The organism is Brachybacterium sp. GCM10030252 (assembly GCF_042666535.1).
Taxonomy (GTDB): Bacteria; Actinomycetota; Actinomycetes; order Actinomycetales; family Dermabacteraceae; genus Brachybacterium.
Map to the genome: position 1 here is coordinate 1 of NZ_JBHTDM010000012.1, position 55,888 is coordinate 55,888.

50 protein-coding genes and 2 pseudogenes (1 of these 52 cut by a window edge) are annotated in these 55,888 nt (G+C 72.0%); 18 read left to right on the forward strand and 34 right to left on the reverse strand.

The window, feature by feature from the left end; genetic code table 11:
- Positions 1 to 719: 719 nt before the first annotated feature.
- The 11 genes and pseudogenes from tyrS to pheS form a co-directional block, all read right to left on the reverse strand.
- Positions 720 to 1,988 carry a tyrosine--tRNA ligase gene (gene tyrS / locus ACFQRJ_RS11845; RefSeq protein ID WP_377019322.1) on the reverse strand — a complete coding sequence of 423 codons (1,269 nt, stop codon included), beginning with the start codon at positions 1,986 to 1,988 and terminating at the stop codon, positions 720 to 722.
- A gap of 106 nt (positions 1,989 to 2,094) precedes the next feature.
- A complete protein-coding gene (gene argH, locus ACFQRJ_RS11850) occupies positions 2,095 to 3,555 on the reverse strand; it encodes an argininosuccinate lyase (RefSeq protein WP_377019323.1) in 1,461 nt (486 codons plus the stop codon).
- A complete protein-coding gene (locus tag ACFQRJ_RS11855; protein WP_377019324.1) occupies positions 3,552 to 4,790 on the reverse strand; it encodes an argininosuccinate synthase in 1,239 nt (412 codons plus the stop codon). The genes argH and ACFQRJ_RS11855 overlap by 4 nt, the downstream gene beginning before the upstream one ends.
- 140 nt (positions 4,791 to 4,930) lie before the next feature.
- Positions 4,931 to 5,440 (reverse strand): annotated as a pseudogene (locus ACFQRJ_RS11860) (arginine repressor); the annotation flags it as partial.
- Positions 5,437 to 6,420, reverse strand: coding sequence for an ornithine carbamoyltransferase (gene argF / locus ACFQRJ_RS11865; protein ID WP_377019325.1), 984 nt, complete (start codon positions 6,418 to 6,420; stop codon positions 5,437 to 5,439). The pseudogene ACFQRJ_RS11860 and the gene argF, both read right to left, overlap by 4 nt.
- 1 nt (position 6,421) lies before the next feature.
- Entirely contained in the window at positions 6,422 to 7,714 is a 1,293-nt protein-coding gene (locus ACFQRJ_RS11870; RefSeq protein WP_377019326.1) for an acetylornithine transaminase, read from the reverse strand.
- Entirely contained in the window at positions 7,707 to 8,681 is a 975-nt protein-coding gene (gene argB, locus ACFQRJ_RS11875; RefSeq protein ID WP_377019327.1) for an acetylglutamate kinase, read from the reverse strand. Before argB ends, ACFQRJ_RS11870 begins: the two co-directional genes overlap by 8 nt.
- Positions 8,678 to 9,847, reverse strand: coding sequence for a bifunctional glutamate N-acetyltransferase/amino-acid acetyltransferase ArgJ (gene argJ / locus ACFQRJ_RS11880; protein ID WP_377019328.1), 1,170 nt, complete (start codon positions 9,845 to 9,847; stop codon positions 8,678 to 8,680). Before argJ ends, argB begins: the two co-directional genes overlap by 4 nt.
- Positions 9,848 to 9,922: 75 nt before the next feature.
- The gene (gene argC, locus ACFQRJ_RS11885; protein ID WP_377019329.1) at positions 9,923 to 11,053 is read right to left on the reverse strand and encodes an N-acetyl-gamma-glutamyl-phosphate reductase; all 1,131 of its coding nucleotides are present in this window, start codon (positions 11,051 to 11,053) and stop codon (positions 9,923 to 9,925) included.
- A gap of 185 nt (positions 11,054 to 11,238) precedes the next feature.
- Positions 11,239 to 13,839: a phenylalanine--tRNA ligase subunit beta gene (pheT, locus tag ACFQRJ_RS11890; RefSeq protein WP_377019330.1), complete on the reverse strand. Its 2,601-nt coding sequence runs from the start codon at positions 13,837 to 13,839 to the stop codon at positions 11,239 to 11,241.
- Between the two features lies 1 nt (position 13,840).
- Positions 13,841 to 14,947, reverse strand: coding sequence for a phenylalanine--tRNA ligase subunit alpha (gene pheS, locus ACFQRJ_RS11895; protein WP_377019331.1), 1,107 nt, complete (start codon positions 14,945 to 14,947; stop codon positions 13,841 to 13,843).
- A gap of 250 nt (positions 14,948 to 15,197) precedes the next feature.
- On the opposite strand from pheS, the gene ACFQRJ_RS11900 reads away from it, so the two are divergent.
- The 3 genes from ACFQRJ_RS11900 (at position 15,198) to ACFQRJ_RS11910 (ending at position 18,791) form a co-directional block, all read left to right on the forward strand.
- Positions 15,198 to 16,964: a WXG100 family type VII secretion target gene (locus ACFQRJ_RS11900; protein ID WP_377019332.1), complete on the forward strand. Its 1,767-nt coding sequence runs from the start codon at positions 15,198 to 15,200 to the stop codon at positions 16,962 to 16,964.
- A 109-nt stretch (positions 16,965 to 17,073) separates the two neighbouring features.
- On the forward strand, positions 17,074 to 18,174 hold the full coding sequence (locus tag ACFQRJ_RS11905; RefSeq protein WP_377019333.1) for an S-(hydroxymethyl)mycothiol dehydrogenase: 1,101 nt from the start codon (positions 17,074 to 17,076) through the stop codon (positions 18,172 to 18,174).
- Positions 18,171 to 18,791, forward strand: coding sequence for an MBL fold metallo-hydrolase (locus ACFQRJ_RS11910; protein WP_377019334.1), 621 nt, complete (start codon positions 18,171 to 18,173; stop codon positions 18,789 to 18,791). The genes ACFQRJ_RS11905 and ACFQRJ_RS11910 overlap by 4 nt, the downstream gene beginning before the upstream one ends.
- A 19-nt stretch (positions 18,792 to 18,810) precedes the next feature.
- On the opposite strand, the gene ACFQRJ_RS11915 is transcribed toward ACFQRJ_RS11910, so the two are convergent.
- Genes ACFQRJ_RS11915 through infC form a run of 5 tightly spaced genes read right to left on the reverse strand, consistent with a single transcriptional unit; the run spans position 18,811 to position 23,138 of the window.
- Positions 18,811 to 20,931, reverse strand: a complete 2,121-nt coding sequence (locus tag ACFQRJ_RS11915) for a cytochrome c oxidase assembly protein (RefSeq protein WP_377019335.1) — start codon at positions 20,929 to 20,931, stop codon at positions 18,811 to 18,813.
- Positions 20,928 to 21,836 (reverse strand): TrmH family RNA methyltransferase, encoded by a 909-nt coding sequence (locus ACFQRJ_RS11920; protein ID WP_377019336.1) that lies wholly within the window; start codon positions 21,834 to 21,836, stop codon positions 20,928 to 20,930. The genes ACFQRJ_RS11915 and ACFQRJ_RS11920 overlap by 4 nt, the downstream gene beginning before the upstream one ends.
- Positions 21,837 to 21,852: 16 nt before the next feature.
- Complete coding sequence (rplT, locus tag ACFQRJ_RS11925; protein WP_377019337.1) at positions 21,853 to 22,233, reverse strand: 50S ribosomal protein L20; 381 nt, start codon at positions 22,231 to 22,233, stop codon at positions 21,853 to 21,855.
- Between the two features lie 58 nt (positions 22,234 to 22,291).
- Entirely contained in the window at positions 22,292 to 22,486 is a 195-nt protein-coding gene (gene rpmI, locus ACFQRJ_RS11930; protein ID WP_377019339.1) for a 50S ribosomal protein L35, read from the reverse strand.
- A gap of 25 nt (positions 22,487 to 22,511) precedes the next feature.
- Positions 22,512 to 23,138 carry a translation initiation factor IF-3 gene (infC, locus tag ACFQRJ_RS11935; protein ID WP_377019479.1) on the reverse strand — a complete coding sequence of 209 codons (627 nt, stop codon included), beginning with the start codon at positions 23,136 to 23,138 and terminating at the stop codon, positions 22,512 to 22,514.
- 305 nt (positions 23,139 to 23,443) lie between these two features.
- Here infC and ACFQRJ_RS11940 point away from each other — a divergent pair, with 305 nt between their 5' ends.
- Complete coding sequence (locus ACFQRJ_RS11940; RefSeq protein WP_377019340.1) at positions 23,444 to 24,451, forward strand: hypothetical protein; 1,008 nt, start codon at positions 23,444 to 23,446, stop codon at positions 24,449 to 24,451.
- Positions 24,452 to 24,541: 90 nt separating this feature from the next.
- On the forward strand, positions 24,542 to 24,886 hold the full coding sequence (locus ACFQRJ_RS11945; protein WP_377019480.1) for a DUF1844 domain-containing protein: 345 nt from the start codon (positions 24,542 to 24,544) through the stop codon (positions 24,884 to 24,886).
- A 62-nt stretch (positions 24,887 to 24,948) separates the two neighbouring features.
- On the opposite strand, the gene ACFQRJ_RS11950 is transcribed toward ACFQRJ_RS11945, so the two are convergent.
- From ACFQRJ_RS11950 to ACFQRJ_RS11980, 7 genes are all read right to left on the reverse strand, one after another.
- Positions 24,949 to 25,782 carry an SseB family protein gene (locus tag ACFQRJ_RS11950; protein ID WP_377019341.1) on the reverse strand — a complete coding sequence of 278 codons (834 nt, stop codon included), beginning with the start codon at positions 25,780 to 25,782 and terminating at the stop codon, positions 24,949 to 24,951.
- Entirely contained in the window at positions 25,779 to 26,513 is a 735-nt protein-coding gene (priA, locus tag ACFQRJ_RS11955) for a bifunctional 1-(5-phosphoribosyl)-5-((5-phosphoribosylamino)methylideneamino)imidazole-4-carboxamide isomerase/phosphoribosylanthranilate isomerase PriA (RefSeq protein ID WP_377019342.1), read from the reverse strand. Before priA ends, ACFQRJ_RS11950 begins: the two co-directional genes overlap by 4 nt.
- Before the next feature lie 83 nt (positions 26,514 to 26,596).
- Positions 26,597 to 26,755, reverse strand: a complete 159-nt coding sequence (locus ACFQRJ_RS11960; RefSeq protein ID WP_377019343.1) for a hypothetical protein — start codon at positions 26,753 to 26,755, stop codon at positions 26,597 to 26,599.
- Positions 26,752 to 27,474, reverse strand: coding sequence for an imidazole glycerol phosphate synthase subunit HisH (gene hisH / locus ACFQRJ_RS11965; RefSeq protein WP_377019344.1), 723 nt, complete (start codon positions 27,472 to 27,474; stop codon positions 26,752 to 26,754). Before hisH ends, ACFQRJ_RS11960 begins: the two co-directional genes overlap by 4 nt.
- Entirely contained in the window at positions 27,471 to 28,073 is a 603-nt protein-coding gene (locus ACFQRJ_RS11970; protein WP_377019345.1) for a hypothetical protein, read from the reverse strand. Before ACFQRJ_RS11970 ends, hisH begins: the two co-directional genes overlap by 4 nt.
- Positions 28,070 to 28,693, reverse strand: coding sequence for an imidazoleglycerol-phosphate dehydratase HisB (gene hisB / locus ACFQRJ_RS11975; protein WP_377019346.1), 624 nt, complete (start codon positions 28,691 to 28,693; stop codon positions 28,070 to 28,072). Before hisB ends, ACFQRJ_RS11970 begins: the two co-directional genes overlap by 4 nt.
- A complete protein-coding gene (locus ACFQRJ_RS11980; protein WP_377019347.1) occupies positions 28,690 to 29,823 on the reverse strand; it encodes a histidinol-phosphate transaminase in 1,134 nt (377 codons plus the stop codon). Before ACFQRJ_RS11980 ends, hisB begins: the two co-directional genes overlap by 4 nt.
- Before the next feature lie 129 nt (positions 29,824 to 29,952).
- Here ACFQRJ_RS11980 and ACFQRJ_RS11985 point away from each other — a divergent pair, with 129 nt between their 5' ends.
- A complete protein-coding gene (locus ACFQRJ_RS11985) occupies positions 29,953 to 30,429 on the forward strand; it encodes a DUF3054 domain-containing protein (protein WP_377019348.1) in 477 nt (158 codons plus the stop codon).
- Between the two features lie 127 nt (positions 30,430 to 30,556).
- Here ACFQRJ_RS11985 and hisD read toward each other — a convergent pair whose 3' ends face one another.
- On the reverse strand, positions 30,557 to 31,894 hold the full coding sequence (gene hisD / locus ACFQRJ_RS11990) for a histidinol dehydrogenase (protein WP_377019349.1): 1,338 nt from the start codon (positions 31,892 to 31,894) through the stop codon (positions 30,557 to 30,559).
- Positions 31,895 to 31,996: 102 nt separating this feature from the next.
- Between hisD and zupT the strand changes: the two genes are divergently transcribed.
- The 4 genes from zupT (at position 31,997) to ACFQRJ_RS12010 (ending at position 37,416) form a co-directional block, all read left to right on the forward strand.
- Positions 31,997 to 32,836 carry a zinc transporter ZupT gene (zupT, locus tag ACFQRJ_RS11995; protein ID WP_377019350.1) on the forward strand — a complete coding sequence of 280 codons (840 nt, stop codon included), beginning with the start codon at positions 31,997 to 31,999 and terminating at the stop codon, positions 32,834 to 32,836.
- A gap of 62 nt (positions 32,837 to 32,898) precedes the next feature.
- Positions 32,899 to 34,092 (forward strand): hypothetical protein, encoded by a 1,194-nt coding sequence (locus ACFQRJ_RS12000; RefSeq protein ID WP_377019351.1) that lies wholly within the window; start codon positions 32,899 to 32,901, stop codon positions 34,090 to 34,092.
- 140 nt (positions 34,093 to 34,232) lie between these two features.
- Entirely contained in the window at positions 34,233 to 36,461 is a 2,229-nt protein-coding gene (locus ACFQRJ_RS12005) for an NADP-dependent isocitrate dehydrogenase (protein ID WP_377019352.1), read from the forward strand.
- Between the two features lie 163 nt (positions 36,462 to 36,624).
- Positions 36,625 to 37,416, forward strand: a complete 792-nt coding sequence (locus tag ACFQRJ_RS12010) for an alpha/beta fold hydrolase (protein ID WP_377019353.1) — start codon at positions 36,625 to 36,627, stop codon at positions 37,414 to 37,416.
- Here the strand turns inward: ACFQRJ_RS12010 and ACFQRJ_RS12015 are convergent.
- From ACFQRJ_RS12015 to ACFQRJ_RS12030, 4 genes are all read right to left on the reverse strand, one after another.
- A complete protein-coding gene (locus ACFQRJ_RS12015; RefSeq protein WP_377019354.1) occupies positions 37,406 to 38,206 on the reverse strand; it encodes a sulfite exporter TauE/SafE family protein in 801 nt (266 codons plus the stop codon). The genes ACFQRJ_RS12010 and ACFQRJ_RS12015 overlap by 11 nt on opposite strands.
- Positions 38,207 to 38,342: 136 nt before the next feature.
- The gene (gene tpx / locus ACFQRJ_RS12020; RefSeq protein ID WP_377019355.1) at positions 38,343 to 38,840 is read right to left on the reverse strand and encodes a thiol peroxidase; all 498 of its coding nucleotides are present in this window, start codon (positions 38,838 to 38,840) and stop codon (positions 38,343 to 38,345) included.
- A gap of 94 nt (positions 38,841 to 38,934) precedes the next feature.
- Complete coding sequence (locus tag ACFQRJ_RS12025; RefSeq protein ID WP_377019356.1) at positions 38,935 to 39,867, reverse strand: glycosyltransferase family 2 protein; 933 nt, start codon at positions 39,865 to 39,867, stop codon at positions 38,935 to 38,937.
- On the reverse strand, positions 39,864 to 40,751 hold the full coding sequence (locus ACFQRJ_RS12030) for a glycosyltransferase family 2 protein (protein ID WP_377019357.1): 888 nt from the start codon (positions 40,749 to 40,751) through the stop codon (positions 39,864 to 39,866). The genes ACFQRJ_RS12025 and ACFQRJ_RS12030 overlap by 4 nt, the downstream gene beginning before the upstream one ends.
- Positions 40,752 to 40,924: 173 nt before the next feature.
- Here ACFQRJ_RS12030 and ACFQRJ_RS12035 point away from each other — a divergent pair, with 173 nt between their 5' ends.
- Together ACFQRJ_RS12035 and ACFQRJ_RS12040 are read left to right on the forward strand one after the other, a co-directional pair.
- On the forward strand, positions 40,925 to 43,402 hold the full coding sequence (locus ACFQRJ_RS12035; protein ID WP_377019358.1) for a phosphoketolase: 2,478 nt from the start codon (positions 40,925 to 40,927) through the stop codon (positions 43,400 to 43,402).
- Positions 43,402 to 43,686: an acylphosphatase gene (locus ACFQRJ_RS12040; protein ID WP_377019359.1), complete on the forward strand. Its 285-nt coding sequence runs from the start codon at positions 43,402 to 43,404 to the stop codon at positions 43,684 to 43,686. Before ACFQRJ_RS12035 ends, ACFQRJ_RS12040 begins: the two co-directional genes overlap by 1 nt.
- Here ACFQRJ_RS12040 and ACFQRJ_RS12045 read toward each other — a convergent pair.
- Both ACFQRJ_RS12045 and ACFQRJ_RS12050 read right to left on the reverse strand, forming a co-directional pair.
- Entirely contained in the window at positions 43,676 to 44,824 is a 1,149-nt protein-coding gene (locus ACFQRJ_RS12045) for an MFS transporter (protein WP_377019360.1), read from the reverse strand. The two genes, ACFQRJ_RS12040 and ACFQRJ_RS12045, sit on opposite strands and share 11 nt — an antisense overlap.
- Before the next feature lie 149 nt (positions 44,825 to 44,973).
- Positions 44,974 to 45,621 (reverse strand): SDR family oxidoreductase, encoded by a 648-nt coding sequence (locus ACFQRJ_RS12050; RefSeq protein WP_377019361.1) that lies wholly within the window; start codon positions 45,619 to 45,621, stop codon positions 44,974 to 44,976.
- 140 nt (positions 45,622 to 45,761) lie between these two features.
- Between ACFQRJ_RS12050 and ACFQRJ_RS12055 the strand changes: the two genes are divergently transcribed.
- Positions 45,762 to 46,769, forward strand: coding sequence for a DUF808 domain-containing protein (locus ACFQRJ_RS12055; RefSeq protein ID WP_377019362.1), 1,008 nt, complete (start codon positions 45,762 to 45,764; stop codon positions 46,767 to 46,769).
- An 82-nt stretch (positions 46,770 to 46,851) separates the two neighbouring features.
- Here the strand turns inward: ACFQRJ_RS12055 and ACFQRJ_RS12060 are convergent, their stop codons facing one another.
- Positions 46,852 to 47,364, reverse strand: coding sequence for a phosphoribosyltransferase (locus ACFQRJ_RS12060; RefSeq protein ID WP_377019364.1), 513 nt, complete (start codon positions 47,362 to 47,364; stop codon positions 46,852 to 46,854).
- Between the two features lie 247 nt (positions 47,365 to 47,611).
- Here ACFQRJ_RS12060 and ACFQRJ_RS12065 point away from each other — a divergent pair, with 247 nt between their 5' ends.
- Positions 47,612 to 48,418, forward strand: coding sequence for a TIGR02206 family membrane protein (locus tag ACFQRJ_RS12065; protein WP_377019365.1), 807 nt, complete (start codon positions 47,612 to 47,614; stop codon positions 48,416 to 48,418).
- Here ACFQRJ_RS12065 and ACFQRJ_RS12070 read toward each other — a convergent pair.
- On the reverse strand, positions 48,366 to 51,590 hold the full coding sequence (locus tag ACFQRJ_RS12070) for a GH92 family glycosyl hydrolase (protein WP_377019366.1): 3,225 nt from the start codon (positions 51,588 to 51,590) through the stop codon (positions 48,366 to 48,368). The genes ACFQRJ_RS12065 and ACFQRJ_RS12070 overlap by 53 nt on opposite strands.
- A gap of 97 nt (positions 51,591 to 51,687) precedes the next feature.
- Between ACFQRJ_RS12070 and ACFQRJ_RS12075 the strand changes: the two genes are divergently transcribed.
- Positions 51,688 to 52,164, forward strand: a complete 477-nt coding sequence (locus ACFQRJ_RS12075; protein ID WP_377019367.1) for a hypothetical protein — start codon at positions 51,688 to 51,690, stop codon at positions 52,162 to 52,164.
- Here the strand turns inward: ACFQRJ_RS12075 and ACFQRJ_RS12080 are convergent.
- Positions 52,157 to 52,750, reverse strand: coding sequence for a thymidine kinase (locus tag ACFQRJ_RS12080; RefSeq protein ID WP_377019368.1), 594 nt, complete (start codon positions 52,748 to 52,750; stop codon positions 52,157 to 52,159). The genes ACFQRJ_RS12075 and ACFQRJ_RS12080 overlap by 8 nt on opposite strands.
- Before the next feature lie 5 nt (positions 52,751 to 52,755).
- Positions 52,756 to 53,271 carry an O-acetyl-ADP-ribose deacetylase gene (locus ACFQRJ_RS12085; RefSeq protein WP_377019369.1) on the reverse strand — a complete coding sequence of 172 codons (516 nt, stop codon included), beginning with the start codon at positions 53,269 to 53,271 and terminating at the stop codon, positions 52,756 to 52,758.
- Between the two features lie 35 nt (positions 53,272 to 53,306).
- On the opposite strand from ACFQRJ_RS12085, the gene ACFQRJ_RS12090 reads away from it, so the two are divergent.
- The 3 genes and pseudogenes from ACFQRJ_RS12090 to ACFQRJ_RS12100 all read left to right on the forward strand — a co-directional run.
- On the forward strand, positions 53,307 to 53,963 hold the full coding sequence (locus ACFQRJ_RS12090; protein ID WP_377019370.1) for a mismatch-specific DNA-glycosylase: 657 nt from the start codon (positions 53,307 to 53,309) through the stop codon (positions 53,961 to 53,963).
- Between the two features lie 126 nt (positions 53,964 to 54,089).
- Positions 54,090 to 55,112 carry an iron-siderophore ABC transporter substrate-binding protein gene (locus ACFQRJ_RS12095; protein WP_377019371.1) on the forward strand — a complete coding sequence of 341 codons (1,023 nt, stop codon included), beginning with the start codon at positions 54,090 to 54,092 and terminating at the stop codon, positions 55,110 to 55,112.
- A 116-nt stretch (positions 55,113 to 55,228) separates the two neighbouring features.
- Positions 55,229 to 55,888 (forward strand): annotated as a pseudogene (locus ACFQRJ_RS12100) (FecCD family ABC transporter permease) (it continues 275 nt past the right edge of the window).

Here is a 55,888-nt window from a genome sequence, read left to right on the forward strand (position 1 = left end):
ACAAACAACCAGCATATAACTGCTGTATCATCCGTTAAAATTTGCCAATCAAATATTGGCATCAACAAACAGACACGCTATTGAGATATCAAGCAACACGCGCACATCGTCATCTGGCCGCTCAGCGGCTCGACTCGGAGGCTCGGATGCGCCAGGCGGAAAACCGTCCGACGATTCTTTGTCTTCGTCGTCCCGGCGCGAGTCACTACTCTAGCAGATCTTCGCGGCCCGGTCCAACTCCGCTCCGTGTGTCCCGCGTCTCGTTCTGATCGCTGTGCGATCGTCACCCGAGCAGGTCACGGCCGTTCCCCCGACGTTCCGGGAGTCCGGGTCAGCAGCTCCTCCGCGTCCGCTCCGTGCCGCCGGCCCCGTGGGGCTTCCGGCCTTTCGCGTCTGCGTCCTCGCTGCTGACAAGAGAAAACATTACGGGTCCTGCGGGGGGCCGTCAAACCATCCCGTTCAGCCCTCGTTCACCCTTCTCAGCGCCTGTTTGTGCAGGTCAGCATGCATTTCGGTGGCCTCGGAAAGCGCTCGTTCACTCTGATGTGACCTGAGTCTGAGAGGGGGGTCACGAGACCGCGGGACGATTTGACCAGGGCCCGTTCGAGGTGCCACGTGCGCGCCCGTCCGGGCATGCAGAACGCCCCGGGCACTCCGTGTTCGGAGTGCCCGGGGCGTGGTGGAGGTCTGCGTCCTGTGCCCGCGGCCTGTCGTCGTGCTCAGCCGGCGAGGTGCGCCATGGCGGCGTTCTTCCGTCCCCGGCGCAGGAGGAGATAGCGGCCCGGCAGGGCGGACCGGTCCCCGATCTCGCCCCCGAGGTCATCCACGGAGACCCTCTGACCGTTGACCGACAGTCCGCCTTCGTCCGCGGCGCGCCGGGCAGCGCCCTTGGACTGCACGATCCCCGTCGCCACGAAGGCGTCGACCAGCGACGTGGTGGGTGCCAGGTCGGCCCCCGGCAGCTCCCGCGCGATGGAGACGACTGCCGATTCGTCGAGCTCGCGGACGTCCCCGCGCCCGAACAGCACGGAGGCGGCGGCAGTGGCCTGGGCGGTCGCCTGCTCGCCGTGGACCAGCGTGGTCAGGTCATCTGCGAGTGCTCTCTGCGCGGCACGGCGATGGGAGGCCTCCTCGGTCGCGCGCTCCAGCTCGCCGATCTCCTCCTGCGAGCGGAACGTGAAGTACCGCAGGTAGTCGAGCACATCGGCGTCGGCCACATTGAGCCAGAACTGGTGGAACCCGTAGGGGCTGGTCAGCTCCGGGTCCAGCCACACGGCACCGCCCTCGCTCTTGCCGAACTTGGTGCCGTCGGCCTTGGTGACCAGCGGGGTGGTCAGCGCGTGGACCTCCTCGCCCTCCACCTTGTGCACCAGCTCGACGCCGGAGAGCAGATTCCCCCACTGGTCGTTCCCGCCGTACTGGAGGCTCACCCCGTGCCGGCGGTAGAGCTCGAGGTAGTCGATGCCCTGCAGCACCTGGTAGCTGAACTCGGTGTAGCTGATCCCCTCGTCGCTCTGGAGCCGGCGCGAGACGGTCTCCTTGCCGAGCATCGTGCCCATGCGGAAGTGCTTGCCCATGTCCCGCAGGAAGTCGAGCGCGCTCATCTGCCCGATCCAGTCGAGGTTGTTCACCATGGTCACGGCGAACTCCCCCTCCGGGTCGAGGAAGCGGGAGATCTGGCCGCGCAGGGTCTCGACCCAGGTCTCCACGAGCTCGGAATCGTTCAGGACACGCTCCCCGGACATCCGGGGATCGCCGATCAGGCCGGTGGCTCCCCCGACCAGGGCGTAGGGCTTGTGCCCGGCCAGCTGCAGGCGTCGCATGGTGAGCACCTGGGTCAGGTGGCCGACGTGCAGGGAGGCCGCGGTCGGGTCGAAACCGCAATACAGGCTGATCGGTCCGTCCGCCAGAGCGTTGCCGAGCGCCTCGCGCCCGGTGGTCTGCACGACGAGTCCTCGCCAGGCGAGCTCGTCCAGGACGGAATGCATCGATCGTTTCCTCTCTGCAGGGGCACGGTGCGCCGGCCGGTCGGGCGCAGTGTGCCGGGTATCCAGCGCCATTGTCACAGATCGCTGCGACGGGGTGCGCTGCGGTTCATTCGCGCGTGAAGGCCCTCAGCTCCGTGATCGCACGCGCCAGAGCGTCCTCCTGCTCCGCCACCCGCTCGGGTGCGGTCCCGCCCTTGGCATCGCGCGAGGCGATGGAGCCCTGGACCGAGAGCACGGACCGCACGGAGCCGTCCAGGTGCTGGGAGATCGAGGAGAGCTCCTCGTCGGTGAGATCCCACAGCTCCTTGCCCTGGGACTCTGCCACCTTCACGCACTCTCCCGAGATCTCGTGCGCGCTGCGGAAGGGCACTCCGCGGCGCACGAGATGGTCGGCGATGTCGGTGGCCAGGGAGAAGCCCTGCGGGGCGAGGTCGGCCATCCGCTCGGTGTGGAAGACCAGGGTGGCCATCATCCCCGTGAAGGCCGGCAGCACCAGGGTCAGCGAGTCGACCTGGTCGAAGACGGGCTCCTTGTCCTCCTGGAGGTCGCGGTTGTACGCGAGCGGCAGGGCCTTGAGGGTGGTCAGCAGGCCGACGAGATCACCGACGACCCGCCCTGCCTTGCCACGGGCGAGCTCGGCGATGTCCGGGTTCTTCTTCTGCGGCATGATCGAGGAGCCGGTGGAGAAGGAGTCGTCCAGGGTGATGAACGAGAACTCCTTGGTGTTCCACAGGATGACCTCCTCCGCCAGGCGCGAGAGGTCGATGCCGATCATCGCGAGCACGAAGGAGAACTCCGCGGTGAGGTCCCGCGAGGCGGTGCCGTCGATCGAGTTCCATACCGAGTCCTCGAAGCCGAGCTCGCTCGCCACGGCCTGCGGATCGAGGCCGAGGCTGGAGCCGGCGAGCGCACCGGACCCGTACGGCGACTGTGCGGCGCGACGGTCGAGGTCGCGCAGGCGCTCCACGTCACGCATCAGCGGCCACGCATGGGCGAGCAGGTGGTGGCTCAGCAGGACCGGCTGGGCATGCTGGAGATGGGTGCGCCCCGGCATCGGCGCCCCGTGCACCTCGAGCGCACGGGCCAGCAGCACGTCGACGAGGTCGAGCACCTGGTCGCCGACGGCCCGGCCCTGATCGCGGATGAACAGACGGATCAGCGTCGCGATCTGGTCATTGCGGGAACGGCCGGCACGGAGCTTTCCGCCCAGCTCGTCCCCTGCCCGCTCCAGCAGCCCGCGCTCCAGGGCCGTGTGCACGTCCTCGTCCTCCGGTGCCGCGGTGAACTCCCCCGAGGCGACGTCGGCCGCGAGCCGGTCCAGGGCGGCCTGCATCCGGCCGAGCTCGTCGTCGCTCAGGAGTCCGGCGGCGTGCAGCACATTGGCGTGGGCCTTCGAGCCGCGCAGGTCGTACTCGGCCAGGCGCCAGTCGAAGTGCGTGGAGACCGACAGCGCCGACAGCGCGGCGGCGGGGCCGGAGCCGAAGCGGCCGCCCCACAGCGAGGCACGCTCCTGGGCGGCGGTCGGATCGCCCGCCGCGCCGGGGTGCCCGTGCCCGTCGCTGCTCATGCCTGTCCCTCGCCGGGGGCCGAGAGGTCCTCGCCGTGGCCGAAGGCGACGTCGCGGGCCGCGGCCTGCTTGGCCGCCAGCCCGTAGATCTCGATGAAGCCGCGGGCGTTGGACTGGTCGAAGGCGTCGCCCTCGTCGTAGGTGGCGAGGTTGAAGTCGTACAGCCCGCTCTCCGAGCGGCGGCCGGTGACGGTGGCGCGGCCTCCGTGCAGGACCATGCGGATATCGCCGTTGACGTAGCGCTGGGTGTCCTCGATGAACGAGTCCAGAGACTTCTTCAGCGGGGAGAACCACTGGCCGTCGTAGACCAGCTCGGTCCAGCGGTCGCCGACGGTGCGCTTGAATCGTGCCTGCTCGCGCTCGAGGGTGACGCGCTCGAGCTCCTGGTGGGCCTCGATCAGCGCCATGGCGCCGGGCGCCTCGTAGACCTCGCGGGACTTGATGCCCACCAGTCGGTCCTCGACGATGTCGATCCGGCCGATGCCCTGGGCGCCGGCACGGCGGTTGAGCTGCTCGATCGCCTGCAGCGGGGTGACGGGGCGGCCGTCCAGGGCCACCGGCACGCCGCGCTCGAAGGTGATGACGACCTCGTCGGCCACGGGCGGGAAGGCCGGGTCGTCGGTGTAGCTGAAGACGTCCTTGGTGGGCTCGTTCCAGATGTCCTCGAGGAAGCCGGTCTCGATGGCGCGGCCCCACACGTTCTGGTCGATCGAGAACGGGTTGTGCTTGGTGGTCGCGATCGGCAGGCCCTTGCGCTCGGCGTACTGGATCGCCTTGTCGCGGGTCAGCGCCAGGTCGCGCACCGGCGCGATGCACTGCAGCTCCGGCGCGAGGGAGGTGATCGAGACCTCGAAGCGGACCTGGTCGTTGCCCTTGCCGGTGCAGCCATGGGCGACCGTGGAGGCGCCGTACTTCTTGGCGGCCTTGACCAGGTGCTTGGTGATCACGGGGCGGGAGATCGCGGAGACCACGGGGTAGGCGTCCATGTACAGCGCGTTGGCCTTGAGCGCCGGCATGCAGTAGTCGTCGGCGAACTCGTCGCGGGCGTCGGCGACGTAGGCCTCGACGGCGCCGCAGTCCAGGGCGCGCTGGCGGATCACCTCGAGATCCTCACCGCCCTGGCCGACATCCACCGCGCAGGCGATGACGTCGGCGCCGGTGGCGTCGTGGATCCAGCCGATGGCCACGGAGGTGTCGAGGCCGCCGGAGTAGGCGAGGACGATGCGTTCGGTCACGGGAGCTCCTGGTCGAGTTCTGTCGGGTTCTGGGGGCGGTCGCCGGCGGCGGGGCCGGCGACTGGGTCGTGCGCGGGCGGGGGGCGAGGAGGGTCCTCGGGAGCGGGGCTCCCGGCCGGGTCGGCGCTCTCGCGCCGGCCGTCGGCCAGATCGAGCAGCCGGGCGGCGAGACGGTCGCCGCCGGCCGGGTCCCGGGCGACCAGCAGCACGGTGTCGTCCCCGGCGATCGTACCGAGGACGTCGGGCATCACCGATCTGTCCATGGCCGAGGCGAGATACTGCGCACCGCCGGGCGGGGTCCGCACCACCACGAGGTTGCCGCTGGCTTCCGCGGAGACGAGCAGCCCCTCGGCGAGCCGTGGCAGACGCGCCTCGAGCAGTTCGTTCTCCGGGAAGGCGCTGGTCGGCCGGGGGGATCCGCCCTCCGGCGGCAGACGGTAGACAAGGGCCCCCGCCGAGCCGCGCACCTTCTCGGCCTGCAGCTCGACGAGGTCGCGCGAGAGGGTCGCCTGGGTGACCTCGATGCCCTCGGCCGTCAGCAGTTGGGCGAGCTGGGACTGGGAGGAGACCTCCTGGTGGGTCAGCAGCTGGACGATGCGCTGCTGGCGTGAGGTCTTGGTCTGCGCGAGGGCCCGACGGGGATCGCTCATCGTCGCTGCCCCACGGGCCGTGCGTGCGCGGCGCTCGCCTCGTCGGGATGCTCGAGCAGCCAGGTCAGCAGTGCCTTCTGGGCATGCAGGCGGTTCTCCGCCTCGTCCCACACCACCGAGGCCGGCCCATCGAGCACGGAGGCGGTGACCTCCTTGCCGCGGTAGGCGGGCAGGCAGTGCAGGAAGATGCCGCCGGAGAGCTCCATCAGCTCGTCGGTGACCTGGAAGGGGGCGAAGGTGGCGGCGTCCCGTCCGTCCTCTCCCTCCTGGCCCATCGACACCCAGGTGTCGGTGATGACGGCGGTCGCGCCGGTCACGGCCTCGTGAGGGTCCGCGGTCACGGTGACAGCGCCCCCGGTACGCTCGGCGATCTCCCGGGCCCTGGCGAGGATCTCGGGATCGGGTCGATGGGAGGCGGGTGCGGCGATGCGGACGTCCATCCCGGCGGTCACCCCGCCCAGGAGGTAGGAGTGGGCCATATTGTTCGCGCCGTCCCCGAGGTAGGCCAGGGAGCGACCGGCCAGGGCGGCCTCGCCGTCGGCCAGTCCCCCGGTGTGCTGGGCGATGGTCTGCAGGTCCGCGAGGATCTGGCACGGGTGGAACTGGTCGGTGAGAGCGTTGACGACGGGCACGGTGGCGTGGGCCGCCATCTCCTCGAGCCGTTCCTGGCCGAAGGTGCGCCAGACGATGGCGGAGACCTGCCGGGTGAGGACCTCGGTGGTGTCGGCGATGGACTCGCCGCGACCGAGCTGGCTCGATCCGGCCTCGATCACCAGCGGGTTCCCCCCGAGCTCGGCCACGCCGGCGGCGAAGGAGATCCGAGTGCGGGTCGAGGACTTGTCGAACAGGATCGCCACGGTGCGCGGCCCCTCGAGCGGGCGCTTGGCGAAGCGGTCGCCGGCGAGATCGAGAGCGAGAGCGAGGACGTCCTTCTGCTCGGCGGGGCTGAGATCGTCGTCGCGCAGGAAATGGCGGGGCATGTCAGTGCTCTCCTTGCGTGGGGGCGGCGCCGGACGGCGCGGCGGCGGATGTCGCGGCGCCGGGCGCCGCCTGCTCGAGCAGCCCGGGCAGGGCGGCGATGAAGGTGTCCAGATCTGCCGCGGTGATGATCAGCGGTGGGGCGAGGCGAAGGGTGGACTCGTCCGGGGCGTTGACGATGAACCCGGCCTCCAGTGCGGCGGCGGCGACCTCCTTGGCCAGCGGCCGGGCGAGCCCGATCCCGAGCAGCAGTCCTGCGCCGCGCACCTCGGTGATCAGCGGGTGCTGCAGCGCCGCGACCTCGGCCCGGACGTGCTCTCCGGTCTCGCGGACGTGTTCGAGCAGTCCGTCCTCCAGGAGCGTGCCGATGACGGCGAGGCCGGCGGCGGAGGCCAGGGGGTTGCCCCCGAAGGTGGTGCCGTGCTGGCCGGGCTGGAGGAGATCGTGGACCTCCTGGCCGAAGGTGACCATGGCCCCGATCGGGAAGCCACCGCCGAGGCCCTTGGCCAGCGTCATCACATCGGGCTGGAGCCCGTCGACCGCCTGGTGGGCGAACCAGTGGCCGGTGCGGCCCATCCCGGTCTGGACCTCGTCGAGGATCAGCAGGGTTCCGTGCTCGCGGGTGAGCCGGCGCAGCGCCTGCAGGTACGGCACGGACAAAGGACGCACGCCGGCCTCTCCCTGGATGGGCTCGGCGAACACGGCGGCCACGTCACCCGGCGCGAGGGCTGCCGCGAGGGCGTCCTCATCGCCGGCCGGGACGAACTCGACGCCGCCGGGGAGCGGCTCGAACGGAGCGCGGTAGGACTCTTTCGCGGTGAGCGCCAGGGCGCCCATGGTGCGGCCGTGGAAGGAGCTGGTCAGCGCCAGGATCCGGGGCCTGCCGGTGCGACGGGCGAGCTTGAAGGCCGCCTCGTTCGCCTCGGTGCCGGAGTTGGCGAAGAAGACCCCGGAGCCGGCGGGGGCGGCGGCGAGGGTCAGCAGCTTCTCGGCGAGCTCGATCTGCGGCGCGCTGGCGAAGAAGTTCGAGACGTGACCGAGGGTCTGGGCCTGCTTGGTCAGCGCCGCGAGGATCGCCGGGTGGGCGTGACCGAGGGCGTTGACGGCGATCCCGGCCAGCAGGTCGAGGTACTCCGTGCCCTCGGTGTCCCAGACCCGCACGCCCTCGCCACGGGCGAGGATCCGCTGCGGGGAGCCGAAGACGGGCAGCAGCGCCTCACCGTAGCGGGTGGCGAGGTCGCCGGAGGGCTCGCCCGCTCCGGCGGAGTGCGTGGTCGCCTCGGATTGCTCAGACATAGTCGTCCCTCCTGACCATCGTGCCCACACCCTTGGTGGTGAAGACCTCCAGCAGTGCGGCGTGCTCGATCCGGCCGTCGATCATGGCGGCGGTGCGCACGCCGGCGTCGACCGCGCCCAGCAGCGCCTCCGCCTTGGGGATCATCCCCGCGGTCAGGGTCTCCAGCATGCCGCGCAGCTCGGTGGCCGAGATCTCCGGGATCAGGGAGCCGCGGTCGGGCCAGTCACGATAGAGCCCCTCGACGTCGGTGAGCATCACCAGCTTCTCGGCATCCAGGCCCTCGGCGAGCGCGGCGGCGGCGAGGTCGGCGTTGATATTGAGGACCTCGCCGGTGGGCGTGCCGTCGGCGTCGACCTCCGGGGCGATCGAGGAGATGACGGGGATCCGGCCACCGGCGAGCAGGTCACTGATCGCCTCGATGTCGACCCCGCTGACGGCACCGACGTGGCCCAGGTCGACGTCCTCGCCGTCGACGACGGTGCTGCGGCGCTGGGCGGTGAACAGGCGGGCGTCCTCTCCGGACATGCCGACGGCGAAGGGCCCGTGATAGTTGATGAGCCCGACCAGCTGGCGTCCCACCTGGCCGACCAGCACCATCCGCACGACGTCCATGGTGTCGGCGTCGGTCACGCGCAGCCCGCCGCGGAAGGTGGAGTCGATGCCGACGCGATCGAGCATCGTGTTGATCTGCGGCCCGCCGCCGTGGACGACGACGACGTGGATGCCGGCCAGGCGCATGAAGACCATGTCGGCGGCGAAGGCGCGGCGCAGCTCGTCGTCGATCATGGCATTGCCGCCGTACTTGACCACGACGATCTTGCCGCGGAAGCGCTGCATCCACGGCATCGCCTCGATGAGCACCTCGGACTTCTCGCGCGCCACGGTGCGGGCGGCGTCGAGCTGGTCGAGGGGGTTCTTGCCGACGAGCTCGGGCTCGCCGCCTGGATGCTGGCTCGTCCGGTTCATGAGGAGTAGGCGCTGTTCTCTTCGACGTAGTCGTGGGTGAGGTCGTTGGTCCAGATGTCCGCGGCCGCCTCACCGGCGCCGAGGTCCACCTCGATGAGGGTCTCGCGGCTGGTCATGTCGACCTCGGAGCGGTCGCGATGGGCGCCGCCGGCTCGGCATACCTGGACCCCGTTGACCGTGACGGAGAGGTCCGCGACGTCGAAGGGTGCGATGTGCTCGGGGACGCAGCCGGCGGCCGCGACGATCCGGCCCCAGTTGGGGTCGTTGCCGAAGATCGCGGCCTTGACCAGGTTGGAGCGGGCGATCTCCCGTGCCACGGCGAGGGCGGCGTCCTCGGTGCCGGCGGAGCGGACGATGACGTGGACGTCGTGGCTGGCGCCCTCGGCGTCGGCGACCAGCTGTCGTGCCAGGTCGGCGCTGACCGTGCGCACCGCCTCGGTGAGCTCCTCGACGGAGACGCGCACGCCGCTGGCGCCGGAGGCGAGCAGGATGACGGTGTCGTTCGTGGACATGCAGGCGTCGGAGTCGACCCGGTCGAACGTGGTGCGGGTGGCATCCCGCAGCGCGGCGTCGGCGACCTCGGCATCCACGTCGGCATCGGTGGTGAGCACGACGAGCATGGTCGCCAGCTGGGGCGCGAGCATGCCGGCTCCCTTGGCGATGCCTCCGACCACGGCTCCCGAGGGTGTGGTCGTCTCGGCGGTCTTGGGCACCGAGTCGGTGGTCATGATCGCTCGCGCCGCGGCGGCGTCGCTCTGCTCCCCCCGCTCGAGCTGCCCGGCCGCGGCGTCCAGGCCGCCCAGCAGCGGCTGCATCGCCAGCCGCTCGCCGATCAGGCCCGTCGAGCACACCAGCACGTCCTGCGCGGAGACGTCGAGGAGGTCGGCCAGGTGCTCCGCGGTGCGGTGGGTGTCGGCGAAGCCCTCCGGGCCGGTGCACGCATTGGCCCCGCCGGAGTTCAGCACCACGGCGCGGGCGCGACCGTCGGCCACTGCCTGACGGGACCAGAGCACCGGGGCGGCCTGGACCCGGTTGGCGGTGAAGACGGCGGCGGCGGCATCGCGCGGGCCGTCGTTGACCACCAGGGCGAGGTCCGCGGCGCCGGTGGACTTGAGGCCGGCTGCCAGGCCGGCCGCACGGAAGCCGCGGGGGCGGGTGATCGACACGGGATCTCCTCTACAGGGACTCGGAGCGACGGGCACGGAGCAGCGGATCCGGCTCCGCGGTGGCGGGCGAGCGGGTCAGGGGACGAGCGCGGTGCGGGTGAGTCCGGTGGTCTCCGGGAGGCCGAGCGCCAGGTTCAGCGACTGGATCGCGGCGCCGGCGGTGCCCTTGACGAGGTTGTCGATCGCCGCGATCACGGTGGCCTGGCCGCTGCGGCGGTCCGCGGCCGCTCCGATCCGCACCGCGTTCGACCCGGTCACCTGCCCGGTGGTCGGTGCCGAGCCCTCCTCGAGCACGCTGACGAAGGGCTCATCGGCGTAGTCGGCGCGGAGGGCATCGAGCAGGTCGGCGGAGCTCGCCGATCCGGTCAGCGGCGCGGTGAGCACGGCGAGGATGCCGCGGCTCATCGGCACCAGCACGGGCGTGAAGGTCAGCCGTGCGCCGTCCTGCCCGGTGGCTCGCCGGAGATTCTGGAGGACCTCGGGGATGTGCCGGTGGCTGCCGCCGATCCCGTACGGGGCTGCCGAGCCGGAGGCCTCGCCGAACAGCAGATGCTGCTTGGGGGTGCGGCCGGCGCCGGTGTACCCGACGGGGAGCACCGCGCTGAGGGCGCCCGGCTCGATCAGGCCGGCCCGCACCAGCGGGACCGCGGCGAAGGTGACGGCAGTGGCGTTGCACCCCGGGACCGCGATCTCGCGCGCGCCGGCCAGCTGGTCGCGCTGCCGGGTGCCGTCGGCCAGCGGCAGCTCGGGCATGCCGTAGCTCCAGGTGCCCGAGTGCGCGCTGCCGTAGTACTCGGACCAGTCCTCGGCGCTCTCGAGCCGGTGGTCGGCACCGAGATCGACGACCAGCACATTCGGGTCCTCCGCGCGCAGCTGGGCGGCGAGCTCGCCGGACTGCCCGTGCGGGAGCGCCAGGACTACGACGTCGTGACCATGCAGCACCTCTGCCGTCGTCTCCTCGAGCACAGGGTCGCGGCCCAGGTCGATGTGCGGGGCGACCTCGCTCAGCCGCTTCCCGGCGCTGCTGTGCGCGGTGACGGTGGCGACCTCGAGCCCGGGGTGGGAGGCGAGCAGGCGCAGTGCCTCGCCGCCGGCGTACCCGGAGGCACCGACCACGGCGACACGCGGCCGACCGCCGCGATCCGGCGACAGGGCGGCGTCCGAGGCGAGGGCTGGGGTGGCCGAAGGATCCGGGACCGACATCATGCCGGAAGTATATACAGACGAATGCATGATCAGCCAGTCGGCGCCGGTGAGCGGGCAGCAGTCCGGGCCCTCGCACACCGGAAGGCCCCGGTCTCCGGATCATCTCCGGTACCGGGGCCTTCCCTGTCATGGCTCGGCGAGCTCGCTCGGGGCCTCGTGCCGGCAGGCCTCCGAGAGCGGCGGGCTCACGCCCTGAGCACTCCCCCGACCGCGTTCTCCACGGCGGTGATGCAGCGCTGACGCGCCTGCCCGATCTGCTCGGCGGTCAGGGTGCCTTCCGCCGATCGCAGCCGGACCGCGAAGGCGAGGGACTTCTTGCCGTGGCCGATCTGCTCACCGGTGAAGACGTCGAAGAGGCGGACCCGTTCGGCGAGGTCGCCCATGCCGACCACGATCGCGGCCTCGACGGCGCTGGCGGGGACGTTCTCGTCGACCACGAAGGCGAAGTCCTCCTTGGCCGGGGGGAACGTCGGGACCGGGGCCGCCCGCACGACGGCCGGGGCGGAGGCGATCACGGCCTCCAGATCCAGCTCGAAGGCGCTGGTGCGGGCCGGGAGCCCGAACTCCGTGACCACCGCCGGGTGCAGCTCACCCGCGTAGCCGACCACCGCGGACTCCCCGTCGGCCGTGGTCACACGCAGCTGCCCCGCCCGTCCGGGGTGGAAGGGCGCACGCTCGACCTGGCGCACCTCGAGCTCGCCTCCGACGGCGGCGGCGACCCGGCGGGCCAGGTCGAAGGCATCGCCCCATCCCCACGGCGCGGGATCCCCCTGCCACGAGCCGGGCCCGGAGGCGCCGCCGACGACGGCGGCCAGCGCACGGGTCTGGGCGGGCAGGGCACCGAGGATCTCCTCGAGCTCCGCGTCGGTGGGTCGCTGCGCAGGTGCCGGAACCGGGGAGCGGACCCCCTCCCCGCGGGAGCGGGAGACGGTGCCGAGCTGGAAGATCGCCACGGAGTCCTCGCCGCGGCCGAGATTGCGGCGAGCCACCGGCAGCAGGGTCTGCAGCAGCTCGGAACGCATCAGCGGCTCGTCCTCGGCCAGCGGGTTCAGCAGCCGCACGGCGCCGCGGCGCTCGTCGTCGGCCCCGTAGCGCAGCTGGTCGAAGACCTCTTCGCCGACGAACGGCGAGGAGGCGACCTCGGTGAGACCGGCCTCGACCAGCGCCCGGTTGGCGCTGCGACGGGCGCGCTGGGCGACGGTGAGCCCGCGACCTCCGGGCGCCGTCGGCAGGACGGAGGGGATCTTCTCGTAGCCGACGAGCCGCGCCACCTCCTCGACCAGATCCTCCTTGAGGGTGAGGTCGCCGCGCCAGCTGGGCGGCCTCACACCGAAGGCGCCCTGGGCGCCGTCCTCGACGGTGCAGCCGATCATCTCCAGCGTGCCGCGCACCTGCTGCGGGGTGTACGGGATCCCGACGACGCGCTCGGGATGATCCACGGGCATGCTGATCTGGACCGGTTCGCCGACGCCGCCCACATCCGTGAGGCGGTCGCTGATCCGTCCGCCGCCGAAGCGGGTGATGAGTTCGGCGGCGCGGCGTGCGGCCACCACAGGCAGGTGCGGATCCACACCGCGCTCGAAGCGTTTGGAGGCTTCCGAGGGCAGGCGGTGCCGGCGCGCGGAGCGCGCCACCGTGACCGGCTGGAACGTCGCCGCCTCGAGCACGATGCTGCTCGTGCCCTCACCGACCTCGGTGTCGGCACCGCCCATCACCCCGGCGATCCCGAGCACGCGCTCGCCCTCGCCGCCTTCGCTGTCGGTGATCAGGAGGTCCTCGCCATCGAGCGTCCGCGTGACGTCATCGAGAGTGGTGAGCTGCTCCCCGGCCCGAGCGCGGCGGACCACGATCGGGGCGACGACCTTCTCGGCGTCGTAGGCGTGCAGCGGCTGGCCGAGGTCGAGCATCACGTAGTTGGTGACGTCCACGATCAGGGAGATCGGGCGCATGCCCGCCTGGGTGAGCCGGCGCGCCATCCAGCGCGGGGTCTGCGCCGTGGGATCCACGCCGCTGACCTCGAGCGCGACGAACCGGGAGCAGCCCTGGCCGCCGCGGATCGGGGCGTCGTCGCGCAACTGCACCGCGGGCCCCTCCCCGGCGGGCTCGGGCACCTCGACGGTGGCGGCCGGGTCGGTGAACGCGGCGCCGGTGGCGTGGGAGTACTCGCGGGCCACGCCCCGCATCGAGAAGCAGTAGCCGCGGTCCGGGGTCACGTTGATCTCGACGACCTCGTCGGCCAGGCCCAGCAGGGAGATCGCGTCGTCCCCGGGCTCGGCGCTCAGCCCCTCGGCGTGGCCGCGGCCCAGGACGATGATGCCGTCCTCCCCCGCGGGGTCCGGGCCGAGACCCAGCTCCTCGCCGGAGCAGATCATGCCGTCGGAGGTGTGGCCGTAGGTGCGCCGGGCGGCGATGGCGAAGTCCCCGGGCAGCACGGTGCCGGGCAGCGAGACGATGACGAGGTCACCCGCGACGAAGTTGTGGGCGCCGCAGACGATGCCGCGGCTGGGCCGTTCCTCGCCGGGCTGCGGATCCTTCGGGTCGTCGGCGGCCTCATTGTGCTCAGGCCCGACGTCCACCCGCACCCAGTTGATGGTCTTGCCGTTCTTCTGCGGCTCGCCGACGAGCTCGAGCACACGGCCGACGACCAGCGGGCCGGTCACCTGGGCGCCGTGGATCGCCTCCTCCTCGAGGCCGACGCGGGAGAGGTCGGTGGCCACCTGCAGCGCCGAGGCGTCCTCGGGCAGGGTGACGTGCTCGGCGAGCCAGGTCAGGGGAATGCGAGGCATCTCAGATCTCCGTCCCGTAGTGCTGGGAGAAGCGGACATCGCCCTCCACCATGTCGCGCATGTCGGCCACTCCGTTGCGGAGCATCAGAATGCGCTCGATCCCCAGGCCGAAGGCGAAGCCCTGGTACTCCTCCGGATCCACCCCGGCCGCACGCAGCACGTTCGGATGGACCATGCCGCAGCCGCCCATCTCGATCCACCCCGTGCCGCCGCACACGCGGCAGGCAGGGTCCGCGTCATGGTCCAGCCCGAGGCGGGCCTCGCACCGGAAGCAGCGGAAGTCCATCTCCGCACTGGGCTCGGTGAAGGGGAAGTGGTTGGGACGCAGCCGCGTGATGGGCCGGCCACCGAACAGGTGCGCCGCGAAGGCGTCCAGCGTGCCCACCAGGTTGGCCATGGTGAGGTCCTTGTCGACTGCGAGGCCTTCGACCTGATGGAACATCGGCGAGTGCGTCGCGTCCATCTCGTCGGCGCGGTACACGGTGCCGGGGCACGCGACGTACAGGGGGGCGCCGCGCTCGAGCATCGCGCGGATCTGGACCGGGGAGGTCTGGGTGCGCAGCAGCATCCCGGACCCCTCGGGCGCGACGTACAGCGTGTCCTGCAGCGAGCGCGAGGGGTGCTCCGGGTCCGCGTTCAGGGCGTCGAAGTTCAGCCACTCCGCGTCGATCTCGGGGCCCTCGGCGATCTCCCAGCCGATCCCGATGAAGAAGTCGTTGATGCGATCGGTCAGCGTGGTCAGGGGGTGCGCGGCGCCGCGCGGGCGACGGTCGGTGGGCAGGGTGACGTCGACCGTCTCGGCGGCGAGCGCCGCCTCCTCCTCGGCGGCGGCCAGCTCCTGCTGCCGGGCGGCGAGTTCCTTCTGCACCCGGCCCTTGCCCTGACCGACCAGCTTGCCGGCCGCAGCGCGCTGATCCTTGGGCAGATCCTTGAGGGAGCGGTTCGCACTGGTCAGGACACTGTTGTCGCCGACATGCTCGATGCGCACCTGCTTGAGCTCGTCGGTGGTCGCGGCCGCGGCGATCGCGGCCAGGGCGGCGTCCACGGCGGCGCCGATGCTCGCCTCGTCGATGACGGGCGGCTCGGGCGCGGGGGATGAATCGGACACAGGATTCGCTTTCGTCCGGCGGGCTGATCGGGGCGGCGCCATGGCGGCGGCCCGGGCCATTCTACGGACGACGGGCCGAGCCCTTCCCCGCCCGTCCGGCCGTCGCCGGCGGGGAGGGCAGGACGGGGAGTTCTCCCCATGGAAGCGGCCGCCCGGGTCCCGTAGCGTCGGGACCGACCTCCCGAAGCGACCGATAGCGACCGATCCGACGATGCCCGGCAGAGGAACCGGGCGGACGACGAGGAGAACGATGGCCGACGCGATCACCCATGGCGCCGACACCGAAGCGCTGCGAGCCCACGCCCTGGCCACTGCCCGTGGCGCCCGCCGGCTCGACGATCTCCTCGCGACCCTGACACCGCTGGTCGCCTCGTGCTCGTGGGAGGGCCGCGACGCGGAGACGTTCCGCACGGACTGGCATCGCACTGCCGGGCTGATGAGCTCGGCCGGGAACCGCCTGAGCGAGGCGTCCACGACCCTGACCGAGGAGGCGGACCAGCAGGACCGGGCCTCCGCGCCCGAGGGCCTGACCGCGCTGCTGGGCTCGAGCATCGGCCGGACCCTGGCCGCTCTGCTCGGTCAGGGCGGCGATCAGCTGGGCACCGGGACGTGGTGGAGCGATCTGCTGGGCCACGGCGGCGACAGCTCGACGCTCATGGGTGCCCGGATCGCCGAGGACGACTTCGACCAGAAGCGCGGCGAGGGGTCGAAGACCACGATCACGCTGCCCGACGGCTCGAAGATCACGCTGGGCGATGACGGGTCCCAGACGGTCAAGCTCGACGGGACGACGACGGTGGAGACCGAGGTCCAGACGCCGAACGGTACGGTGACGACATCGGTGCGGGTGGGCGACACGATGGAGGTCACCGAGACCGCCGACGGCAAGCTCAAGTACACCTTCACCGGCCTGGCGGAATTCAGCGGCTCGGGCGAGTTCGACGGCAAGGTCATCGGGGCCGAGGGAAGCACCAGCAGCAAGGTCGAGCAGGTCTACAGCGTCGAGGTCCCCAAGGGCACGGACGCCGCCGAGGCGATGAAGATCAATCCCTTCGACCCCTCGTCGATCCCGCCCGGCGCCTCCGTGACCACCGGCACGGGCGTGGAGGAGAAGAGCTCGCTGTCGGTCAGCGGCGAGTACCGCGGCTTCGAGCTCGGTCTCGGCGGATCGGTCAAGGAGGGCAACTCCCAGTCGCTGAAGATCTCCCGGGACGAGGACACCGGCAACCTCTCAATGCTCGAGGGCCCCACCGAGATGACCGCCCACGGCTCCACCGTGGATCTCGGCCACGGTGACCTGAAGCTCTCCATGGGTCAGGAGACCATCGAGAAGACGAAGGTCCTGGAGTACTCGGAGTTCAGCGACGACGCCGCGGGCACCGAGGCGTACATGCGGGCGATGAACCAGGGGATGCCCGAGGATGCGTCGGGCGCCGGGGTCGAGGACCGCTACCGGCAGACGCACACGTCCACCGTGATCGAGAGCGGCTTCGAGATCGGTCACGAGGACGTGCTGACGCTCGGCCGCAAGCACGAGGGATTCTCGGACGAGCTCATCGTGCGCGACTACCCCGACGGGTCGCAGGAGTTCGCCCAGCAGATCCTTCCGCACGGGGAGGCCGAGAACAACTCCGTGATGGTCGAGGGTGGGACCGGCAAGCAGACCTCGTACACCATGACGCTCGGCGACGTCGAGCGCACGCCGGCCATGACGGATCTGCTCGGCCAGACGTACGGCCAGTTCCAGCGCGGCGACGACCTCTCGATCTCGATGTCCAAGGAGGAGCTGTCGGTCATGGCGGACAACCGCGCCGCGTGGCACGGCAACCCGGAGCAGTACCAGAACGAGACGGACTACCTCACCGGTGTCGTCGCCTCGGACAGCCATCACGGTCCGCGCCAGACCGTCGAGGAGATGGTGCGCGACTACAACTACCGCCCCGTCGAGGCCGGCAACTGGCACAGCGCCGAGCGCGTCCACCCGGAGATCGAGGGCCCGGGGATGGTCGTCGGCTGACCCGGCGGGCGCGCGGCCTCGCCCGTCCGCCGGATCGGCGGTGCGACCAGCACCGACCGCTTAGGCTGGGGGCAGGAACATCCCCGTCACCGGAAGTCAGGAGCAGCTCATGCCCCGGACCGTCAAGGGCGTCATCGCCCGCACCGAGAAACAGCCGGCCGAGCTGGTCGACATCGTCATCCCGGACCCCGGACCGCATGACGTCGTCGTCGACATCGAGGCCTGCGGCGTCTGCCACACCGATCTCGCCTACCGCGACGGCGGGATCAACGACCAGTTCCCCTTCCTGCTGGGGCATGAGGCCGCCGGCAGGGTCGTGGAGATCGGCGATTCCGTCACCCACGTCGCCGTCGGCGATTTCGTCGTCCTGAACTGGCGCGCCGTGTGCGGGCAGTGCCGCGCCTGCACGAAGGGCGCCCTGCAGTACTGCTTCGACACCCACAATGCTTCGCAGTCCATGACGCTGACCGATGGCACCGAGCTCGAGCCCGCGCTCGGCATCGGCGCGTTCGCCGAGCAGACGCTGGTGCACGAGGGCCAGTGCACGAAGGTCTCCGAGGAGGCCCCGGCCGAGGTCGCAGGCCTGCTCGGCTGCGGCGTGATGGCCGGGATCGGCGCTGCCGTGAACACTGGTGCCATCCAGCGCGGCGAATCCGTGGCCGTGATCGGGCTGGGCGGCGTGGGATGCGCCGCGATCGCCGGGGCGCAGCTCGCCGGGGCCACGACCATCATCGGCCTGGACGTGGACGAGAAGAAGCTCCCCGCGGCCGAGGAGCTCGGGGCGACCCACACGGTGAACACCGGGGGCCTCTCGCCGCAGCAGGTGGCCGAGAAGGTCCAGGAGCTCACCGACAGCTTCGGGGCCGACGTCGTCATCGACGCGGTCGGCATCCCGCAGACGTACGAGACGGCCTTCTACTCGCGGGACCTGGCCGGCCGCGTCGTCCTCGTCGGCGTTCCGCATCCGGACGCGACGCTCACCCTGCCGCTGCTGGACGTGTTCGGCCGCGGCGGCTCGCTGAAGTCGTCCTGGTACGGCGACTGCCTGCCCGAGCGGGACTTCCCCTACCTCACGGACCTGTTCCTGCAGGGACGGCTGCCGCTGGACCGCTTCGTGACCGGCCGCACCGATCTGGCCGGCGTCGACGAGGCACTGGACGCCCTGCACGAGGGCAACACCCTGCGCACCGTGGCGGTGATCGGCCGATGAACGCGCGACTTGCTCACGCAGTCACCTCCGGCACGTTCAGCCTGGACGGGGAGACCTTCGACGTCGAGAACAACGTGTGGGTCCTCGGCGACGACCAGCAGTGCGTCGTCGTCGACGCCCCGCACGACGTCAAGACGGTCCTCGAGCTCGTCGGGGATCGCGAATGCGTCGGCATCCTCCTCACGCACTCCCACGACGACCACGCGCGGATGGCGCCGGAGCTGTCCGAGGAGCTCGAGGCGCCGGTCCTGCTGAATCCCGCCGATCGGGAGGTGTGGCAGCTGACCCACGGCGACCTGCCCTGGGACGACGACGTCAGCGACGGGGACATGTTCACCATCGCCGGCGTGGATCTCGAAGCTCTGCACACCCCTGGCCACTCCCCCGGGGCGACCTGCTACTACGCCGAGGCGCTGGGGGCTCTCTTCAGCGGTGACACCCTGTTCCAGGGCGGCCCCGGGGCGACGGGCCGTTCCTTCTCCTCGCGGGAGACGATCGAGGAGTCGATCCGGGAGCGTCTGTTCGCTCTGCCCGACGAGACGATGGTCCACACCGGGCACGGCCCGGACACGACCATCGGTGCCGAGAAGGAGGCTGCCCGCGGCGATTGGCTGTGAGCCAGGGCCGGCGGTCGGGCTACCGCTGCGCCGGGCCGCCCGGGACATCGTCCTCGGCGACGGCGTCGTCGCGGGCGGCGTCGTCGCGGGCGGCGTCGTCGCGGGCGGCGTCGTCGCGGGCGGCCGGGGGCTCGTGCCTCGCGGGCTCCTGGCTGGATACCGCAGCCTCCGTCGGCCCCGTCGGCTCTCCCCGCAGCCTGGCGAGGTAGGCGTTGTAGGCGGCCAGTTCCGCGCCGCCGTCGCGGTCGGCCTTGCGGTCGAACTGCCGTGCCCGCCGGTCCTCGGACTTCATCCACAGCACGGCGACGAGGATCGCGTAGCCCACGGTGGGCAGTTCCGAGATGGCCCACATGATGGTGCCTCCGCGGACCTGGATCAGCTCCAGGCGCTGGAGGGAGTACATGCCGAGGTCGGTGTACCAGTGCTCCGCGATGAGCCAGGTCGCCGAGACCAGGGCGACGCCGAAGAAGGCGTGGAAGGCCAAGGTGACCAGCAGGGTGATCAGCTTCAGGATGGGGTTGATCGGCCTCGGCGCCGGGTCGATGCCGATCAGGACCCACGCGAACAGGTAGCCCGAGGCCAGGAAGTGCACGGTCATCAGCACGTGGCCGAGGTGGGTGTACATCGCCAGCTCGAACAGCGGCGTGAAGTAGAAGACCACCAGCGACCCCGCGAACAGGGCTCCGGCCAGAGGCGGCGAGGAGACCAGCCGCGCGAAGCCGGAGTGCAGTGCGGCCAGGACCCATTCGCGGATGCCGCGCGACCCGTCGGTGCGCGGGGGGACGGCGCGTGAGAGCAGCGTGACGGGGGCTCCGAGGACCCACAGCGGTGGCACGATCATCATCATCGCCATGTGCTGGACCATGTGGGCGTCGAAGCGCATCTTCCCCCACGCGGAGGCGCCGCCGTTCATGACCCAGGCGAAGGCCAGGCAGCCCAGCACGAACACGACGGTGCGGTGCCACGGCCAGGCGTCGCCCCGGCGCCGCAGCCGGGCCACGCCGGCCACGTAGACCCCGGCCATGACCACGGCCAGGAGCAGCGCGATCCAGTCCGGCTCGAACAGTGTGAACATCGAGGTGGGGCTGAACTCCTGCTCGGGCGGCAGGTACCCCACGAGCGAGAGGACCCGCAGGTCACCCACCGCCGGAATCTCCTGCGGCACCGGTGGCGCGGAGCGTCCCAGAGCGATCGAGGCCCCGATCACGCCGGCCATCACCACACCCTCGGTGACGACCAGGTGCCGGAAGCGCAGCCGCTCCCCCAGCCGGCGACGCTGCAGCGCGCCGATGCCGGCGAGGACCACGAGACCGGTGGCCTTCAGCAGCACGATGCGGCCGTACCCGGTGGTCACCAGCTGCCCCCAGCCGGACATGCGGATCGTGGCGCTGACCAGGCCGCTGATCGCCAGAGCGATGATCGCGGTCAGCGCCCAGGGCGAGAACCGCCGCACCGTCGTGGCCAGCCGGTCGTCCTCGAGCCAGGGGGCGATCAGGCCGATCACCAGCAGACCTCCCGCCCACACCGAGACCGAGATCAGGTGCAGGGCCATGGCGTTGACGGCGTTGACATGGTCCAGGCTGGCTCCGGCATGGCCGGCGAGACCCAGCGCGCCGACTCCGATCCCGGAGAAGGCCAGCGCCCAGCACGCCAGGACCGTGGAGCGCGCCAGCGCATAGGCGAGCGCGGACAGCGCAGCGGCGACGGCGACGGTCAGCTGCAGCCTGCCGAGATCACTGGCCAGCGCGATATCCCAGACGTCCAGCCCCGAATCGGCCCCGGCGGCCTCGAGCCCCCCGAGCGGGACCAGAGCTGCGGAGGCCACGGCCCACAGTGCGGCTCCGGCGGCGCCGATCCGGACTGTGCGGCGCCGGACCGGGTCGAGCGTGGTGACCTCCCGCCGGGACGGCCCCGGGAGCAGGAGCACGGCGGTTCCCCCGGCGCCGACGGCCAGCAGCAGCCCGAGGTGGTGAAGGGCCCGCACCACCGGGATCCCCCAGGTGACCAGCGGTGAGGCCGGGACCAGGGTGGCCGGTGCGGCGGCGCCGGTGGCGAACAGGCCGGCCAGTGCGGAGGCGATGGTCAGGGCCAGCAGGGCCGGGACGGCGAGGGCACCGAGCTTCACGGATCGGCGCGTCATACCCCTGCCTGCCTGCGGCGGAGGGTCTCGAACAGGCAGACGGTCGCCGCGGTGTGGACGTTCAGGGATTCGGCGTGGCCGGCGAGCGGGATGCGCACGGCCAACGGTGCGGCGGCGAGCGTGCTCTCGTCCAGTCCGTGGGCCTCGTTGCCCAGTATCCAGGCCACACGCGCGGGCAGGTCCGCAACGAACAGGTCCTGTTCGGCACGGCCGCTGGTGGCCGCCGCCGTGATGCCGGCGGAGGCCAGGCTCCCGAGCGTCTCGTCGATGTCCGCTCCGGCGACCACCGGGAGGTGGACGAGGCTGCCTGCGGCGGCTCGCACCGCCTTCGGGGAGAAGGGGTCGGCGCTGGTGCGGGTCAGGACCACGAGGTCGGCGCCGGCGGCATCGGCTGTGCGAATCAGGGTGCCGACGTTGCCGGGGTCGCGCACCTCATGGAGCACGACGACGGTGACCGGCGCGGTGCCGGGAAGGGCCTGGATCGCAACAGGCGCGGCCGACGACTCCTCGGCGGGCAGTCGACCGATCGCGACGACGCCCTGAGGACTCACCAGCGCCCCGGCGCGGGAGCCGGTGGCCGCCTCCGTGTCGAGCTCGCCGTCGTGGCCGGGGCCGGGGTCGCGGACCATGGCACGGATGACCTCGCCCGGGACCTCGCGCGCCGCCACGCCGGCGTCCTGCGCGAGGTCGGCGAGCTCCGGATGAGCGGTCAGTGCCTCGGGAGTCACGAAGAGCTCGAGAGCGAGGTCCGGGCGGTGGGCGAGCAGGGAGCGGACCGCCTGCGGTCCTTCGATGCGGAAGCGACCCTGCTTGCGACGTGCAGAGCGCCCGGTCAGTGCCGCCACCTTCCGCACCCGCTCGGAGCGGGGCGAGGTGATCGGGGACTGATCCGGGCGCTCGGTCATCGCAGAGGGAGCGATGTCAGGCTGCCGGCGCGTTGACGTCCTTGGGCAGGGCGTTCTTGGCGACCTCGACCAGGGCGGCGAATGCCGGGGCATCGTTGACCGCGAGCTCGGCGAGCATGCGGCGGTCGACCTCGACGCCCGCGAGGCCGAGGCCCTGGACGAAGCGGTTGTAGGTCAGGCCGTTGGCGCGGGCCGCAGCGTTGATGCGCTGGATCCACAGGCGACGGAAGTCGCCCTTGCGCGCCTTGCGGTCGCGGTAGTTGTAGGTGGCCGAGTGGAGCACCTGCTCCTTGGCCTTGCGGTACAGACGGGAGCGCTGACCGCGGTAGCCGCTGGCCTGCTCGAGGATCTCCCGACGCTTCTTCTGGGCGTTGACCGCCCGCTTCACGCGTGCCACGTGATACTCCTTCGATCGTGATGTTCAGGGGGCGGGAGGCGGGCTCCCGCGCGGGCGATCAGCGGCCCAGCAGCTTCTTGATGCGCTTGACGTCGGACTTGGCGACGTTGGTGTCGGTGCCCAGGCGGCGCTTGCGCGTGGAGGACTTGTGCTCCAGCAGGTGGCGGGCGTTGGCCTTCTCGCGCATGAGCTTGCCGGAGCCGGTCGTGCGGACGCGCTTCTTGGTCCCCGAATGGGTCTTGTTCTTGGGCATGGTGCCTGTTCTCCTTCGTACGTTCTCAGGACTCGGAGCCGGACTCGGCGTCCGCCCCGGCCGAGGACGAGTCGTCCCCACCGCGGGCAGCGGCCTTCTCGGCATCGGTCTTGCGCTTGCGGGCCTCGGCCATGGCCTGGGCCTTCTTCTTGTGAGGCCCGAAGACCATCACCATGTTGCGGCCGTCCTGCCGCGGGTGCGACTCGACGAAACCGTACTCGGAGACGTCCTCGGCCATCCGGCTGAGCAGACGCACACCCATCTCGGGGCGGGACTGCTCACGACCACGGAAACGGATGATGACCTTGACCTTGTCACCGCCGGCCAGGAACTTCTCAACGTTGCGGCGCTTGGTCTCGTAGTCATGGGTGTCGATCTTCAGACCCATACGGATTTCCTTCTGGACCGTATTGGCCTGATTCTTCCGCGACTCGCGCGCCTTCAGGTTGGCTTCGTACTTGTACTTGCCGTAGTCCATGAGACGGGCGACCGGCGGGTTCGCGCCGGGGGCGACCTCGACGAGGTCGAGATCGGCTTCTGCGGCGAGACGCAGGGCGTCCTCGACGCGGACCTCACCGACCTGCTCGCCGGCGGGCCCGACCAGGAGGACCTTGGGGACCCTGATCTGACCATTGATGCGCTGTTCGCTGATGTTGGCTCCTCACCTTGGTTCGACTCGAACACGACGAAAGGCCCCCGCTTCATGCGGAGGCCCCAAGGTGCGCGGCGCCGCGGCGCCGACCGGACATTGCTGCCCGACTGCGATACTGACCTGGTGACTGTTCGCCCAGGACCGGCAGGCCCGGGGCTGAGTGCCACGAGGTGGGAAGGGACTCCACTTGAGGAACGACTGACGAGGGTTTTCGACCTGTTCCAGTCGTCTATTCTAGCAGGGCCATCCGGGCAGTCCAGGTGATGTCCGTCGCGTCCGCGACCTGCGACCAGCGAGGAGTTGTGGTGGAGATCGACCGCGAGACCCCCGAGGAGCCCACCGAGGTCGGTGGGTCGCCCCCGCAGCAGGGTCCCGGCTCCGCGGCGCAGGAGTACGGATACGGCGCACCGGCCGACCCCGCTCCGTCGGATCCGTCGTCATCCTCCGAGACGGAGGCGGGCCCGGTCACTGCCGAGTCCGACGAGCCCGGCGCTCCCGAGCGGTCCGGCGCCGCCGACGAGTCCGGCGCCCCCGAGGAGTCCGGTGCCCCCGAGGCCGGGTCCGCCGGCGAGGACACCGGCGTGCAGCCTGCCACCGGGATGCAGCCGGTGACGGCCCTGCGCGAGGGAACTGCTCCCCGGGCCGTGCTGCGCCCGGTCCCGGAGGGTTTCCCGACGCCTCCCCCGCGTCCCGCCCGGCCCAATCGCCGTCCGGCGCCGTCGCCGGCTCCGGGCGACGCGGCGCCCGGTGGCCCGCGGCGCGGCCCGCTGATCGCCTCGCTCGCCGTCGTGGCAGTGCTCGTCCTGGTGGTGGCCGTGGGCGGCAGCATCCTCGCCTACCGCGCGCTGGCTCCCGAGACGCCGGCGGCCCCCGCGGCATCGGATGCCGATCCGGCCGACCCGGCGCCCGCCGGGGCATCGGCGACCGGTGAGGTCGCGATCGGCGACGTCACCGTCCGGGAGCTGGGGACCGAGGTCGGAGTGCGCCAGGTCGGGGACAGGGCCGAGACCGTGGAGCCCGATGGCGAGTTCGTCATCGTCACGTTCGAGATCGTGAATGCGTCGACCCAGGCCCTGTACCTCGTCGACAATGCCGTCCTGCAGACCGCCGACGGGACGGTCGTCCCCGTGGACGAGGAGGCCTCCCGGGAGTACGTGGCCGATACGGATGCTCTCGGGCTCGTCGGTCCCGAGCAGAGGGCCACGATGCACGCCGTCTACGACGTGCCCGTCGGTGCCGAACCGGCCGGTGTGCAATTCGACCTGTCCATGAACACCGATGCCGGAACCGGGACCCTCCCCCTGGGAGGATGAGGGCATCGCATCTCCCGACCCCCGAAGGACATCGTGAACGAGAACCAGAACGAGACCCAGAACCACAACGCCGCCCTCGCGCCCGCGCCACTGGACGAGGACCTCTCCGCGGAGGCGCTGCGCGACATCTCCGAGGTGGCGGCGGTGGAGATCATCACCTCCGCCTGCGTGCATCTGATGAGCGCCGCCGCGGTGAAGGTCGGACTCGCCGAGGACGAGGAGACCGGGCAGTACCAGGACCTCTCCGAGGCCCGGAAGCTGATCACCGCGCTGGCCGGTCTGGTCACCGCGGCAGCGCCCGAGATCGGCAACGAGCACGCCCGGTCGCTGCGCGACGGGCTGCGGTCGCTGCAGCTGGCCTTCGCCGAGGCGCTGCCGTTCCCCGACGCTCCCGGTGAAGCTCCCGGGGAGAAGTACACGGGCCGCGTCTCCTGACCTCGCGGCCCGGACCGGGCGGGCCGGGCCCGGAGGGACCGGGGAAGGCGGAGCTCGGCAGCTCAGGAGCCGAGGACGAGCCGCAATGAGCTGATGCGCTCGGCGACGAGCTCCTCAGCGCCCAGGCGAGCGGAGACCTCGTCGACGACCGCGCGCACCTGGGTCTCGGTCAGGCCGGGTCGCAGCCGCAGCCGGAGGTCGACCTCGCTGCGCTCCCCCGCGTGGGCGTCCAGCGCCCTGACGTGCTCAGTCGCTCCGGCGATGCGCGTCAGGGCCGCGGTGACCTCCGGGTCGGCGTGCGGGGGGATCCAGGTGCGGCCCTGGGCCAGGGCCCACAGCACCGAGCGCGGCAGCAGGATCGGGCCGCCCTCGTCGGCCGGGGCCGCAGCATCCAGCAGCAGGGAGGTGCAGCCCTCCTGCACCGCCGCCTGGGCGGCCTGAGGAGCGATCACGGGCACCGGGCGGGCATCGGTGCGCCAGGCGGACAGCGCCGCGACCGAGGTGAACACCGGCAGCACGCGGGCACCGTCGGGGGCGGTGAGGGAGACCATCGCCATATCCGCCCCGTTGTCGCCGTGGACGCCGTGCGCGGTGGTCTCCGTGCCGGCGGCGACCGCCATGATCGGCACCAGCACGCGGGCGGCGGCGAGAGCGGCGACCAGGGCCTGACGATGCGGGTCCGATCCCGCGCGATGGGCGGCCAGCGCCCGGGCGAGCTCAGGCGGAGTCGTGCCGTCATCGCCCGGGAAGGGGCTGGCCGCATGGTCGCGCCCGGCCCACGGCACCCCGGCGGTGTCGGTCAGTGCGGACTTCTCGCGGAAATGGGACGGCAGCACGCGCCGTGCCCGGTCTCCGCGCGAGTCCTGCTCACCGGTTCCGGAGGCGGCACTGCTCATGCACGCCCCGCGACGTCCAGTGCCTCGCCCATGGTGAATGCCCCGGCGTACAGGGCCTTGCCGACGATGGCGCCCTCGATGCCCTCGGGAACCAGCTCGCGCAGCACCCGCAGGTCCTCCAGGGAGGAGACCCCACCGGAGGCGACCACGGCCGCGTCGGTGCGCGAGCACACCTGGCGCAGCAGATCGACGTTGGGGCCGCGCAGGGTGCCGTCCTTGGCGACGTCGGTGACCACATAGCGCTGGCAGCCGGCCTCGTCGAGATGCTCGAGCGTCTCCCAGAGGTCGCCGCCCTCGCGCGTCCAGCCCCGCGCCGCCAGCGTGGTGCCGCGCACGTCGAGGCCGACGGCGATGCGGTCCCCGTGCTCGGCGAGCACCTCGGCGGTCCATTCCGGGTTCTCCAGGGCGGCGGTGCCGAGGTTGACCCGCCGGCAGCCGGTGGCGAGCGCAGCGGCCAGGGTCTCGTCGTCGCGGATCCCGCCCGAGAGTTCGACGTTCAGATCGACGGTGGCCACGACCTCGGCCAGCAGGGACGCGTTGCTGCCGCGTCCGAAGGCGGCATCGAGGTCGACGAGGTGCAGCCAGCTCGCCCCACCTGCCTGGAAGGAGAGCGCGGCGTCCTGGGGTGCGCCGTAGGCGGTCTCGGTGCCTGCCTCACCCTGGACGAGGCGGACGGCCTGGCCGCCCTGCACGTCGACGGCAGGGAGCAGCTCGAGCACGGGAGCGGTCATAGTGGCCTCCTGAGGGGCGGGGTGGTCCCGGGGTCGGTGCCGCGGGGTGGGGGTCGAGCTGTGGGAGAGGGGATGGAGCCGGCTCAGCCGGTCTGGATCCTCCAGATCGAGACCGCGAAGCAGACCAGACCGGCCAGGGCGAATCCCACGGTCGCCCACCACGGTTTCCTGGCCCGGAAGAAGGACCAGGCGCCGCCGAGCAGCATGCCGCCGGCGAACAGCATGAGGAACGCGCCGATCATCGCGCGTGCTCATCGCCGCTGCCCGCCGCCGCCCGGCGCGGCAGGGTCCGCAGCCAGTTCGCCAGCATCCTGGCCCCTGCCTCGCCGGACTTCTCGGGGTGGAACTGGGTGGCCGCCAGGGCGCCGTTCTCGACCGCGGCGATGAACCGGTCGCCATGGTGCTCGGCCCAGGTCACCTTCGGTGCGGGGAGGGAGCCGATCTGCTCCATCACCCAGCTCCGGGCCGCGTAGGAGTGGACGAAGTAGAAGCGCTCGTCGCCGATGCCGTCGAACAGCTGCGTCCCCTCTGCCGCCTCCACGGTGTTCCAGCCCATGTGGGGCACCACCGGCGCCTCCAGACGGGTCACCTCGCCGGGCCACTGGCCCAGGCCGGTGCTGCGCCGGCCGTGCTCGGTGCCGGCGTCGAACATGACCTGGAGACCGACGCAGATGCCGAGCACGGGGCGGCCCCCGGCCAGACGCTGCTCGATGATGCGGTCGCCGCCGACGCCGAGGATCTGCTCGACGGTCGCCTCGAAGGCGCCGACGCCGGGGACGACGAGTCCGTCGGCCGCGAGGGCCCGGTCCCGCTCGGCGGTCAGCTCGACCTGGGCACCGGCCGCCTCGAGGGCGCGCACCACGGAGCGCACGTTGCCCGAGCCGTGATCGAGGACGACCACGTGGGGTGCGTCCTGCTGCGCCGCACCGCTCCCCGCGGACTCGGCTCCGGTCGCGCTCATGAGCGCTTCTTCCCGGAGGCGATCCACTTCAGGGCCTCGGTGCGGGTGATCGTCGCGGGGTCGATCCCCTCGTCCAGCTCGTCCAGGCCCGTCGCGCCCAGCAGGAGCTGCTCGACGATGTCGTCGACCGCGCCGAGCACGATCGCCGGGGAGACGTCCTCGCCGCGCTCGCCGTTGCGGTAGCGAGTGGCGGTCATGCGGTCGCCGCGGCGCCAGAACAGCACGATGCCGTTGCGCTGCAGTGCCGTCGAGGCGATCGCCGCGAGGTCGTGGGCGGTGTTCTCGGGCAGGGCGCCCACGGCGATGGCCCCCGTGCGGGTGTCCAGGGTGCGGGTGGCGGCCGGGATGTCGATCCCGTCGGTGCGTGCCTCTCGGCCCAGGCGGATCGCACCGGCCAGGGCCTTCGCCGACGCCACGGACGTGGCGACGACGGCGAGGGTCGGCTCCTGGTCGTCCTCACCGTCGGACAGCACGTCGTCGACGGTCAGGGGCGCCTCCTCGTCGAGGGAGAGGCCTTCGGTCAGGCGGGCGAACTCGGCGTCGATGTCGCCGGAGCCGCCCGGGTCCTCGGTGGGGTCGGGGCGGTCAGGAGTGCTCACAGGGCTCCCTTCGTGGAGGGCACGTCGAGGACGCGCTCGTCGCGGGCGCAGGCGGTGCGCAGCGCGCGGGCGAGCGCCTTGAACTGAGCCTCGACGATGTGGTGGGGGTCGCGGCCGTCGAGCACACGGATGTGCAGGCAGATCGCGGCGTGATGGGCGATGGACTCGAAGACGTGCCGGGTCAGCGAGCCGGTGAAGTGCCCGCCGATCAGGTGGTGGGCCTGGGCCTCGCTCTCCCCGCTGTGGACGCAGTACGGGCGGCCGGAGAGGTCGACCACGGCCTGTGCGAGCGCCTCGTCCAGCGGGACCAGGGCGTCTCCGAAACGGGAGATGCCCTGCTTGTCGCCGAGGGCTTCGCGCAGCGCGCGACCGAGCACGATCGCGGTGTCCTCGACGGTGTGATGGGCGTCGATGTCGGTATCCCCGCTCGCCCGGACGGTGAGGTCGAAGCGGGCGTGGGTGCCCAGTGCGGTCAGCATGTGATCGAAGAAGGGGACGGTGGTCGAGACGTCGACCTGACCGGTTCCGTCGACATCGAGCGTGACCTCGACGGAGGACTCGCGGGTGGTGCGCGAGATGCTCGCGGTGCGGGGCGAGCGGGGTGCGGCGGTGTCGGTCATCGGGGGTCGGCCTCCTCGAGGGCGGTGCGGAATGCGGCGTTGTTCTCGGGCGTGCCGACCGAGACGCGCAGCCAGCCGGCGGGGCCGACGGCGCGCACGAGCACGCCGCGCCGCAGCAGCGCCTCGAACACGTCGTCGCGGTCGGCGAAGGTGCGCATGAGGAGGAAGTTCGCGTCCGACGGAGCCACGCTGTGGCCCCGGGCGATCAGGTGCTCGGCCAGGGCGTCGCGCTCGGTGCGCAGCAGCGCGACCTTGCCCAGCAGCTCCTCACGGTGGGCGAGGGCGGCGCGGGCCACCGCCTGCGTGACGGCGGAGAGGTGGTAGGGCAGGCGCACCACCCGCACGGCGTCCACGATCGCCGGGTCGGCGACGAAGTATCCCAGGCGTGCTCCGGCCAGGGCGAACGCTTTGGACATGGTGCGGGTGACGACCAGGTTCGGGTGATCCTCGAGCACGGTGAGGGCACTGGCCACCCCGTCGCGGCGGAACTCGCCGTAGGCCTCGTCGACCACGAGCAGACCTCGCGCGGGGGCCAGCGCCGCGGCCGCCGCCTCGACGACGTCGAGCGTCAGCGCGGTGCCGGTGGGGTTGTTCGGGCTGGTCAGCACCACGATGCTGGGCTGGTGCACGGCGATGGCCTCGCGCACGGCCTGCGGGGTCAGGGCGAACTCCGGAGCCGGCCCGCGCTCGACGGTGACCCACCCGGTGTAGGTGTCGCGCGCGTACTCCGGGTACATCGAGTAGTGCGGGGTGAACCCGAGCGCGGTGCGGCCGGGGCCGCCGTAGGCCAGCAGCAGCTGGTGCATGACCTCGTTGGACCCGTTGGCGGCCCACACCGCCTCGGGAGCCGGTGCCGGGATGCCGGATTCGGCGGCGAGGTACTCGCCGAGCTCGCCGCGCAGGGCGAGCGCCTCGCGGTCCGGGTACCTGTTCAGGCCCCGCGCGGCCTCTGCAGCGGCGCGGCCGATGTGCTCGGCCAGCTCCGGCGAGGGCCCGTACGGGTTCTCGTTGACGTTGAGCGCGTGCTCGACCGGGAGCTGCGGGGCGCCGTAGGGAGCGGCGCCCACGATCCCGTCGCGCGGCACGGGCAGCGCGGCGGTGGCGGTGGTCGGAGCGGAGTTCGCAGGCATGGTCTCCATGGTAGAACGCCGGCGGCGGGGACGAGCCTGCCGTCCGGGCTGCGGGGGCCGCCGTGGCCCGCCTCACGCGTGCCCTCTCCTCGGTCAGGACCCTGCGGGAGCCGCCCTTACCCTGGGGGCATGTTCCGCTCCCTGGGTGCTCTGGTCGGTGACCTGCTGGTCGTGATCCTCTTCGTCGCGATCGGTTTCGTGCAGCACGGCACGCCGCTGACCTCGCAGAACCTCTTCCTGGTGGGGTGGCCGTTCGCCGTCGGCGTGCTGCTGGGCCACCTGGCGATCCGTGCCTGGCGTGCACCGTTCCGGCTGTGGCCGCATGGGCTGTTCGTGTGGGCGATCATGCTCGCGACGGCCATGGCGATCCGCACCCTCTTCGGCGGTGGCACGGAGACATCCTTCGTCATCGTCACCGGCGTGGTCACCGCGATCGGCATGCTCGGCTGGCGAGCCGTGGCTCTCTTCCTCACCCGCGGCGAACGGGTCGAGGTCGTCGCGGCCGGCACCGGGAGCGCCGCGGCGTCGGCGAACGCCGACTCCGAGGAGGCCTCCCCCGCCGCCGTCGACACCGAGGACGACGGAAGCCGGCACTCGTCGCCCTGAGCCCGTCCGGGACCGCGGCAGCGCAGGAATCGGGACGCAGGCGCGCTCTCACGCCCTCAGGAGGGGATGACTCGGCGCTGACGTCCACCGCATGGCGATCACCTGCCGGGCGGGGCCGCCGCCCGGTTCAGCGCTCGAAGCGGATGTCGATCGCCGTGCCGTGCGCGGGCAGCCCTTCGGCGGCGGCGAGCGTGGTCGCCGCCGGGCGGGCCGTGGCGAGGGCATCGCGGTCGTAGTCCACGACGTGGATCCCGCGCAGGAACGTCTGCACGCCGAGGCCGCCGCTGTAGCGAGAGCTGCCGCCGGTGGGCAGGACATGGTTCGAGCCCGCGGCGTAGTCGCCGAGGCTGACCGGGCTGTGCGGGCCGACGAAGACCGCGCCGGCGTTGGTGACGCGCGCGGCGACCTCTGCGGCGTCGGCGGTGTGGATCTCCAGGTGCTCCGCGCCATAGGCGTCGACGACCTCGAGCCCGCGACCGATGTCCTCGACCAGAACGGCCCCGCTCTGGGGCCCTCGCAGTGCCTGCTCGATGCGCTCGCGGTGGAGCGCGAGCGGCACCTGCCGGGCGAGCTCCGCCTCGACCTCGCCCACGAGCTCGGGCGCGTCGGTGACCAGGATGCTCGCGGCCGCCGGATCGTGCTCCGCCTGGGAGATGAGATCGGCGGCGAGGTAGGCGGGCTCGGCGGCTCGATCCGCGAGGATCGCGATCTCGGTGGGACCGGCCTCGGCGTCGATCCCCACCGTGCCCCGCACCAGGCGCTTGGCGGCGACGACGTACACGTTGCCGGGGCCGGTGACCAGGTCGACGGGCGTGAGCGGGCCGTCGCCGTCGACGTCCTCGGCGCCGTGGGCCAGCAGTGCGACCGCCTGGGCGCCGCCGGCGGCGATCACCTCGGTGACGCCGAGCAGAGCGCAGGCCGCGAGGATCGTCGGGTGCGGCAGGCCCCCGAACTCCTTCTGCGGCGGCGAGGCCAGCACGATCTCGCCGACACCCGCGACCTGGGCGGGGACGACGTTCATCACCACGGAGCTGGGCAGCACCGCACGACCACCGGGCACGTACAGGCCCACGCGCCGCACCGGCACCCACCGCTGGGAGACGGTGCCCCCGGGCACGACCTGCACGGTCTCCTCGGGGCGCTGCTGCGCACCGTCGACGGCCCGCACCCGGGCCGCGGACTGCTCCAGCGCGTCCCGGATCTGCGGATCGAGCTCATCGAGAGCTCTGTCCAGCTCGGCCTGCGGCACGCGGAGATGCTCGGGACGCACCCCGTCGAACCGCTCGGATGCGTCCAGGACGGCATCGGCGCCCCGCACGGCGACGTCCTCGACCACGGGGCGGACGGCCCGGGCCGCGGACTCGACGTCCAGCTCGGCGCGCGGCAGGGCCGCCGTCAGCTCCGAGGCGGTGAGCGTGCGCCCGCGGAGATCGGTCACGGCGAGGAAGGGGGCGGGATCAGGCATGGGAGCAGTCTACGAAGAGCGGCGGGACGACGGCGCGCCGGTCCCACCGCGCTGACGGCTCGGCGCCACGGCACGGGCGCCGCGGGCGGTTAAGGTCGAGTCGTGCTCGTCGCCCTCCTGCTCACCCTCGTCGCGGGCGCGGCCACCAGCATCGGGGCGGCGCTCGGGGTGATGGGGCGCGGGACGAGCCCGAAGATGCTGGCCGGCGGGCTGGGGCTGTCCGCGGGCGTGATGCTCTACGTCTCCTTCGTCGAGCTCATGCCCGAGGGAGCCCGGATCCTCTCCGGCGAGCCGGCCGGCGGAGAGGTCACGGGGCGCGGCACCAGCGTGGCCGTGCTCTCCTTCTTCGTCGGCATCGGCCTGATCGCCGTGCTGGACCGGCTGGTGCCGCAGCCCGTCAATCCGCACGAGTTCTCCGGCCGCATGGCCGGCACCGCCGGGCGGGCCGAGGTGCGCGAGCCCGAGGAGCAGGTCGCTGACCGGGCGCTGAAGGCACGGCTGATGCGCACCGGCGTGGTGACCGCCGCCGCGCTGGCCCTGCACAACGTGCCCGAGGGCTTCGCGACCTTCGTCGCCGCCCTGCAGGCCCCGGAGGTCGCCATCCCCGTGGTCGCCGCGATCGCGCTGCACAATATCCCCGAGGGTCTCGCGGTCGCGGTGCCCGTGCGCCGTGCGACCGGGTCCCGGAGGACGGCGTTCTGGTTGGCGACGATGACGGGCCTGGCGGAACCCGCGGGCGCGGTCATCGGGTTCCTGCTGCTGGCCCCGCTGCTGACCGGCGGCGCGATGGGAGCGATACTCGCCGGCGTGGCCGGGGTGATGGTCTTCGTCTCGCTGGATGAACTGCTCCCCGCGGCCGAGGAGACCGGCGAGCACCACACGGTGATCTACTCGCTGATCGCGGGTATGGCGATCATGGCGGTGACGCTGCTGGTGCTGTGAGCGGCATGCGGGCAGGCGCGGGGAATCCGGGGGAGCGAGCCGGAGGACGGAGAAGGGGCGAGATGGACGAGAACGTGGGGATCCGGCACGAGAGGACCGGGCATACTGCGCACCGGGTCGGGACCCGTGCGGCGCGACTGATGGCGGCCGCCGCTGTGGTGCTCGCGCTCGGCGCCTGCGACGCCCTGCCGGGAGACCGGGCCACCGAGCCCGCCCCCTCCGCGGAGCCGATGGATCCCACCGCGGTGGCCGAGGCCGAGACCACCGCGGTGGACCCTTCCTGGCTGTGCGACCCGGGCGGGGACGCCGACGCACCCGAGCACGCCGCCGGCCCCGGAGTGCTCTCCGCGGAGTCGGTCCGGACCGACGGCAACGACATCGTGGTCAGCGGCCCGTTCCAGCTCCAGGACGGCTACAGCTATGGCGGGTTCGTCCCCGAGGCCGTCGTCGTCCCCGCCGACCCGGCGAACCGGGGTGCGCCGGCCGAGGGGTACGACGAGATGGGGACCGACGGAGCCCCGACTCCGCCGATCGTGGCGCGCGAGCGCGTCGAGATCCCGGGCGAGGGCGCGGCACCGTCGGCCGTGACGGCCCGGCTGACACTGGGCACCTGCGACGGCGCCCCGCTGCCGGACGGGCAGTATCTGCTCGCCCTCTCGGGCGGCGGGATCGACGGGCCCGACCGCGGCGAGGACGACGCCGGCTGGAGCACGTCCGATGACGTCCTGTTCGACGTCGTCGACGGCTCGCCGCAGCCGGTCCCCGGGGCGGCCACCGCTCCCGAGGGCGAGATCCCCGCCGATCTCTCCCCTCTGGGCTGCCGTTCCCCGCTGGAGCCCGTCGGCGACGGGGACGGGCTCAGCGTCACCGTGAGCGACCAGGAGACCAGCGTCCCTGCTCCCGTCCCCGAAGATCAGCTCGGCGCGGGGGTCGACGCCGAGGTCACGGTCAGCTCCGAGGATATCGGCACCCGCGCCCTGCTCCAGGGAGTGGTGCTCACCGCCCCCGAGTCCGACACGGTCGTCGCCGGCGCACGCAACGCCGGCGACATCGGCCTGCAATGGATCGGCGAGGAGGGCGTGACCACGTCCGAGACGGCCTGGACCACGCGCACGACCTGCATCCGCTCCGCCCTGCAGGCCGGCCCGTACGACGCGCACGCCTTCGCGGTCACGGTGGATGAGGAGGGCGCCACCCACGTCGTCCTCTCCGACCCGTGGACGGTCGAGGTGGCCGAGGCGGACGCGGCGTCCTGACCGTCCTCCCCAGGAGCGTGCCGGCGGGTGCGTCCCGTACCGTGGAGGCGACCGGATCGACGCCGCCGGCCCCGTTCCGCCGTCGATTAGTCTTGACGTCAAGACACATGACGCACCGACCCGAGGGAGCCCCGCGACACATGGCGCGCATCATCTACACCCACACCGACGAGGCACCGATGCTGGCCACCGCATCGTTCCTGCCCATCCTCGACGCCTTCTCGGACACCGCCGGGATCGACGTCACCACGCGTGACATCTCCCTGGCCGGCCGCATCATCGCCGCCTTCTCGGATCTGCTGCCCGAGGACCAGCGGGTCCCCGACTCCCTGGCCGAACTGGGCGAGCTGGCCAAGACGCCCGAGGCGAACATCATCAAGCTGCCCAACATCTCCGCCTCGGTCCCCCAGCTGAAGGCCGCCGTGAAGGAGCTGCAGGATCAGGGCGTCGCCCTGCCGGACTATCCCGAGTCCCCCTCCACGGACGAGGAGAAGGACATCCGCGCCCGGTACGACTCGGTCAAGGGCTCGGCCGTGAACCCCGTGCTGCGCGAGGGCAACTCCGACCGGCGCGCTCCCGCCGCGGTCAAGAACTTCGCCAAGGCCCACCCGCACCGGATGGGCCAGTGGAGCGAGGACTCCAAGACCGCCGTGGTGACCATGGGTCAGGACGACTTCCGCTCCCGTGAGCAGTCCGTCGTGCTCGAGGGCGAGGACACCCTCTCGATCGTGCACGTCGGCGCCGACGGCACCGAGACCGTGCTGAAGCCCTCCGTGCCGGTGCTGGCCGGTGAGGTCGTCGACTCCTCCGTGATGAGCGCCGAGGCGCTCGATGCGTTCCTGCGCGAGCAGATCGCCGCCGCCAAGGAGCAGGGTGTGCTGTTCTCCCTGCACCTGAAGGCGACCATGATGAAGGTCTCCGATCCGATCCTGTTCGGCCACGCCGTGCGCGCCTTCTTCCCGACGCTGTTCACCCAGTTCGGCGACCAGCTCGAGGCCGCGGGGCTCTCCCCGAACAATGGCCTCGGGGGCATCCTCGCCGGTGCGGAGGACCTCGAGGAGTCGGTGCGGGCCGGGATCAAGGCCGCCATCGAACAGGACCTGGCCGACGGCCCGGATCTGGCGATGGTCAACTCCCACAAGGGCATCAGCAACCTCCACGTCCCCTCCGACGTCATCGTCGACGCGTCGATGCCCGCGATGATCCGCACCTCGGGCCATATGTGGAACAAGGACGACCAGGAGCAGGACACCCTCGCGGTGATCCCCGATTCGTCCTACGCGGGCGTCTACCAGGCCACCATCGAGGACTGCCAGGCCCACGGCGCCTTCGATCCCACCACGATGGGCACCGTGCCCAACGTCGGGCTGATGGCACAGAAGGCCGAGGAGTACGGCTCGCACGACAAGACCTTCGAGATCGCCGCCGATGGGCAGGTCGAGGTGCGCGACTCCTCCGGCGCCGTGCTCATGAGCCACGGGGTCGCCGCGGGCGACATCTTCCGCGCCTGCCAGACCAAGGACGCCCCCATCCGCGACTGGGTCCAGCTCGCCGTGCGCCGCTCGCGCGAGTCCGGGATGCCCGCCGTGTTCTGGCTCGACGAGACGCGGGCGCACGACCGCAACCTCATCGGCAAGGTCGAGGCGTACCTGGCCGAGGAGGACACCGAGGGCCTGGACATCCGGATCATGGCTCCGATCGAGGCGACCAGGCACACCCTGGCGCGCGTGCGCCGCGGCGAGGACACCATCTCGGTGACCGGCAACGTGCTGCGTGACTACCTCACCGACCTGTTCCCGATCCTGGAGCTGGGCACCAGCGCCAAGATGCTCTCGGTGGTGCCGCTGATGAACGGCGGCGGTCTGTTCGAGACGGGCGCCGGAGGTTCCGCCCCCAAGCACGTCCAGCAGCTGGTCGAGGAGAACTACCTGCGGTGGGACTCGCTCGGCGAGTTCCTGGCCCTGGCCGAGTCGCTGCGGCACCTTGCCCGCACCGCCGGCAACGACCGGGCGCGGGTGCTGGCCGACGCGCTGGATCGCGCCACCGAGACGCTGCTGCACGAGGGCAAGTCCCCGCAGCGCAAGCTCGGCACCATCGACAACCGCGGCAGCCACTTCTACCTCGCCCTGTACTGGGCGCAGGAACTGGCCCAGCAGAGCGAGGACACCGAGCTGAAGGCCGCCTTCGAGCCCATCGCCACGGAGCTCGTCGATGCCGAGGACACCATCACCGAGGAGCTGATCGCGGTGCAGGGCTCCCCGGCGGACATCGGCGGCTACTACCGCCCGGATCTGGAGAAGTCCGCATCGGTGATGCGCCCCTCGCCGACGTTCAACCGGATCCTCGAGGAGATCTCGGCGGCCCTGTGAGGCCACCCCTCCCCTGAGCGTCCTGGAGTCCGGCCCGGCCCGCAGTGCGGACCGGGCCGGACTCGTCCCGTCGCCCGACCCCGCACACCCCCACCGCCCACCGCCCACCGCCCACCGCCCACCGCCGGAAGGATCCCGTGCCCCNCACCGCCGGAAGGATCCCGTGCCCCTCGTCCACTCCCCTGCCGACGGGGTCCGGCTGCGCTACGACGTCTCCGGCTCCGGGCCGGCCCTGGTGCTCCTGCACGGGTCGGTGCTGTCGCGGGCGATCTGGCGCGGGCTGGGCTACCTCGCGCCGCTGGCGGCCGAGCACACCGTGATCCGGGTGGACCTGCGCGGTCACGGAGGCTCCGAGAAGCCGCACGAGAGCTCGAGCTACGCCCAGGATCGGTTCGTCGCGGACCTGCTGGCCGTGCTGGAGGCGGAGGACGTGGACCGGGCCGGCCTGATGGGCTATTCGCTGGGGGCGCGCGTGGCCCTCGCCGCGACGCTCGAGCATCCCGAGCGGGTCACCCATCTGGTGTGCCTGGGCGGCTCCGCCGCAGCGCAGCGCGGGGCCGTGGACTCCGTGTTCTTCCCGGGCGTCATCGACGCGGTGCGCGAGGGCGGGATGGAGGCGTTCTGCGCCGGCCAGCGACTGGGGCCGGACGTCAGCTCGCGCCGGGCCCGCGCCACCCGCGAGGCGTTCCTGGCCGCGGACCCGCTGCCGATGGCGGCCCTGATGACCGCCACGGACGCCACCCCCGGCGTCTCCGAGACGGCGCTGGCCGCCTGTGACGTCCCGACGCTGTGGATGACCGGGACCGAGGACCATCCCCGGTTCGAGGAGTCCCGGCACGCGGCGGAGACGATGCCGGGCGCCGCCTTCGTCCCCCTGCCCGGCCGGGACCACGGCGGGACCCTGTCCCCGCCCGACGAGGTGCTCGCACGCGTCCTGCCGTTCCTCAGCCGGTGACCTGGCGGACGATCGCGACCAGCGCGACGACCACGATGATCCCGCGCAGCAGCCAGTCGGGCAGCTTCTTGGCCAGGTGCGCACCGAAGTAGCCGCCCAGCAGGGCGCCGACGGCGATCGCCGCGGTCGCCGGCCACACGATCTCGGAGCCGATCAGGAAGTGCGCGAGCACGTAGACGGCCGCGGCCGCGACGTTGACCACCAGGCTCATCAGATTCTTGATGCTGTTGACCGACCCCATCGTGCGCCCCGTCAGGGCACCGAGGATCCCCAGGTAGAGGATGCCCTGGGCAGCGGTGAAGTACCCGCCGTAGACGGAGGCTGCGCCCATCGCGCCGACGAGACCGGGTGACCGGTACGGGCTGCGCTGCGGAGCCGACGCCGCGCGCGCGGCCCGCCGATCCTGCCGCGCGCGGATCGCGGCGGTGAGCCGCTTCTGGAAGATCACCAGAGCGAGGGCGACGACGATCAGCACCGGCACGACCACGTCCAGCGCCTCGGCGGGCGAGAGCAGCAGGAGGATCGAGCCGAGGCCCGCGCACAACGCCGTGACCAGGACCAGCGGCGCCAGATTGCCATTCTCCTCGGCGATCTCCCGGCGGTAGCCGAGGGTCGAGCCGATCGTGGAGAACAGGATGCCGACCGTGTTGGTGCGCACGGCGGTCCCCGGTGGCATGCCGAGGGCGAGCAGCACCGGCAGCGTCAGGAGCGACCCCGAGCCCACCGCCGCGTTGATCGCTCCGGCGAGGGTGCCCATCACCAGCAGGACGATCAGCGAGACGGGTTCCACGACGTCCGAGCCTACTGCCGCGCGGGCGTGGTCCGGGCACCCGGGCCCCGCTCGCGGGTCGCGTCAGGAGCGGGAGCTCGCGCCGGGACGGTCGGGGCCAGGACGGTCGGGGCCAGGACGGTCGGGGCCAGGACGGTCAGCTCAGGGAGGCGACCGCGGCGTCGTAGTCCGGCTCCTCGGCGACCTCGGCCACCTGCTGCGTGTGCACGACGTTCCCGTCGGCGTCGGCGACGACGACGGCGCGGGAGAGCAGGCCGGCCAGCGGGCCGTCGCTCATGGTCACGCCGTAGTCCTCGCCGAAGCTGGAGCGGAACGCGGAGCCGGTGACGACGTTCTCGATGCCCTCGGCGCCGCAGAAGCGGGCCTGGGCGAAGGGGAGGTCCTTGGACACGCACACGACCACGGTGTTCTCGAGCGAGGCGGCGAGCTCGTTGAACTTTCGCACGGAGGTCGCGCAGGTTCCCGTGTCGAGCGAGGGGAAGATGTTCAGCACGATGCGCTTGCCGGCGAGGTCCGCACTGGAGACGGGCCCGAGGTCCTGGCCGACGAGCTCGAAGGCCGGGAGCGGGGAGCCCTGGGCGGGCAGCTCGCCGACGGTGGTCACGGGAGTGTTCTTGAAGGTGATCGAAGCCATGCCCCCATCCTCACGGTCAGCGGCGGAGGGCACAAACCGGGTCCACCGCCGGCGGGGCCGCGCGTCCGCCGGCGGGTCGCGCGCCGCGTCGGCACTATCGGTCGCCGCGGCGCTGTCGGGGCCCGCTGGGTCTGCCATAGCGCCGGGCGGTGCTGCGGCGCTGAGCCTCCTCCAGCGCCCGGAAGCGGCGCTCGATCCTGGCCGGCAGGGGGCGCCGCTGCCGCAGCACCCAGCCGGCTCCGCGCAGCGCGTCCCAGAGCGCCAGTGCGGTCAGCCGATCGCGCGGTGCCGTGGCCAGCACGTCGCGGGTCCGGCGCAGCGCCGCACCGAGCGGCCGGCGCAGCCAGATGAACCATAGGGTGTTGCGCAGCCCGTGCCGGAGGCGCAGCCGGGGGTCGCGCTGCGTGGAGGCCTGGTGATGGACGATCACGCCCGGCAGGTGGACCAGCTCCCAGCCGGCGGTCGCCAGGTCGGCCGCCAGCAGCTCCTCCTCCCCGCCGAGCCACAGCCGTTCGCTGAAGCCGCCGGCCGCGAGGAAGGCGCTGCGGCGGACCATCGAGGCACCGGCGAGGAAGCTGCCGAGGGTCGGGCCGGGCATCCACGGCGGGCCCTCGACCGGCGAATGGAGCAGTTCGGCGTTGATCGGGTCCTCGCGTCCGCCCGGCTCGACCAGGATCCTGCCGGTGACCACCCCGAGGCGGGGATGCTCGGCGAGCGCGTCGGCCGCCCGGCGCAGGGAGCCCGGCTCCCACCAGGTGTCGTCGTCACAGAAGGCGACGAACGGCGTCCCGACCCGCTCGAGGCCCACGTTGCGCCCGACAGCTCCCAGGTTCACGGCACTGGCCACCAGGTCCACCTCGGGGAACCGCTCCCGGACGGCTTCGGCGGTGCCGTCCTCGGAGCCGTTGTCCACGACCACCACGTGCGGCTGCTCGGGCAGCTCCCGCAATCGCGAGATCGCCAGCAGTGCCTCGTCGCGCCGGTTGTAGGTGATCATCACGACCGCCACCCGCTCGTCGGGACTCATCGCCGCTCCTCGTCCGACGCCGAGCGGGCCGGGCGCGCAGCGGGTCCGGAGCGCACCAGGGCGAGGGCGGCCTCGGTCGAGGGCGAGACCGGGCGACGCCGCCGCAGGGCGGCCGGGGCGCGGCGCAGGGCACCCAGCAGGCCCCGTCGGCCGCGCGTCCCCGAGCGCAGCGCCGTGACGACCTCGGCCCGCACTCCCGACCACGGACGGCGCAGCAGGGCGGTGAGGATCCGGCTGCGGATCGCCTCGGTCTGACGGCGCCGGGCGGACTCGCGATGGGGCGAGGGGTGGTGGTGGGCGCGGATCTCGGGCACGTAGCTCAGCTGCCAGCCGGCGTCGAACAGGTCCAGCGCCACCCGATCCTCCTCCCCGGGGAAGCGGATCACGTCGTCGAAGCCGCCCGCCTCCAAGAACGCGTCCCGACGCACGATCGCCCCGCAGCCGACGAAGCCGAGCAGCAGCGGGCCGGGCGCGTCGTCCGCAGTGCCCAGCGGGGAGGCGGCGAGCACGGCGTTCAGCGCGTCCGGGCGCTCCTCGGGCCCCACGGCGATGGAGCCGGCGATCAGCCCGAGCCGCGGGTGGCCATCGAAGACGTCGACGGCTCGTGCCAGCGCCCCGGGCGCCCACCAGGAGTCATCGTCGGCGAAGGCGACGTAATCGGTGGTGGCCAGTTCGGCTCCGATGGTGCGCGCCTGCGCGCCGATGTTCTCGGGCAGCGTCACGAGGCGCACGTGGGGATGGGCGCCGCGCACCGCCGCGACGGTGCCGTCCGTGGAGGCGTTGTCCAGGACGATCACGGGCGCCTCGTGGTGGCCGAGGTGCTCCACGAGCTCGTCGCCGCGATTGCGGGTGGCGATCACGACCGTGACCCGCTCGACGCTCATGCGGCACTCCCCTCGATTCCTCGGCTTCCTCGGCTCCGTCGCTGTCGGCCCACAGTAGCGAGGCCGGTCCATCGCACGAGCGGGCCGGAGGTCCCTTCCGCCGGCCCGGTCCGGGTCGTACCGTGAACGTATCCCCTCCGGGATCTCTGTTGCCCGAGCTGCAGGAAGGCGCCATGACCACCGTTGCCAGCTGGCCGAACTCCCCCGCCGAGACCCCCACCGACGAGGAGCTCGAGCGGCTCCACGGGTGGTGGCGGGCAGCGAACTACCTCTCGGTCGGGCAGATCTACCTCAAGGACAACCCGCTGCTGCGCCGCCCGTTGCAGCGCGAGCACGTCAAGCCGCGTCTGCTCGGGCACTGGGGCACCACTCCGGGCCTGACGTTCCTGTACGCCCACGCCAATCGGGCGATCTCCCAGCGCGGCCTGAAGGCCATGTACATCACCGGCCCCGGGCACGGCGGTCCGGGACTGGTCGCCGCGAGCTACCTCGAGGGCACCTACTCCGACGTCTACCCCGCCGTCAGCCGGGACGAGCGAGGACTGGCTCGCCTGTTCACCCAGTTCTCCTTCCCCGGCGGGATCCCCTCGCACGTGGCCCCGGAGACCCCGGGATCGATCCATGAGGGCGGAGAGCTGGGCTACGCCCTCTCCCACGCCTACGGCGCCATGTTCGACCGGCCCGACGAGATCGCCTTCACCGTGGTGGGGGACGGAGAGGCGGAGACCGGTCCGCTGGCCACCTCGTGGCACTCCAACAAGTTCCTCAATCCGCTGACCGACGGGGTGGTGCTGCCGATCCTGCACCTGAACGGGTACAAGATCGCCAACCCCACCGTCCTGGCCCGTATCGGCGACGAGGAGCTCGAGGACCTGATGCGGGGCTACGGGCACACCCCGCTGCTGTTCCGCGGCGGCTTCGACGACGAGGATCCAATGGCCGCGCACCGCCGCTTCGCCGAGGTGCTCGATACGGCCCTGGACCAGATCGCGCAGATCAAGCAGCAGGCCCGCGAGGACGCCGAGGCCGGGCGGGAGACGACGCGACCGGCCTGGCCGATGATCATCTTCCGCTCGCCGAAGGGCTGGACCGGACCGAAGACCATCGACGGCAAGGTGACCGAGGGCTCGTGGCGCTCCCACCAGGTGCCCCTGCCCAACGCCCGCGACACCGAGGAGCACCTGGCCGACCTGGATTCCTGGTTGCGCTCGTACCGCCCCGAGGAGCTGTTCGACGAGTCCGGCGCCCTGCGCGCCGAGATCGCCGCCGCGGCCCCGGAGGGTGAACTGCGGATGTCCGCCAACCCGGCCACCAACGGCGGCTCCGTGCTGAAGGACCTGCGGCTGCCCGATTTCCGCGACTACGCGGTGGAGGTCCCCTATCCCGGCGCCTCCACCGCTGAGGCGACCCGGGTGCTGGGCACCTGGCTGACCGATGTCATCGCCCAGAACCCCCACAGCTTCCGGATCTTCGGGCCCGACGAGACCGCCTCGAACCGGCTCCAGGGGGTCTACGACGTCACCGACAAGCAGTGGAACGCCGAGTTCGAGCCGCACGACCGCGAGGAGCACCTGGCGCCGACGGGCCGGGTGATGGAAATGCTCTCCGAGCACCAGTGCCAGGGCTGGCTGGAGGGGTATCTGCTCACGGGCCGCCACGGCATGTTCTCCTCGTACGAGGCCTTCATCCACATCGTCGACTCGATGGTCAATCAGCACGCCAAGTGGCTGAAGGTCACCAATGAGCTGGAGTGGCGGCGGCCGCTGGCCTCCCTGAACTACCTGCTCAGCTCGCACGTGTGGCGGCAGGATCACAACGGCTTCTCCCATCAGGATCCGGGCTTCATCGACCACATGGTCAACAAGAAGGCCGAGATCGTGCGGGTCTACCTGCCGCCGGATGCCAACACCCTGCTGTCGACCTACGACCACTGCCTGCGCTCCCGCCAGTACGTCAACGTGGTCGTCGCCGGCAAGCAGCCGAACCCGAACTGGCTGAGCATGGACGAGGCGATCGTCCACTGCGCCCGCGGGCTGGGCATCTGGGAGTGGGCCGGCACGGAGGTCACCGGGGAGGACCCCGACGTGGTGCTCGCCTGCGCCGGGGACATCCCCACCATCGAGACGCTCGCGGCCGCGAAGATCCTGCGGGAGCAGGTGCCGGGGCTGAAGGTGCGGGTGGTCAACGTGGTGGACCTGATGCGCCTGCAGGACGACAGCGAGCATCCCCACGGGCTCTCCGAGCGCGACTTCCAGGGCATCTTCGGCGAGGACGTGCCGGTGATCTTCGCGTACCACGGATACCCCTGGCTCATCCATCGCCTGGCCTACCGTCACGACCGCACCGGCCGCATCCACGTGCGCGGCTACAAGGAGGAGGGCACCACCACGACGCCGTTCGACATGCTGATGCGCAACGATGCCGACCGCTACCACCTGGTCATGGACGTGATCGACCGGGCCGGCCTGGCCACCCGCTACGCCGGGCTGCGCCAACAGATGTCCGACCTCCGCGTGCGCGCCCGGGCGTATGCGTACGAGCACGGGGAGGACGTCCCCGAGATCGCGGGCTGGCAGTGGGACGACAATGCCGACGCGGCCGGCGAGGAGGCGCCGCCCCAGGCCTCCGACACGGGAGGGGACAACGCGTGATGGCAGGCGCTGACGACGTCCGCCGGATCGTGCGGGTCAGCGGCAGGGTCCAGGGCGTCGGCTTCCGGATGTCGGCCGCCGCCGAGGCGGAGCGTCTCGGGGTCGGCGGCACGGTGCGCAACCTGCTGGACGGCACGGTGGAGGCCGACGTGGAGGGCGCCGGGGACGCGGTCGAGGCGATGGTCGACTGGCTGCGTCAGGGCCCACCCGCCGCTCGGGTCTCCGACGTCGAGGTGCGCGAGGACGCTCCCCGCGGCGCGGAGACGATGCGCATCATCGGCTGACGAGGTACCGCACCGCCACTGCCACCCCGGCCCCGACCATCACGGCCGAGGTCAGGATCATGGTGGTCTGGCCGGCGGCGTCGATGATCAGCCCGCCGATCAGGGCGCCGAGGGCGATCGCCGTGTTGAACACGGCGCTGTTCAGGGCGGTCCCCTCCTCCATGACGTCCTGCGCCTCGGTGCCGACGAACGCCTGGATGGCGACGGGGGCGGCGCCGGCGAACAGTCCCCACACCGGCATGATCGCCAATGCCGAGACGGTTCCCTGCATCAGCGCCACCACGGCCAGCAGCGACAGGCCGAGCCCGGCCGAGACGACGAGCACGCCCAGCGGTGCACTGCGCCTGAGCACCGGCGCCACGGCGAAGTTCCCGAGCAGGCCGGCGAGGCCGAAGGTCAGCAGCATCGGGCCGATGTCGGTGACGGCGATCCCTGCCCGCTCCAGCAGGATGGGGCTGACGTAGCTGTAGGTGATGAACTGGGCGATGACCACCAGCCCGGTCAGCGCGACGGCGTACCGGACGCCACGGGTGCGCGCGGCGACCAGCATCATCGCCGGGGTGACCTTGACCGCGGAGTGCACCGGCCGCACCAGCACCGCGATCGCCACGGCGACCAGGGCGGCCACGCCGCCGACCACGCCGAAGGCCTCCCGCCAGCCCAGATGGGTGCCGATCCACGTGGCCACCGGCACGCCCATCACCAGCGCGCTCCCGGAGCCCGCGAACGCGACGGTCAGCGCCCGGGCGGTCTGCTCTCGCGGCACCTGGCCGACGGCCACGACCGCCATCACGGCCCAGTACAGGCCGATCGCGATGCCCGCGAAGAGCCGGGCGAGCAGGAGCATGGTGAAGCTCGGGGCGATGACGCTGAGAGCGCAGGAGACCACCACCGAGACCAGGGCGATCACCAGTACGATCCGCCTGTCCAGGGTGCCGACGACCACCGGGGTCACGACGGCGACGACGCCGGCGAGGATGCCGGGGACGGTCACGGCCAGGCCGCCGACGCCCTCACTGACCCCGAGGTCCGGTGCCATCACGCTGAGCACCCCGATCGGCAGCTCCTCGATCGTGATCAGGACGAAGATCCCCATCGCGAGCGAGAGAACCGCCGCCCACCGCCGTACGACGTCCACACATCCTCCTTCTGCGAGCAAACCCCCTCACGGTACGGCACTCGTGCAGGTCAGGTCAGCGCAGGGCAGGGCATGCCGGGGCCCATGGACGCACGACGGCCCCGGCATCGGGCGATGCCGGGGCCGTGGGCCGGGGAACCGGAGCGGGGTCAGATCGCCGCGTCGAGCGCGGCGCCGATCTCCTGGTCGCCGTCGTTGAAGGCGAGGAACTTCCCGATGGTGCCGGGCCGCTCGAGAGCGGCCACGATGGTGCGGGCGACGTTCCCGCGCGAGACGTGACCGCCCTCGGGGACGCCCACCTCGATCCGCCCGGTGGGCTCGTCGAGGGTGAGACCCGACGGGGCGAGGATCGTCCAGTCCAGCTCGGTGCCCTGGAGGTGGGCATCGGCCTGGGCCTTGGACTCGGCGTAGGCGAAGAACGGGTCGTCCTCGGAGACGCCGTGATCCGGCCCGGCCCCGAAGTAGCTGATCATCACGTAGCGCGTCGCACCGACGCGCCGGGCGGACTCCATCGAGGCGATCGCGGCCCCGCGGTCCACGGCCCACGTGCGCTCAGGGTTGCCGCCCCCGGCGCCGGCGGCCCACACCACTGCGTCGTTGCCGCGCAGCAGCTCGTCCCAGCCGTAGGCGTCGAGGGTCTCGATGTCGGCCACGACCGGCCGGGCACCGGCCGCCTCGACGTCAGCGCTCTGATCCGGGTCGCGGATCACCGCGTTGACGGTGTGTCCTGCCGTCGACAGCAGCGGCTCCGCCAGGAGCGCGACCTTGCCATGTCCTCCGATGAGTGCGATATCCATGCACCAACTGTGGCACCGCGACGACGACCGCGTCGAGATACCCCGAGCTTCATTCCGCTGCGGGCAGACAAAGGAGCGATCCCCGGTATCCTGACCCGGGTCGCCACCGGGGCGGCCGCGCCCTCAGGGAAGGAACCAGCATGGCCGGTGGACTCGCCGCACTGCTCGATGACGTGGCCGCCCTGGCGAGGCTGGCCGCGGCCAGCACGGACGACATCGCCGCCGCCTCCGCCAAGGCCGGATCCAAGGCCGTCGGCGTGGTGATCGATGACACGGCCGTGACCCCGCAGTACGTCCAGGGCATCAAGCCCAAGCGCGAGCTCCCGATCATCTGGCGGATCACCAAGGGTTCGCTGGTCAACAAGCTCGTTTTCATCCTGCCGGTCCTGCTGCTGCTCAGCACGTTCGCGGACTTCCTGCTCACCCCGATACTCATGCTCGGCGGCCTGTATCTGAGCTTCGAGGGCGCCGAGAAGATCTGGGAGCTGGTCAGCGGCACGCCGAAGAAGGCCCCGGCCGCCGCGAAGGGCGCCGACGCGGAGAAGAAGATCGTCTCCAGCGCCGTCCGCACCGACCTCATCCTCTCGGCCGAGATCATGGTGATCTCGCTGAACTCCGTCGAAGCACCCGACATCTGGACCCGCGCCGCGGTGCTCGTGGTGATCGCGCTCGGTATCACCGTCCTGGTCTACGGAACGGTCGGGATCCTGGTGAAGATGGACGACGTGGGCCTGGCCATGGCCGCCGAGGAGAACTCGGCGGCCAAGCAGCGCATCGGCAACTCTCTGGTCCGGGCCATGCCCGTGGTCATGGACATCATCAGCTATGTCGGCATGGTGGCGATGCTGTGGGTCGGCGGCCACATCCTGCTGGTCGGCACCCACGATCTGGGACTCGCTCAGCCCTACGGCTTCGTCCATCACCTCGAGGAGGCCGTCGCCGGGATCGCCGCCGTCGGTGGAGTTCTGGGCTGGCTGATCAACACGTTCTTCTCGTTCCTGATCGGTCTGCTCGTCGGCGCCGTCCTCGCGGTGATCATGCACTTCCTGCCCTTCGGTCACCACGGCGGGGACGAGGGACACGGCGCCGGTGACCAGCCCGGCGACGACGCGGCGGCCCCCACCGAGAAGCCCCGGACCGAGCACTGAGCCGCTGGGAGCACCGCCGGGGAGATCGCGAGGGACGGTCCCGCGGGGGCCTCGCGGCGCGGCTCCCGCGCCGACCTCGCGGTCAGCCTGCCTGAGCGGTGACCGGGGGCTCCGCCGACCAGGGGAAGACGATCCACTCGTCGGTGCGGTGCCAGACGAAGTCGGGAGCGACCACCGAACCGGACTTCGCGTACAGCACGGCGCTGCGCGCGTCGGCCCCCTGCTCGCGCAGCAGGTCCAGCACGAGTGCGAGGGTGCGCCCGGAGTCGGCGACGTCATCGACCACCAGCAGCCGCTTGCCGCTGATCGACTCGGTGTCGAGCATCGGCGCGAGCAGGACCGGGTCCGGCAGCGTCTCGTGCACGTCGGTGTAGAACTCGACGTTGATCGCGTCGGCGAGCTTCAGCCCCAGGGCGTAGGCGAGTGCGCCGGCCGGCACCAGGCCGCCACGGGCGACGGCGATGATGATCTCCGGCGCGAAGTCGGAATCGGCCACCGTTCGTGCCAGCTCCCGCGACGCGGTGCCGAACAGCTCCCAGCTGAGGACCTCCTTGGTCACCAGCTCGGACGAATCGGCGTGAAAGGCCTGGGACATCGCATCTCCTCGGGTGTTCGGCGCGGGGACCCCCGATGCTATCGGCCCTCGGCCGGGGGCGCCGTACCGTAGGCACCGCACCACACCGCACCGCATCGCACCGCCACGGGGCGGGGCCTCCCGACTCCCGGATGAAGGAGGGCCGATAGCGGCCCCGACGGGCAGGCATCCTCGTATGCTCTGCTGGGACGCTTCGACGGATCCGCGCCGGGCGGAGCCGGGACCGCACCGACGGGGAGGATCAGCGATGCCGGAGTCGGACCGGATCGGGTACATGCCCGCCTACGGGACCACGCACCTCGGAGTGCTCCTGATCATCGTGCTGGCGGCGATCGCCCTCGTGGTCTGGGCGCGGCGCGTCGAGCCCGCCACGGCGGACCGGGTGCTGCGCGCTGCCGGCTGGGTGCTGCTGGCGAACTCGGTGTTCTGGACGGCGTGGGGCTTCATGCCCTGGTCCTGGAACATCGACGAGTCGCTGCCCCTGCACTACTCGGACGTCCTGCGATTCCTGATCCCACTCGCGCTGATCACGCAGGCCCGCTGGGCGATCGTGATCATGTACTTCTGGGGACTGACGCTGAACATGCAGTCGGTGCTGACCCCGGACCTGAACTACTTCGTCTCGGTCCCGCTGGAGTTCTCGGAGTACTGGGTCGCCCACGCGACCGGGGTGCTGGCCCCGGTGGTGCTGGTGTGGGGGCTCGGATATCGCCCCACGTGGCCGGGATATCTGCTCACGTATGCCGCCACGGTGGCGTGGGCGCTCATCGCCTTCACCGGCAATGCACTCACGGGCGCCAACTACGGCTATCTCAACCGTGCCCCGGACGGCGCGAGCATTCTGGACGTCATGGGCCCCTGGCCGCAGTACCTGCTGGTCGAAGCGATCGCGATCGCTCTCGTGTGGGCGCTCATGACCTGGCCCTTCACCGCGATCGATCGGCGCCGCGGCACTCCCGCCACGGGACGTGGCGGGCTGCTGCGGCGACGGCGAGGAGATCTCAGCCCAGCAGCTCCAGCTCGGCCAGGCGCAGAGGCCCCTGCGCGGTGGTGATCACCAGGCGGTGATGGGTGCACGCCCGCGGCGTCGCGATCCGGAACGGACGTGTCTGGCGGCGCCAGCGGAACGACTCCCTCGAGCGCTCGTCCAGCACCGTCCAGTTCTCGCCGTCGACCGAGCCCTCGACCCGGAAGGCGATCGGGTCCCCGCCCTCCTGCGCCGAGGAGGTCAAGGTGAGGAACCGCGCCTGGAGGGGCTCGCCCAGCTCGGGCAGCTCGATCACCGCGTCGGCCGTCTCCCAGGAGCGCTCGGTGCGGGAGTCGTCGTCCCGCACCGGATCCGCGGGATCGGCCGCGAAGAGGTCCCGCAGCGGCTGCGGCCGGTGCCCCGCCGGAGTCGGTGAGGGCGGCACCTCGCCCCAGCCCGTCGGCTCGGCGCCGAGGCGGAAGCGGAGCGTTCCGCGCAGGTCCCCGTGCTCGATCCAGGAGTCCCGGTGCTCGCGGCCGTCCACGCTGAGACCCGTGATGACGTCGTGGGCCGGAGCCTGCCCCTCGGCGGTGATCGTGAACGGCTCACCACCCAGCGGCCGCACCGTCGCCCGCTCGAACAGCGGTGCCACCAGGTGGTAGCGGCCCGTGCCCAGCTGCAGCGGGTACAGACCCAGCGCCGTCAGCAGCCACCAGGCGCTCATCTCGCCGTTGTCCTCGTCGCCGGGATAGCCCTGGCCGATCTCCTCACCGACGAACAGGCGGCGCTGGACCTCGCGCACCACCTGAGAGGCGCGGTGCGGCTCGCCCGCGTGGTGGAAGAGGAAGGGGATGTGGTGGCTGGGCTGGTTCGAGACGCCGAACTGGCCCATCCGTACCGCGCGGGCCTCGAGCATCTCGTGGATGACGTGCCCGTAGGTGCCCTTGAGGTCGGCACGCTCGGGGGTGTGGAAGAACTCCTCCAGCTTGGCGCGCAGCCCGGCGCGGCCTCCGTACAGCGCGGCCAGGCCCTCGCCGTCATGGGGGACGTGGAAGGCGAAGTTCCAGCCGTCGGTCTCGGTGAAGTCCCCGCCCCATACCCGCGGGTCGAACTCCTCGGGGCTCCGGGCGAAGCCGCCGTCGGCCCGTCGGCCCTGGAAGAACCCGACGCCGGGGTCGAACAGCAGCAGATAGTTCCGGGCTCGGGCTCGCAGGTACTCCGCCTCCTCGCGCAGCCGGGCGGCGAGGCGGGCGTCGTCGGCCTCCGTCTCCTCGGCGAGCAGCTCGGCCTGCGCGGCGAGCCCGGCATCGTTGATGTGGGCCTCCAGTGCCCAGGAGACGGATTCGGGGGTGTCGGTGTCGACGTAGCCGGTGAACACGGCCCGCTCGTTGCCCTTGCGGCCCACCTCGGGCTGCGTGGGGGCGACGGTGGCGTTGCGCAGGCCGGCCTCGTAGGCGGCGAGCGGGTCCGGCAGCGTGATGCCCTTGACGGCGAGGTCGGCGATGGCGATGTCGCTGCTGGTGCCGGTCATGCAGTCGGCGTAGCCGGGCGAGGACCAGCGCGCGATCCACCCGCCCTCGCGGTACTGCTGGACGAAGCCGTCGGCGAGCTCTGCGGCGAGATCCGGGTACAGCAGCGCGTAGGCGGGCCAGGCCGTGCGGTACGTGTCCCAGAAGCCGTGGTTGACGTACATCCTGCCGGGCAGCACCTGGGCGTTGGTGCGGGTGTCGGTGGCCTCGCCCTTGACCGCGAGCACGGGGCTGGCGTGCACCGGTTCGGGCCGCTCCGGGCTGCCGGCGTTCTCCCAGTGCGAGCTGGGGTAGAGGTTCAGGCGGTACAGGTTGCCGTACAGGGTCCGCAGCTGGGGCGGGGTGGCTCCGGCCGGTTCGATCACGCGCAGGCGCTCGGTCCAGGCGGCGTGGGCCTCCGCGCGCACCTGGGCGATGCTGCGCCCCTCGACCTCGTGGGCGAAGGTGCGCCGGCCCTGCTCGAGCCCGATGAAGCTGGTGACCAGACGCACGGTGACCTGCTGCGTGCCGGGTTCGAAGGTCAGCACGCTGGCGCCGGGCGAACCGCCGCGCGAGGGGCCGACGGCCACCGGCGCGGGCTCGACCTCGGCGAGGACGAACATACGGGTCGCCCCCTCGCCGGCCACCGGGTCCACCCACGCGCGCAGCCTCCCGTCGAAGACCGCACCGGCGGCGTCGATCCGGGCGTGCTCGTCGGTCCCCTCGAGCAGCAGGTGCCGCGGGGAGGGCTCGGCCGGGAAGTCGATCTCGCAGACCGCGCCGTGGTCGCTCGGCGCCAGACGCAGCGAGGTGCCGCCGTCGAGAGCCACCTCGTACAGGTCCGGGCGCGCCGTCTCGGCGGCATGATCGAAGCCCAGGGCACGGGCCTCCGGATCGGCGTCGGGCTCCTCACCGGCCAGCGGCATGAGGACGAACTGGTTGCGGTCGCCCATCCAGGGGCTCGGCTGGTGCGAGACCGCCAGGCCCTGCAGGCGCGGGCGGTTGTCAGCGCCGTTGCGGCGGTGGTACTCGTACAGCCAGCGCCGGGTCCGGGCGTCGGTGAGGGGCGTGAACATCGCGAACCCATTGGGCATGGCGGTGGCCGGGACGTTGTTGCCCCGGGAGAAGTCCCCGGAGGCGTGCGTGCCGCGCCGGGTGTCGACCCAGGCCACGGGGTCACCGGCCGGCGGGTCCGCGGGCCTCGGACCGATGTAGGGGCCGTCGATCCACCCCGTCAGCCGCTCGGGCTCCGCGGGACCGGCGCCCTCGAGGTCGCCCTCGGCGGCGTCCACGAGGTCGGCCTCGGGATCGGCCGGGGCGTCGGCGACCAGCACGACCTCCGCGATCGTGCGCCCGGCCGCGGCCCCCAGGGCGACCTGCACGTCATTCCACTGGTCCGCGTACAGGATCTTTCCCTCGCCCATCCCCCGGGCGGTGGCCTCGGTGCCGTACTGGTCGCGCGGCTCCAGCTCGGAGAGCCGGGCGCCGTCGGTGAAGATCAGGTCGACCGCGACGTAGGTCGCGCCCCAGGTGAGCGCTGCGTCCAGCTGCGGGTGCACGAACACGCGCAGCACGTCATCGGCCTGCACGATGCGCCCGACGGGCTCGTCGACCCCGTCGAGGGGCGGCAGCAGGGACTCGGCCCGCTCCCCCGGCTCGACGGTGTACCGCAGGGCAGAGGCGGCGACGAGGCCGGCGCCGTCCTTGCTGGTGGGAGATCCGACGGGGCCCGGGTCTGCGGTGACGATCATGACCGTAAGGCTATCGATACCGGCTCGCGCATCGCACATCGCCTCGCGGTGCGGAATACTGCGTCGCGACACGGCTGCCGGTCCTCGGGGGGAAGAGATGGTCGACGCACAGTTTCCGCGCACCGCGCGCAGGCGCCCGCTGTGCCATTGGCTTCTGGCCGCGGGCATCGCTGCGGTCGGCCTCGTGATCGTGGGCCTGTTCGCGGTGATCATCGCCTGGCAGGTCCTCACCCGCGGGAATCCCCAGTCGACGCTCGAGGACTTCTACTCCTCGCTCCAGTCCGGCGACTGCGAGCTGTTCGAGGACTCGACGACGCAGGAGTACCGCGAGTCGACGGGGCTGACCTCGTGCGAGGTCTTCGAGGAGACCGTCGGCGGCATGTCCGGGATCGACTACGAGGTCACCGAGCGCACCAACCGCCAGGGCTACGCGATCTTCGACGTGACCGAGACGTACACCGTCGACGGCCGGGACACCGAGGTCCAGCTGCAGTACTTCGTGCGCCGCACCGACGGCCAGTGGGATCTGGACGGGATCCGCCTGGTCGAGCCCGGGGACGACCCCATCACCTGATCCGGGCCCCGTCCGGCCGCTGGAGCCGGTGGCTGCGGCAGCGTGCCTGGTAGGACTCGCTGCCCCCGACCTGCTCGGCCGTCGGCCGCAGTGCATCGCCCGCCTCCCCGGCCAGGCGCACGTGCAAGGCTGCGTCGGCCCCGCAGACCGCGCACACCGCGGTCAGCTTCACGGCCTCCTCGGCGACGGCCATCAGGGCGGGGACCGGGTCGAACGGCTCCCCGTCGTAGGTGACGCAGAGCCCGGCGACCTCCACGTCGATGCCGGCCTCCAGCAGCTGCTCGATCACCGGCACGATCGAGGGGCCGAAGAACTGCGCCTCGTCGATCGCGAGCTTGTCCGGACGCTCCCCGTCGAGGACCTCCAGCACGTCGCGGGCCTCGCCGAGCATCCTGGCCGGTGTGGAGCGCCCGATGTGGGTGCTCAGCCGACCGGGCCCGGCACGGTCGTCCAGGCGGTGGCCGATGACGTCGACGCGCAGGCCGGCGAGCCGCGAGCGGTGGACGCGTCGCAGCAGCTCCTCGGTCTTGCCGGCGAACATGGGGCCGGCGATCACGGTCAGCCGAGCTGCTTCGGGGCGGCGCATGGAGGTCACAGTACGCCGCGGAACGCCGCCTCGGCCGCCTCGCCGTAGGGCACGAACAGCACCTCGGCGATATCGGCGCCGACCTCGTCGTCCATCAAACGGACCGTCTCGACGGCGATCCGGGCCGCGTCCGGGAGCGGCCAGCCGTAGACGCCGGCGGAGATGGTGGGGAAGGCGACGCTGCGAGCGCCGATCGCGGCCGCGACGCGCAGTGATTCGCGGTAGCAGGAGGCCAGGGTCTCCGAGCGGTCCTCGTTCGTCGCGTGCACCGGGCCGACCGTGTGGATCACCCAGCGGGCCGGCAGGTCACCGGCTGTGGTGGCGACCGCCCGACCGGCGGGCAGGCCGTCGGGCAGCTCGTCCTCCCGCAGCCGTCGGCACTCGGCGAGGATCTCGGGCCCGCCGCGGCGGTGGATGGCGCCGTCGACGCCTCCGCCACCGAGCAGGGAGGAGTTCGCCGCGTTGACGATGGCGTCCGCGGCGGTCGTGGTGATGTCTCCGGGGGCGATCCGCAGCTCCATCGGCTCAGGATACCGAGCCGACGTACAGTGCCCGGATGAGCACGCGCCTCCCCTCTCCCCTGGCCGGCCGCAGGCCCACCCGCGAGGATCTCGCCCGCTTCGCCGCCCTCGAGGGCGATGCCATGGACGATGTCCTCCCGGACCCATCGCGCGGCGAGCAGCTGCGGCTGCTGATCGTCGGCATCAACCCGGGGCTGTGGACCGCCGCGGTCAACGCTCCTTTCGCCCGGCCGGGCAACCGCTTCTGGCCCTCCCTGCACCGCGCGGGTCTCACCCCGCACCTGATCGACGCCTCCCGCGGGCTGAGGGCCGAGGACGAGCAGGCACTGCGCGAGCGCGGCATCGGCATCACGAACCTGATCGGCCGGGCCACCGCGCGCGCCGACGAGCTCGGCCGGGCAGAGCTGCGCGAGGCCGGTGAGGTGCTCGGCCGCCGTGCCGCCGAGCTGCGGCCGGCCCTGGTGGCCATCGCCGGGATCACGGCCTTCCGCGCCGCGTTCACGGTGCCGCGGGCGCAGCTGGGCCCGCAGGAGACCGCAGGTCTGGCCGGGTGGCCGGCGGAGGTGGCGCTGTGGGTGGTGCCCCAGCCCAGCGGCCTGAACGCTCACGCGACCGTGGAATCGCTGGCGGCGACCTGGCGGGACGTCGCCCGCCGCGCGGGAGTCCCGCTCGAGGATCCGCACGACCAGTGACACCCAGTTGCACGCAACACTGCTGTTGCGTATTTTGATGAGGCAAGCCTTAGCTGTTCTTCTCCGGGCCGTGTCATGCCCGACCGGCGCCCGCCTCCGCGCGCGGCCACTGACGAAAGGCCTCTCATGACCCGTCTGTCCCGCCGCGCATTCGCCGGTTCCGCCGCCGTCCTGGCCGCCGCCCTCGCCGGCTGCTCCTCCTCCGGCCAGGCCGAGGAGGGCGGCTCCTCCGACGCCGGTGGAGGTGGCGAGATCACGATCGAGCACGCCTTCGGGACCACGGCCATCCCGGCGGCCCCCGAGGTCATCACCACCGTGGCGTGGGCCAACCACGAGGTGCCGCTGGCCCTCGGCGTGGTGCCCGCGGGGATGGCCGCGGCCAACTTCGGTGACGACGACGGGGACGGGGTCCTCCCCTGGGTCGCCGAGAAGCTCGAGGAGCTGGGGGCCGAGACCCCGGAGCTGTTCGACGAGTCCGACGGCATCGACTTCGAGGGCGTCGCCGACACCGCGCCCGACGTGATCCTCGCGGCCTATTCGGGCCTGACCCAGGAGGACTACGACACCCTCACCGCGATCGCCCCGACCGTGCCGTTCCCGGAGATCGCCTGGGGCACGCCCTGGCGCGAGATGATCACCGTCAATTCCACCGCGATGGGGATGGCCTCCGAGGGCGAGGCGCTGATCGCCGAGCTGGAGACCGAGATCGAGGACGCCGCCGCCGGGCACCCCGCGATCGCCGGCAAGAACGCCATGTTCCTGACCCACGTGGACACCACCGACCTCTCCGAGGTCAGCTTCTACACGGCCCACGACACCCGCACGATGTTCTTCGAGGATCTCGGGATGGCGATCGCCCCCAGCGTGGTCGCCGCCTCCCAGGACGCCACGGAGTTCTCCGCGACGATCAGCGCCGAGCAGGCCGACGTGTTCCACGACGTCGACATCATCGTGACCTACGGCGACGAGACCCTGATCGAGGCCCTCGAGGCCGACCCGCTGCTCTCCCAGATCCCCGCCGTCCGCAACGGTGCCGTGGTGAACCTGCCCAGCGACAGCCCGCTGGGCACCGCGGCGAACCCCACCCCGCTGGCGATCTCCTACATCCTCGAGGACTACCTGGCCGAGCTGGACCGCGCCGTCTCGTGACCGCGACCGCCCCGAGCTCGGCCCCGGCCACAGCAGGCACCGCCGCCACGCTGCGGCGGTCGGCGCGCACGCGCACCCTCTGGCTGCTGGTCACGCTCGCGGTGCTGACGGCACTGATGGCGCTCTCGGTCACCATCGGCTCGCGCGAGGTCGGTGCGGCCGACATCCTCGCGGCTCTCGGCGGATCGACCGATGGATTCGGGCCGGCCGCGGTCGCCACGCGCATCCCCGCACGCTGCTCGCCATCGCCGCGGGCGCCGCGCTCGGCGTCTCCGGTGCCGTGATGCAGGGCGTGACCCGCAACCCGCTCGCCGACCCCGGCATCCTGGGGATCAACACCGGTGCGTCGCTGGCCGTGGTGATCGGCATCGCCCACTTCGGCCTCACCGCCGCCTCGAGCTACATCTGGGTGGCGATCGTCGGCGCCGGCGCCACCGCGGTGCTCGTCCACACGCTCGGCTCGCTCGGCCGGGGCGGAGCCACCCCCCTGAAGCTCGCCCTCGCCGGGGCGGCCACCGGCGCGGCGCTGACCTCCTTCATCAGCGCTGTCGTGCTGCCCCGCGCCGACATCGGCGACAGCGTGCGCTCCTGGCAGATCGGCGGGGTGGGCGGCGGCACCTACGCCTCCCTGCAGCAGGTCGCCCCGTTCCTCCTCGGCGGTCTCGTGCTCAGCCTCCTGTCCGCACGGGGGCTGAACACCCTGGCGCTCGGGGACGAGCTGGCGGCCGGACTCGGCGAGCGCGTCGCTGTGACCCGGGCGGTGGCCGCGCTCGGCG

Excerpts from the sequence above, each read along its gene's own strand:
- tyrS (WP_377019322.1), bottom strand. The coding sequence starts at position 1,988 with ATGCATTCCGTCCTGGACGAGCTCGCCTGGCGAGGACTCGTCGTGCAG.
- argH (WP_377019323.1), bottom strand. The coding sequence starts at position 3,555 with ATGAGCAGCGACGGGCACGGGCACCCCGGCGCGGCGGGCGATCCGACC.
- argF (WP_377019325.1), bottom strand. The coding sequence starts at position 6,420 with ATGCCCCGCCATTTCCTGCGCGACGACGATCTCAGCCCCGCCGAGCAG.
- ACFQRJ_RS11870 (WP_377019326.1), bottom strand. The coding sequence starts at position 7,714 with ATGTCTGAGCAATCCGAGGCGACCACGCACTCCGCCGGAGCGGGCGAG.
- argB (WP_377019327.1), bottom strand. The coding sequence starts at position 8,681 with ATGAACCGGACGAGCCAGCATCCAGGCGGCGAGCCCGAGCTCGTCGGC.
- argC (WP_377019329.1), bottom strand. The coding sequence starts at position 11,053 with ATGATGTCGGTCCCGGATCCTTCGGCCACCCCAGCCCTCGCCTCGGAC.
- pheT (WP_377019330.1), bottom strand. The coding sequence starts at position 13,839 with ATGCCTCGCATTCCCCTGACCTGGCTCGCCGAGCACGTCACCCTGCCC.
- ACFQRJ_RS11900 (WP_377019332.1), top strand. The coding sequence starts at position 15,198 with ATGGCCGACGCGATCACCCATGGCGCCGACACCGAAGCGCTGCGAGCC.
- ACFQRJ_RS11905 (WP_377019333.1), top strand. The coding sequence starts at position 17,074 with ATGCCCCGGACCGTCAAGGGCGTCATCGCCCGCACCGAGAAACAGCCG.
- ACFQRJ_RS11910 (WP_377019334.1), top strand. The coding sequence starts at position 18,171 with ATGAACGCGCGACTTGCTCACGCAGTCACCTCCGGCACGTTCAGCCTG.
- ACFQRJ_RS11915 (WP_377019335.1), bottom strand. The coding sequence starts at position 20,931 with ATGACGCGCCGATCCGTGAAGCTCGGTGCCCTCGCCGTCCCGGCCCTG.
- ACFQRJ_RS11920 (WP_377019336.1), bottom strand. The coding sequence starts at position 21,836 with ATGACCGAGCGCCCGGATCAGTCCCCGATCACCTCGCCCCGCTCCGAG.
- rpmI (WP_377019339.1), bottom strand. The coding sequence starts at position 22,486 with ATGCCCAAGAACAAGACCCATTCGGGGACCAAGAAGCGCGTCCGCACG.
- ACFQRJ_RS11950 (WP_377019341.1), bottom strand. The coding sequence starts at position 25,782 with ATGAGCAGTGCCGCCTCCGGAACCGGTGAGCAGGACTCGCGCGGAGAC.
- priA (WP_377019342.1), bottom strand. The coding sequence starts at position 26,513 with ATGACCGCTCCCGTGCTCGAGCTGCTCCCTGCCGTCGACGTGCAGGGC.
- ACFQRJ_RS11960 (WP_377019343.1), bottom strand. The coding sequence starts at position 26,755 with ATGATCGGCGCGTTCCTCATGCTGTTCGCCGGCGGCATGCTGCTCGGC.
- hisH (WP_377019344.1), bottom strand. The coding sequence starts at position 27,474 with ATGAGCGCGACCGGAGCCGAGTCCGCGGGGAGCGGTGCGGCGCAGCAG.
- hisB (WP_377019346.1), bottom strand. The coding sequence starts at position 28,693 with ATGACCGACACCGCCGCACCCCGCTCGCCCCGCACCGCGAGCATCTCG.
- ACFQRJ_RS11980 (WP_377019347.1), bottom strand. The coding sequence starts at position 29,823 with ATGCCTGCGAACTCCGCTCCGACCACCGCCACCGCCGCGCTGCCCGTG.
- ACFQRJ_RS11985 (WP_377019348.1), top strand. The coding sequence starts at position 29,953 with ATGTTCCGCTCCCTGGGTGCTCTGGTCGGTGACCTGCTGGTCGTGATC.
- hisD (WP_377019349.1), bottom strand. The coding sequence starts at position 31,894 with ATGCCTGATCCCGCCCCCTTCCTCGCCGTGACCGATCTCCGCGGGCGC.
- ACFQRJ_RS12000 (WP_377019351.1), top strand. The coding sequence starts at position 32,899 with ATGGACGAGAACGTGGGGATCCGGCACGAGAGGACCGGGCATACTGCG.
- ACFQRJ_RS12005 (WP_377019352.1), top strand. The coding sequence starts at position 34,233 with ATGGCGCGCATCATCTACACCCACACCGACGAGGCACCGATGCTGGCC.
- tpx (WP_377019355.1), bottom strand. The coding sequence starts at position 38,840 with ATGGCTTCGATCACCTTCAAGAACACTCCCGTGACCACCGTCGGCGAG.
- ACFQRJ_RS12025 (WP_377019356.1), bottom strand. The coding sequence starts at position 39,867 with ATGAGTCCCGACGAGCGGGTGGCGGTCGTGATGATCACCTACAACCGG.
- ACFQRJ_RS12030 (WP_377019357.1), bottom strand. The coding sequence starts at position 40,751 with ATGAGCGTCGAGCGGGTCACGGTCGTGATCGCCACCCGCAATCGCGGC.
- ACFQRJ_RS12035 (WP_377019358.1), top strand. The coding sequence starts at position 40,925 with ATGACCACCGTTGCCAGCTGGCCGAACTCCCCCGCCGAGACCCCCACC.
- ACFQRJ_RS12040 (WP_377019359.1), top strand. The coding sequence starts at position 43,402 with ATGGCAGGCGCTGACGACGTCCGCCGGATCGTGCGGGTCAGCGGCAGG.
- ACFQRJ_RS12050 (WP_377019361.1), bottom strand. The coding sequence starts at position 45,621 with ATGGATATCGCACTCATCGGAGGACATGGCAAGGTCGCGCTCCTGGCG.
- ACFQRJ_RS12055 (WP_377019362.1), top strand. The coding sequence starts at position 45,762 with ATGGCCGGTGGACTCGCCGCACTGCTCGATGACGTGGCCGCCCTGGCG.
- ACFQRJ_RS12060 (WP_377019364.1), bottom strand. The coding sequence starts at position 47,364 with ATGTCCCAGGCCTTTCACGCCGATTCGTCCGAGCTGGTGACCAAGGAG.
- ACFQRJ_RS12065 (WP_377019365.1), top strand. The coding sequence starts at position 47,612 with ATGCCGGAGTCGGACCGGATCGGGTACATGCCCGCCTACGGGACCACG.
- ACFQRJ_RS12070 (WP_377019366.1), bottom strand. The coding sequence starts at position 51,590 with ATGATCGTCACCGCAGACCCGGGCCCCGTCGGATCTCCCACCAGCAAG.
- ACFQRJ_RS12075 (WP_377019367.1), top strand. The coding sequence starts at position 51,688 with ATGGTCGACGCACAGTTTCCGCGCACCGCGCGCAGGCGCCCGCTGTGC.
- ACFQRJ_RS12080 (WP_377019368.1), bottom strand. The coding sequence starts at position 52,750 with ATGCGCCGCCCCGAAGCAGCTCGGCTGACCGTGATCGCCGGCCCCATG.
- ACFQRJ_RS12085 (WP_377019369.1), bottom strand. The coding sequence starts at position 53,271 with ATGGAGCTGCGGATCGCCCCCGGAGACATCACCACGACCGCCGCGGAC.
- ACFQRJ_RS12090 (WP_377019370.1), top strand. The coding sequence starts at position 53,307 with ATGAGCACGCGCCTCCCCTCTCCCCTGGCCGGCCGCAGGCCCACCCGC.
- ACFQRJ_RS12095 (WP_377019371.1), top strand. The coding sequence starts at position 54,090 with ATGACCCGTCTGTCCCGCCGCGCATTCGCCGGTTCCGCCGCCGTCCTG.